Source organism: Nocardioides sp. NPDC058538 (assembly GCF_042719275.1).
Taxonomy (GTDB): Bacteria; Actinomycetota; Actinomycetes; order Propionibacteriales; family Nocardioidaceae; genus Nocardioides.
Genome location: NZ_JBHXNY010000013.1, coordinates 1 through 57,299, shown reverse-complemented (window position 1 = coordinate 57,299; position 57,299 = coordinate 1). Strand labels below are relative to the sequence as shown.

Here is a 57,299-nt window from a genome sequence, read left to right as displayed (position 1 = left end):
ATCTGGTCGCCGGCGTGGGCGGCGGGTTGTCGCAGGAGTCCGGCTTCTTCGTCACCATCTTCGGCCTCCTGGTCACCCTGGTCGGCTGGCTGGGGTTCATCGGCTTCGCCGTCTGGAACCACGTCCTCAAGCAGGGCCGCACCGGCTACACCATCGGCAAGGGCGTCGTCGGGATCAAGCTGGTCCGCAAAGAGTCACAGGCGACGACCGGCGTCCCGATGGCGCTGGGGCGGCAGCTTCTCCACGTCCTCGACGCGTTCTGCTTCATCGGCTACCTGTGGCCACTGTGGGACGACAAGCGGCAGACCTTCGCCGACAAGATCGTCGCGACGCTGGTCCTGGTGGAGCCTCGGGCTCAGACGTGACGGGCTCAGGCGTGTGCGCTGACATTTACGTTGAGATGTGGCCATACTCGGCGCATGTCTAACTACGGCCCGCCCCCTGGCGCCCCGCAGGACCCCTCCGGCCAGCCCCTGCCGCCGACTCCGCCGCCAGCACCGGCCTACGGTCAGCCCAGCGCGCCGCCGCCTCCGCCCTCGGCGGGCTACGGCGCTCCTGCCGCTCCCACCGGCTATGGCGCCGCCCCAGCCGGGTACGGCTATGGCGCCCCGACCCCGCCGTACGCCTCCTGGGGCGCACGCGCGGGTGCCTTCATCATCGACGGACTCGTCGGCGCAGTGGCCATGATCCCGTTCTGGATCGGCTATGGCCTGCTCATCGGCGGCGCCGCCGCGGGCGGCGTCTCGGAGTACGACCCGAACACCGGCATGTACACGTCCGCCGGCGAGCCCAACGGGGCGCTCATGGCCATCGGCGGGCTCCTCATGTTCATCGGCTTCCTCGTGTCCCTTGCCTTCCTGTTCTGGAACTACGGCCTGAAGCAGGGCAAGACGGGCTACTCGATCGGCAAGGGCGTCCTCGGCATCAAGGTCGTCAAGGAGGCCGACGGTCAGGTCCTCGGCACCTGGTTCTCGATCGGGCGTTTCTTCGTCCACTACCTCGACCAGCTCGCCTGCTACATCGGCTACCTGTGGCCGCTGTGGGACGACAAGCGTCAGACCTTCGCCGACAAGATCCTCAGCACGATCGTGATCATCGAGCCGAAGAAGTAGAGACAGACGTACGCAACAGGGCCGGTCGCTCACGCGACCGGCCCTGTACTCATTTCGCCGTGATCAGTAGGACTTCGGGAGCCCCAGGGTGTGCATGGCGATGTAGTTGAGGATCATCTCCCGGCTGACCGGGGCGATCCGGCCCAGGCGGGCGGCGACGAGCTGGTTGGCCAGGCCGTACTCGACCGTCAGGCCGTTGCCGCCGTGGGTGTGAACCGCGGCATCGGTGGCGTTGCAGGCGACCTCGCCGGCGGCGTACTTGGCCATGTTGGCGTACTCCCCGGCACCGGCGTCGTCGCCGGCGTCGTAGAGCGCGGCGGCCTTCTGCCACAGCAGGCGAGCCTGCTCCAGCTCGATCTTGACCTTCGCGAGCGGGTGCGCGATGCCCTGGTGGGAGCCGATCGGGGCGTCCTTCCAGACCGACCGGTTGGCGGCGTACTCCACCGCCTTCGCCAGGGCGTAACGGGCCATCCCGCAGGAGAGAGCGGCGCCCATGATGCGCTCGGGGTTGAGGCCCGCGAAGAGCTGCCAGATGCCGCCGTCCTCGTCGCCGACGAGCGCGTCGGCGGGGAGACGTACGTCGTCGATGAAGAGGGTGAACTGCTTCTCCGGCGCCTCCCAGGCCATCGGGATGACCTGCTTGGTGAAGCCCTCGGAGTCGGTCGGGACGACGAAGAGGGCCGGCTTCAGCTTGCCCGTCCTCGCGTCCTCGGTACGCGCGACGATGAGGACCGAGTCGGCCTCGTCGACACCCGAGATGAACGTCTTCTGGCCGTTGAGCACCCAGTTGTCGCCGTCACGCTTGGCGGTGGTGGTGATCTTGTGGGAGTTGGAGCCGGCGTCGGCCTCGGTGATTCCGAAGGCCATCAACAGGCTCCCGTCGGCGATGGCCGGCAGCCAGCGCTTCTTCTGCTCGTCGGTGCCGCAGCGGCCGATGATGCTGCCGCAGATCGCGGGGCTGACGACCATCATCAACAGCGGGGCGCCGGCGGTCGCGGCCTCCTCGAGCACGGCGGCGAGGTCGCTCATGCCGCCGCCACCGCCGCCGTACTCCTCGTCGATGTTGACGCCGAGGAACCCGTTGCGGCCCATCTCGAGCCACATCTCGGTCATCTTGCCGCCCTCACGGGCCTGCTTGGCGACGAAGTCGTGGCCGTACTTCCCGGCCAGCTTCGCCACCGCCTCACGCAGCGCGGTCCGCTCCTCGGGCTCAGTGAACGCGGTGGTCATTCTGCCTCCTCTACGACGGCCAGCACCTCGCCGGCGGCGACCTGGCTTCCTGGTTTGACGTTGATCTGAGCGAGTACGCCGTCGGTGGGCGCGGTCACGGTGTGCTGCATCTTCATCGCCTCGAGCACCAGCAGCGGCTGGCCCTCGGTGACGTTGCTGCCGGCCTCCGCGAGCACGTTGACGACCGATCCCGGCATCGGTGCCAGCAGGCTTCCGGGCTGGGTCTGGGTCGCGGGGTCGGTGAACCGCGGACGCTTCCTCAGCGCGGTATGACCGAACGCGGAGTCGACGTCGACCCGGTCGCCGTCGACAGCAATCCGGTATGTCGTTCGCAGGCCGTCCTTTTCGAGAGAAACCTGGTCTTGACCTGCGTCGACGACCTCGAAGCCGTCGATGCGATAACCGTCGCGGGTGCCGTACCACTCGACGGTCAGCCCATCCTCCGAGCCATCCTCGAAGGTGGTCCGCTGGGGCTGGTTGGTGACGTTGCGCCAGGCGACCGGGATGCCCGGGCGTCGGGTGGCCTCCGCCAGCGCGACCGCCGCGGCGACCGGAGCGCCAGGGTCCTCCGTGTGCGGAAGGAATTTTTCTTCCGCGAGAAGGGACGTGCTGACCTCACCGGACCGGAAGACCTCCGACCCGAGGATCCCGACCAGCTGCTCGCGGTTGGTCACCAGCCCGTGGATCTTGGCCGTACGCAGCACCGAGACCAGTCGGCGGATCGCCGCGTCGCGCGTGGGCGCGTGCACGATCACCTTCGCCAGCATCGCGTCGTAGAAGGTGCTGACCTGCGAGCCAGAGGTGTATCCGGCATCCACCCGGACGTCTGTCCCGCCGGTGGTCGAGCTTGTCGAGACCACCAGCTTCGTCAGGATGCCCGACTGCGGCTGATAGTCGGCGGCTGGATCCTCGGCGTAGAGCCGCACCTCCACCGCATGCCCGTTCACCCCGCTGGTTGGGGCCACTTCGTTCAGGCCCTCAGGAGGAGCGAGCGTGTCGAAACCAACACCTCCACCTTCCGCGACCGCGATCTGCAGCTCCACCAGATCCACCCCGTGCACCAGCTCCGTGACCGGGTGCTCGACCTGCAGCCGAGTGTTCATCTCCAGGAACCAGAACCGCTCCGAGGCGGCGTCGTAGAGGAACTCGACGGTCCCGGCACCGCGATAGTCGATCGCCGCGGCGGCGTTCCGGGCGGCCTCGTGCAGCGCCGACCGGACAGCGTCCGGCAGCAGCGGGGCCGGAGACTCCTCGATGACCTTCTGGTGGCGACGCTGCACCGAGCAGTCGCGCTCACCGAAGACCGCGACATTGCCGGCTCCGTCGCCGACGACCTGGACCTCGACGTGGCGGCCGGCCTCGACGTACGGCTCGACGAAGACGGTTCCGTCCCCGAAGGCGGACGCGGCCTCGGCCTCGGCCTTGGCGATCTCGGCGCCGAGAGCGTCGAGCGAGCGGACGATCCGCATCCCGCGCCCGCCCCCACCGGCGGAGGCCTTGACCAGCAGCGGCAGGTCGGACTCGACCGGCGATGCCGGCGCCTCCAGGACCGGGACCCCGGCAGCGGCCATGATCTTCTTGGCCTCGATCTTGGAGCCCATCTGCTCGATCGACTCGGGCGCGGGCCCGATCCAGACCAGACCGGCCGCCTCGACGGCGCGGGCGAAGTCGGCGTTCTCCGACAGGAACCCGTAGCCCGGGTGGATCGCGTCGGCACCGGCCACCTTCGCCGCCTCGATGATGAGGTCGGCGCGGAGGTAGGTCTCGGCCGGGGCGTTGCCGGGAAGGCGTACGGCATGGTCCGCCTCCGCCACGAACGGCAGGTCCGCGTCGGCGTCGGAGTGCACCGCGACGGTCTCGATCCCGAGCTTGCGGGCGGTGCAGAAGACGCGCGAGGCGATCTCGGCGCGGTTGGCGACGAGAATTCGGGAGATGCTGTTGTCGATAGGCACGGCGATCACATCCTGAAGACGCCGAAGTTCATGGCGCCCTCGATCGGTTGGGTGGCGATGGCGGAGAGGCAGAGGCCGAGGACGGTGCGGGTGTCGCGCGGGTCGATGACCCCGTCGTCATAGCCGAGTCCGCTCAGGAACATCGGCAGCGACTGCTCCTCGACCATCCCCTCGACCATCTCCTTGACGCCCTTGAACCCCTCGACGTCGAAGATCTCGCCCTTCTTCTCCGCAGACTCGCGGGCGACGATCTCCATCACGCCGGCGAGCTGGGCCGGCCCCATCACCGCGGACTTGGCCGAGGGCCAGCTGAACAGGAAGCGGGGGTCGTACGCACGCCCGTTCATGCCGTAGTTGCCGGCGCCGTAGCTCGCGCCCATGATCACGGTCAGGTGCGGGACGGTGGAGTTGGAGACCGCGTTGATCATCAGGGCGCCGTGCTTGATGATGCCGCCCTGCTCGTACTCCGTGCCGACCATGTAGCCGGTGGTGTTGTGCAGGAACAGCAGCGGGGTGTCCTTCTGGTTGGCGAGCTGGATGAACTGCGCCGCCTTCTGGGCCTCCTCCGACATGAGCACGCCGCGCGCGTTGGCGAGGATGCCGATCTCGTAGCCGTGCAGCCGTGCCCAGCCGACGCAGAGGCTCGATCCATACAGGGGCTTGAACTCGTCGAAGGCTTGATCGGTGGTCGAGCCTGTCGAGACCTCCGGCCCCGTCCCGTCCACGATCCGCAGGATCGCCTCGCGCGGGTCGAAGGGCTCCTTGAGGTCGGTCGGGATCAGGTCGAGCAGGCCGTCGGGGTCGAGCTCGGGCTCGTAGCTCGCCTTCGGCTCGGGGCCACGCTTGCGCCAGTTGAGCCGGGCCACGACACGACGCGCCTGCCGGATCGCGTCGTGCTCGTCGACGGCGAGGAAGTCGGAGGAGCCGGAGATGCGCGAGTGCATCTCGGCACCGCCCAGCGACTCGTCGTCGGTGTCCTCGCCGGTCGCCATCTTGACCAGCGGCGGACCGGCCAGGAAGACCTTCGCGCCCTCCTTGACCATGATCACGTAGTCACTCATGCCGGGGACGTACGCTCCGCCGGCGGTCGAGTTGCCGAAGACCACCGAGATGCTGGGCTGCTTGCGGGCGGAGGCTCTCGTCAGGTCGCGGAACCCCTTGCCGCCGGGGATGAAGATGTCCTTCTGGGTGGGCAGGTCGGCGCCGCCGGACTCGGTGAGGTTGATCGTCGGGAGGCCGTTCTTCTCCGCGATCTCGGCCGCCCGGAAGGAGCGCTTGAGGGAGTAGGGGTTGAGCGCCCCGCCCTTCACCGTCGGGTCGTTGGCGACGATCATGCACTCGACGCCCTCGACCACACCGATGCCGGTGATGATCGAGCCACCGACCGGGAAGTCGCTGCCCCAGCCGATCAGCGGCTGGGTCTCCAGGAACGGGCTGCCCTCGTCCAGCAGCAGTTCGATCCGCTCGCGGGCGAGCAGCTTGCCGCGGGCCTTGTGGCGGGCGACGTACTTCTCCCCGCCGCCGGCCGCGGCCTTCGCGTGCTCGGCGTCGAGTGCCTCGATCTTCTCGAGGAGAGCCTCTCGGTTGCTCATCGATCCAGTCCCAACAGCTTGGCGGCCAGGTCGGTCATCACTTCGGTGGCTCCTCCTCCGATCGGCAGGATCCGGGCGTCGCGGTAGTGCCGCTCGACCTCGGTCCCGTGCATGTATCCCGTCCCGCCGTGAAGCTGGACGGCCTGGTCGACGACCCATGTGCAGGCCTCGACCGCCGTCTGCTTGGCCAGCGCCGCCTCGGCGATCGTCTGTTGTGTCGAGCCTTCGCGGTCGTAGCGCGCGACCACGGCGTGCGTGTAGGCCTTCGCCACCTCGACCTGCCGGTGCATCTCGACCAGCTTGTGGCGTACCACCTGACGCTTGATCAGGGGCTCGCCGAAGGTCTCGCGCTGGCGGCAGAAGTCGGCGGTGAGCGCCAGGCAGCGCGCCGCGGTGCCGTAGCCCTGCACGGCCAGCGCGATCCGCTCGGTCACGAACGCCTCGGCGATGTAGATGAAACCGGCGTTCTCGTCGCCGACGAGGTTGGCGGCGGGGACACGTACGTCCTCGAAGGCGAGCTCCGCGGTGTCGGAGCAGTGCCAGCCCATCTTGGCGAGCTTGCGGGTGACCGTGAATCCACCGGTGGTCGAGCCTGTCGAGACCTCCTTGTCGATCACCAGCAGGCTGATGCCGCCGGCACCCGGGCCACCGGTGCGGACCGCGGTGGTGACGAAGTCGGCGCGTACACCGCTGGTGATGAACGTTTTGGCGCCGTTGACGACGAACTCGTCGCCGTCGCGGGTTGCGGTGGTGCGGAGGTGGGCGACGTCGGAGCCGCCGTCGGGCTCGGTGATGGCGAGGCTGCCGATCTTCTCACCGGCCAGCGTCGGCTTCACATAGGTGTCGATGAGGTGGGGCGAGCCGTGGTGGGCGATGTGCGGCAGCGCGATCCCGTGGGTGAACAGGCCCGCGAGCAGGCCCGAGGAGGCCCCCTCGGACATCATCCCCTCGGTCACCGCGACAGTGTCGGCCAGTCCGCCGCCCTCGCCGCCGGCCGCCTCCGGGAACCCGATCCCCAGCAGACCCTGCTTGGCGGCGGCCTTGTGGACCTCCCGCGGGATCTCCTGGTTGTCCTCCCACGCCTGCAGGTCGGGGAAGACCTCACGGCGGGTGAACTCGGCGCCCAGACGGAAGAGGTCGTCGTTCATCGGATCGCCTCCGACGTGCCGTCGGGACAGAGATTTAGGGGCATGTCGACAAATCGGCTCCGCGCCCACTCGCCCAGCCCCTTCGCCTGCGGGTCGAACCGGGTCGAGGCGGCCACACCCTCCCCTAGCAGGTCGTGGATGACGATGTTCACGCCCCGCAGGTGCGGCAGCGGCGTGATGTCGATGGCCAGGTCCTCGGCCTCGGGCAGCAGCTCCCGCACCCACTGCGGGGTGACGGTGTCCAGCAGCCACTCGACAGACGCCTCCGGCCGCCCCTGCGGCACCCAGAGCCCGAGGTTGGCATCGCCGCCCTTGTCCCCGGATCGCGCATAGACCAGCTCTCCCAGCTCTCGCCGAGACGTCGCCCCCGTCGGCCGAGGCGTCGCTCCCGTCGGCCGAGGCGTCGCCCCGGTCGTACGAGACGTCACTCCCGTCGATGCGCGTGACGTCTCGGCCGACGCGCGTGACGTTTCGGCCGACGTACGTGACGTTTCGGCCGACGTACGTGACGCCTCGGCGTAGGCGAGGGGCGACGGGACCTCGTAGGTCGAACCGTCGGGGAGGTGGACGGTCTCCGGGGCGCGGTCGCGCCGGACGTACGCAGCCTTGTAGATCCCGAACGGAGACGGCCGTCCCGGGGGCGCGGTGACGTGGAAGCCCGGGTAGGAGGCGAGCGCCAGCTCGATGGCCGGAGCGGTCAGCGCGCGTCCGACGGCGTCCGCGTCCGCAGCCCTGGCGGAGAGCCGCAGGATGCAGGCGGCTCCCTCCTCGGTCGGCGAGTCGGGCGCCGGGATGCGGTAGGTGGACCAGGTGTAGTCGGGTCCGATCGGGAGCTCGGCGTCGAGCTGGTCCCGCAGCCAGGCGGCCTTGGCATCGATGTCGGGTCCGGTGAGGACGAACTCGGCCGAGTTGCGGTAGCCCCCGAGCGAGTTGACCGCGACCTTGAGGGTCGCCGGAGGCGGGGTGCCCGTCACGCCGGTGATCGCCACCCGGTCGATGCCGACCTCCTGGAGCCGGATCGAGGTGAGGTCGGTGGTGACGTCGGGGCCGAGGTAGAGCGGACCCTGGATCTCGTAGAGCAGCTGCGCGGTGACCGTGTCGACCGTGACCGTGCCGCCGGTCTCGTCCTGCTTGGTGATGATCGAGGAGCCGTCGACGGCGATCTCGGCGACCGGGAAGCCCAGCGGACGCGCCCGAGCCTGCGGCGACATGGTCAGGAACCCGGAGAAGTTGCCGCCGGTGGCCTGGGTGCCGCACTCGATCACGTGCCCGGCGACCACGGCGCCCGCGAGCTCGTCGTAGGAGTCGCGCTTCCAGCCGTGGTGGGCGATCGCCGGCCCGACCACGACGCTCGCGTCGGTCACTCGGCCGGTGACGACGATGTCGGCGCCGGCGTCGAGCGCGTGCGCGATCCCGAAAGCGCCGAGATAGGCGTTGGCGGTCAGGGCGTCGGGATGCGAGTCGAGACGGCCACGAAGATCGTCGCCGTCGACGTACGCGACCTTCGCCCGGGTCCCGAGAGCCTCGATGGCGGCAGCGAGACCGGCGGGGTTGAGCCCGCCCGCGTTGGAGACGATCTTGACGTCTCGCTGCAGCGCGAGGTCGACGCTGTCGGCGACCTGGCGCAGGAAGGTCTTGGCATAGCCCGTCGTCGGGTCTTTGAGGGTGTCCTTGCCGAGGATGAGCATGGTGAGCTCGGCGAGGTAGTCGCCGGTGAGCACGTCGAGCCGACCGCCCTCGAGCATGTCGCGCATCGCCGAGAACCGGTCACCGTAGAAGCCGGAGCAGTTGCCGATCGTGATCATCGCGCGTCCCCCTCCGGCGCTCGTCCGGTGCCCGTGGGGCCGGCGAACGCCTGGGCGATGCTCAGCCACTTCTCGGCGTCGTCCCCGGTCGCCTCCAACGCGGTGTCGTCGCGATGGATGCGCTGGGTGACGAGGCGCGCGAAGTCGTACGCCGGGCCTCGGACGCTCTGCGCCGCGTCCTCCGGCCCCCACTCCCAGACCTCTCCGGACGGCGCAGTCAGCTCGATCCGGAACGGGGAGCTCGGCGGGGTCAGGCCGTGGACACCGTAGGAGAAATCGCAGGTGCGGGTGCCGAGGTGGCAGACGTGCTTGATGCGGTCGCTGGGCTCGTAGGTCAGGCCGAGCGCCTCGCGTACGTCCAGTCCGTGGGCCCAGGTCTCCATGAACCGCGCGGTCGCCATCGAGGCCGGCGACATCGGCGGCCCGAACCAGGGCAGCTTCTGCCCGTTCGGGACGTTCGCGAGCGCTCCGGCGAGCTCGCCGCGTACGCCGTCCCAGTGCTCCAACAGGTCGGTCGCCGGCATCGTGGCAAGCGCCAGCGCGGCCTCGTCGACGTAGCCCTCGGGGTCCTTGAGCGCCTCGGTGACCAGCTCGTCCCAGGCGGTCGCATCACCCGCCACCCACTCGGTCGCGGCGAGCGCGGCCTCGTCGGTCCAGGCCAGGTGGGCGATCTGGGCGGCAACGTCCCAGCCGGCGGCCGGCGTCGGCTCGCGCCAGCCCGCCTCGCTCAGGCCCGCCACCACCTGGCGTAGCTCGAACCCCTCCATGGAGAGGTCCTCAAGAAGTGAATCCAGGAGACTCATCGGGCCACCTCCGTAGCGCGAGCGCCAGAATACGGACGCGGCCCGATGAAAGGTTCAAGGTTCACTCGCTTGCGCTCGTTCATTGCAGCTCTCTTTCCAGAACCTCGGCCCAGTGATCGAGGATCCGCTCGCGTCGGGCGGCGTCGTCGGTAATCGTGTCAGCCAGAGCCAGGCCGCGGACGAGATCGAGCGTGGCCTGCACGAGCTCGCGCACCCCCGGCTTCGACTCGTCCACGTCCAGCAGCTCGACCGTGGCCCGGTGGAGCTCGCGGCCGATGCGCTGCTCGAGCGGACCCACCGCCGCGGCCAGCTGCTCGTCGGTGCGGGCCGCGACCCACAGCTCCAGGGCCGCGGCGAAGACCGGGGAGGTGACCTGCTCGGCGAGCATGGCGAGCACGTGCCGCGTACGCTGCCCGCCCTCCGGCAGTGCCCCGGCAGCCTCCTTCAGCGCCTCGCCGCGGGCCTCGGTGATGTGCTCGACGGCCGCCACGACCAGGTCGTTCTTGGCCGGGAAGTGGTGCAGCTGCGCCCCGCGGGAGACCCCGGCGCGCTGGGAGACGAGCGTGGTCGAGGTGCCGGCGAAGCCGCGCTCGGCCAGCAGCTCGACGGTGGCGTCGAGGAGTCGCGCCCGCATCGCGCGGGTGCGCTGCTCCTGAGGAATCCGGGTGGCCTGGCTCACAGGCACGCACTCTGCCGCGCCAGAAACAAACAGTCAACCCTGACTGTATATTTCTGAGACGACCCCACAACAGGCGGAAGCGGAACGTCCGGAACCGCTCGTAACGTCGGCCCCATGGCTATCGCACGCAATCCTCAGTGGGTCATCGACTGTCCCGACACGGCAGCCCTGGCCACCTTCTACGCACAGCTCCTCGGATGGGAGTCCAAGGTCGACGACGACGGCGGCTGGGCCAGCGCCTGGGGCGACGGCGGATCGCTGGACTTCCAGCGCGTCGACAACTACCAGGCTCCGAAGTGGCCCGGCCAGGACGTACCTCAGCAGACGCATCTCGACGTCACGGTCGACGACCTCGACAAGGCCGAGGCCGAGGTCCTCGAGATCGGTGCCACCAAGCACGAGGTCCAGCCCGGCGAGTCCTTCCGCGTCTTCCTCGATCCCGCCGGCCACACGTTCTGCCTCTGCCGAGCCTGAGCCGAGGCGTCACCCGCGTCGGCCGAGACGTCACGTACGCGGATCGAGTCGGCACCAACGTGCCAACTCGACCCGCGGCAGTGACGCCTCGGCCGACGTACCTGACGCCTCGGCGGGCTATTCGACCCGGGCCACCATAGGCAGGCGACCCCGGGTGGTGACCGCGACGATGAGCGCGATCAGCAGGGGAAGGCCGATCACCACGACCCCCACCAGCTCCCACGGGATCTCGAGGTAGTGCGCGGCGACGCTGTAACGCTCCGGCCAGCCTTCGGTGGTGATCGGATAGCTGATCGCGATCCCCGGGACGAACCCGATGAGTGCACCCGGGACCGCCCCGAGAAGCGTCACGACCAGGGCGTACGAGGCAGCGACCCCACGTCGCGTACGCGTCCTGGCTCCGACCGCCGAGAGGGTCGCCAGGTCGGGGCGGGCGTCGTTGAGCGCCAAGTGCGTCGCGGTCAGCGCACCACCGATCATCAGCACGGCGCCCAGGGTGACCAGGAGCAGCCAGACGATGACAGCGGTGTCCGTCTCCTGGTAGCCACGCTCGATCAGGATCGTCGTGGGGAACTGCCCCGCAGCCAGGGCCTCGTCGAGGTCCGTCTCCGCGGCGGCGCTGAGCCGGGCGTTCTCGACGTAGAGGCCCACGACCCGCGGTTCGAGGCCGAGCTTCTTCACCATCGCAGGCGTCACCACCGCATAGGCGGGCGCGGCCCGCTCGCCGACGTCGAGATAGGTCGCCGGCACGTCGACCGTGACCGCGTCGAGATCGGTCTGCTCCTCCTCGGAGAACTCCTTGATGACCAGCCGCGCGGACTGCTGTGAGGACCGAAGCTCGTCGTCGGTGGTGAACACCACCGCACCGGAGGACCGCAGGGTCTCCGCAGCAGCGGCGGCGTCGCGCTCGGAGAGCGAACGCGCCACCGCCGACGGGAGTGCGCCGTCGGCGCCGGTGACGATGAGCTCACCGAACTCGCCGATGGTGGTGTCCAACGGGACCGCCCCACCGTCACCGGTCTCGACGACGACGTACCGTCCGTCGGCCTCGGAGGTCGCGCCGGACGCGAGTGCTGCCGTCGCCCCCGGGATGGCCTTGTCGACCTGCGCGGCGATGTTCTCCCACCGCGCTCTCGTCTCGTCCGGGTCGACGTCGCTCTCGGCGGTGCTGTGTCGGGGATGCACCACGGCGTCGCCGATCGTGAAGGAGGGCAGGTAGCTCTCCTGGTTCTGCTCCTGGTCGCTGCTGAACGCGATCCCGAGCGTGACCACACCGACCACCGTCACCGCGATCGCACCGGCAGCCGGCACCGTCCGGGTGCGGTGCCGATCGGCGTCGCGGGTCGCGAACCGGATCACCAACGGCATCCGGGCGCTGAACCGCGCGGCCGCGGACACGAGGGCGGGGAGGATGAACAGCACCCCGGCGACACAGAGCAGTACGCCGAGAGCGATCGGGATCCCGCTGAGCGCGTTCCGGGTGCCGTACGCCGCCGATGCCACTCCGGCGATGACCAGCACGAGGCCGATGATCGGCGAGCGCCGCGAGGGCAGGGCCTCGGACCGCCGCCCGGACAGTACGCCGACGACGTTCTGTCGCGAGGCGATCCAGGCCGGCACGATCGCCGCACAGATCGCGGCCGCGAACCCGAAGACGGCGACCGCAAGGACCTGCAGCCACGGCACCTCGAACGGGCCGAACCAGGCCGAGACCTGATCCTGGGCCAGCGGCTGGAGCAACCGCGCCAGCCCGACCCCGAGGATCGCACCGACGACGGCCGCGACCGCACCGATCACGATCGCCATCCCGAGCAGGACGCGCCGGGACTGACGAGCGGTCCCTCCCGAGGCCGCGATCAGGGCCAGGTCGCGCGCCTGGCGCCGGGCCGCGACCGCGAACGCGGGCCCGGCCAGCAGGACCACCTCGAGGATCACCATGACCACGATGAGGACGAGGACCACGAGCTCGGAGGGGTCCGGGGCGCCCATGGGCGGACGGATCTCCTTGTCGGCCGCACGGGCCGCCGCAGGCGGGTCCATGACGACCGAGCGCGAGAGCACGAAGGCACCCGCCGCGTTCAGGTCCTCGATGTCGGACCAGGTCACCGGTCCGCCGCCGACCAGCCAGGTCGAACGATCGCTGGTGTAGTCCACCGGAAGGTCCACTCCGGCGATGAAGGGGTCGTTGCGTACGTTCGCCGACTCGACGATCCCCACGACCTTGCGCGTCTCATCGATGTCGCCGTTCGGGATCAGCAGCTCCTCGCCCACTCCCGGACCACGGAACGCGAGGTTGGAGTTGACCACGACCTCGTCCGGGCCCTGCGGGAGCCGGCCCTCGCTCAGCCGGACCAGACCGGCGGCGAGCGGGTCGTTCAGGTCGGTCTCCAGGCCGCTGGCCCAGGTGACTCCCTTGTCGGTGCGTACGTCGAAGGTCCGGTCCTCCGCCTGGAGCAGCGGGCGGTCCCCGATGACGGCCTTCACCCCGGCCGCGTCGAGCGGGTCGGCGTCGGACTCGTCGAGCCACTCGGAGGCGTTCTCGGGGTCGATGCCCTGCCGCACGACGGCGGAGCCCTGGACGTCGATGCTCGCCGCGGCCTCGGTGCCGAGCCGGCGGTCGAGGCCTTCCACGGTGTCGACGTCATAGGTCTGGTACGTCACCGCGACCGCGGTCACGCCCGCCACCGGCAGCGCGATCATCAAGATGACCAGCAGGCTGCGCCACTTCGCCCGCCGGGCTTCCCGTTGCCCGATGCGGAGGGCGAGACCCCAGCCGGCAAGGCGACTCATGCCTCGACCTCGTCCACGAGCGCCAGGTTCGGGGTCTCGCCGGCCTCGTCGACGACGAGCCCGTCGCGCACGTAGATCACCCGGTCGGCCCAGCTGGCGTACCGCGGCTCGTGGGTGACGAGCACACCGGCCGCGCCCGCGTCGCAGCGCGCCCGGATCAGCTTGAGGATGTCCTCGCCGGTCTCGGTGTCGAGGGCGCCGGTCGGCTCGTCGGCCAGGATCAGGCGACGCTCACCGACGATCGCCCGGGCGATCGCGATCCGCTGCCGCTGCCCACCGGACATCTCGTCGGGGAACCGGTCGGCGAAGCCGTCGAGCCCGACCTCCTCGAGCGCCGTCCTCGCCGCGGCCCGCGCCGAGCGGCGTCCGGCACCGTCGAGCTCGAGCGGCAGCGCGACGTTCTCGGCGGCGGTCAGCGCCGGGATCAGGTTGAAGTCCTGGAAGACGTAGCCGATCGACGTACGCCGCAGCTTGGCGCGCCCGCTGACCCCGGCCTCACCGAGATCCTGGCCGTCGACGGTCACCGACCCGGAGGTCGGCGAGTCGAGGCCGCCGGCGATGGTCAGCAGCGACGACTTCCCGGAGCCGCTCGGCCCCATGATCGCCACCAGCTCACCGGCGTACGCAGCGAGGCTGACGCCACGCAGGGCGTGCACCTCGGCGGCGCCGGTGCCGTGGACGCGGCTCACGTCGGTGAGCCGGAGGACGGGTTCACTCATCGGTGGACTCCTTGGTCGAGGTGTTGACGGGCGTGGCGTGGACGCGGCGGCTGAGCCGCTCGCGGGCGTCGGCGAGCCAGCGATCGCTGTCGTGGCTCAGGCGGCGCAGGTCGTGGGCGAGGGCGGCGTTCATCGCGCCCCTCCTTCGGCGGACCCGGCAGAGTCGGCGGGCTCGGGAGCGGTCCTCGTGGAGGCCGCCCGGCGGAGCCGGGACTCGCAGTGGTCGAGCCAGCGGATCTCGGCCTCGGCCGCGAAGATCAGTCGATCGAGGACCAGCCCGCCGGCGAGGTCGTCACCGGCTCCGGACCGCGACTGGCGGCGGTATCCCTGGAGCGCCTGCATCGTCGCGTTGCGCTGCTGCTGGACGACCTTGCCGACGTCCACGCTGGGCACCGCGACCGCCACCGCGAGCTTGATCGCGAGCTCGTCGCGCTGCGGTTGCGTACGCTCCACCGGGGTGTCGAACCACCCCTTGACCTCGACCTGGCCAGCCTCGGTGAGCTGGTAGAGGGACCGTCCCTCCGCGTCGGTCCCTCCAGCCTCGACGAGGCCGTCACGCTCGAGTCGCGACAGGGTCGTATAGACCTGCCCGACGTTCAGCGGCCAGCTCGCGCCGGTGCGCTGCTCGAACTCGGCGCGCAGCTCGTAGCCGTAGCGCGGCTTCTCCAGCAGCGCCAGCAGTGCGTGTTTCACGGACACTCGATCACCTCCCTTGGTTACTTACTGAGTATGTATATACCGAGTATGCATCCGGAGGCAAGCCGAAATTCCGCTGCCGACGCCTCCCCCTGCGTGAAACAATTCCGCGGCCGGTTCGGGTCGGCATCCACCAAGCCACCTGACCAAGGGACAAGAAGTGTCACGTCATGGACGTGTCGTCGCGCTGGCCGCGGCGTCACTCGCTCTCGGCGGGGTGAGCGTCATCCCGATGACCTCGTACGCCGCCGAACCGGACCCGATCGCGACCTACAAGGACCGCGCCGGCGTCCCCCTGACCATCCACCGCACCACTGACGACACCGCCGATTTCATCGGCGCGAAGCGCGACGCGGCGGAGCCGCTGGGCGCCTCGGTCACACCGGACGACGCCGCCCGGACCCAGCTCACCCGGGTCGGCAAGGCCCTCGGCACCGATGACCTCGACCTCCGCGAGCAGGACACGACCGCTGCCATCGGCGGCGGCTCGGTGACCCGGTTCGACCAGTACGTCGACGGCCGGCCCGTCCTCGGCGGCGAGGTCGTCCTCGGTCTCGACGAGGAGCGCGGACTCACCTCCGCGGCCACCAGCCTCTCCGACGCCACCTCGGCGCCGGAGGCGAACGTCAGTCGTGCCGCAGCGGCCGAAGCCGCCAAGAAGGTCGTCGCCAAGGCCCACCGAAACGAGACCGGAGCGCTCACCGTCGAGGACCAGGGCATCTGGCTCTACGACGACGAGCTCGTCCGCGGCCCGCAGGTCGGCACCGCCAGCGTCCGCCGGCTCTCGGTGACCGGTGGCTCGGCCGTCCGCGAGACCGTCCTGGTAGACGCGACCAGCGGCCGCGTACTCCTGCGGGTCGACGAGATCGCGCACGCCAACCGCCGCATCTGCGACTGGAAGAACACGCCCAGCGCGGCGACGGTCGACCAGGAGTGCGGCACCACCAGCACCCGGGTTGCCCGCCGAGAAGGCGACGCGGCCACCGGCGTGACCGAGGTCGACACCGCGTACGACATCGTCGGCGCCACCGCCGAGATGTACGACAGCCTCGGCGTCGACCTCACCGACCTGCTCGGCTGGCAGTCGGCGGGTACGGCGAAGGCGATCACCGCCAACGTCCGCTATTGCGAGCCGGAGGAGGCCTGCAGCGCGGCCTCGCCGTACAACAACGCCTACTGGAACGGACAGGAGTTCTTCGCCGGCGGTGGCATGGGCAGCGACGACGTGATCGCCCACGAGCTGACCCACGGTGTCGTCGAGCGCAGCTCGAACCTCTTCTACTGGTTCGAGTCCGGCGCGATCAACGAGTCGATGGCCGACGTCATGGGCGAGATCCTCGACCACCGCTACGCCACCACCGAGGACAGCCCGACCGACTGGCGCATCGGCGAGGACACCCGCCTCGGCGCGCTCCGCGACATGGCCGACCCGACGGTCCACAACCAGCCCGACCGGATGACCAGCGCCCGCTGGGAGGCCGACGAGAACAGCCTGTACGCCGACAACGGCGGCGTCCACACCAACAGCGGCGTCGGCAACAAGACGGCGTACCTGATCTCCCAGGGCGGCGACTTCAACGGCCGCACGATCACCGGCATCGACGGCGCCGACGCGACCCTCCAGAAGACCGCGACGCTCTACCTCTACACGATCCAGCACCTCGTCTCCGGAAGCCAGTACGCCGACCTCGGCCGCACCCTGACCAGCGGCTGTGACGCGCTGGTCGCCGCCGGCACCTCCGGCTTCACCGCCGAGGACTGCACCCAGGTCCGGCTCGCCACCGCGGCGACCGAGCTGTCCAAGTCACCGACCAAGGCCGGTGCGACCCGCCCGGCGGACGCCCCGAACACCTGTCCCGCGGGCAGCCTGAACAAGGCCGCGATCACCGCCCCGTCGCTCAGCCGCGGGGTCCTGTGGACCCAGGCTCCCGACCCCTCGGTCGGCGTCCCCGCCAACGACCGCGACGGCAACGGCTCCGAGTTCGGCTGGGACCCCGACCCGGCGGCCTACGGTGACCCGACGGCAAGCATCCTGTCGACCAGCGCGTTCAAGGTGCCGTCGGGCAAGCGGACCTACGTCCGCTTCTCCCAGTGGCACCTGTTCGAGTGGTATCCGGCTACGCCCGACTACCCGACGATGCACATCGATGGCGGCGAGGCCCGGCTCGTCATCGACGGCAAGGCGACCGCGATCCCGGCCTCGGCGTGGGTCAACGGGCCCAAGCAGAAACTGCTGCTCAGCAACCCGGACAAGCCATTGACCGGCTTCGGCGGCGACTCGAACGGCTGGACCGCCTCCCGGGTGGACCTCTCCTCGTTCGCCGGCAAGACCGTCCAGTTCCAGTGGGTCGTACGAGGCGACGAGTCGGATGCGTTCATCGGCTGGTTCATCGACGAGCTGGAGCTCTACAGCTGCACACCGCAGACGATCGCGAACACCGCCGTGCCGAAGGTCAGCGGCACCCAGCGGGTCGGCTACACGCTGACCGCGTCGAAGGGCTCCTGGAGCCCGAGCGCAACCAGCTGGCGCTACCAGTGGCTGCGAAACGGTGCCGCGATCAGCGGGGCCACCGGGGCGACGTACAAGCTGACCGGATCGGACCACACCCGGAAGATCCAGGTCAGGGTCACCGCCTCATCGTCCTCCTGGCCCGCGGCCAACCCCGGGGTCAGGACGAGCTCGGCGACCGGCGCGATCAGCGCCGGCTACCTAACCTCGGCGACACCGAAGATCACCGGTACCAAGTCCGTCGGCCGGCTGCTGACCGCGACCCGGGGTACGTGGAGCCCGTCCGGCATCACGTTCTCCTACCAGTGGCTGCGCAACGGCAAGGTCATCAAGGGAGCCACCGGCAAGGCGTACCGGCTCAAGACGATCGACCGCGGCGACCGGATCCGAGTCCGCGTCACCGGCCGCAAGACCGGCTACTACACGAAGGTGCGGATCTCCGCCGCAACCAGCGTGGTCCGCTGAGCTCCCCGACGGTGACGGCGAGCTCAGCCGTCACCGTCGGGCCGGCCGGGGTGCAGCAGCAGGTCGACCTCGTCGATGACCACATCGGTCACGACACCGGCGGCGAGACCGTCGATCCGGATGCCCTCGATGGCGGCCACGAGGCCGTCCCGCTCATCGGTCAGCCGCGCCGCGGGCCGGGCGCGGACCGCGTCGGCGACCCGACGCTCCAGCGCCGTGTGCAGGACGGCGCGCGGGTCGATGTACGCCGCACCGACCCGAGGCGGGTCTACGTCGACGGAGAAGGTGGCGAGGACGCGTACGTCCCGGCCGTCGCCGGTCCGGGTCCGGACGACGATCGCGATCTCCATCGGCCCGGTCGGCCACTCGAGCACCTCGTGGAAGCCGGGGACCGCCATCGTCATCGAGTCGGAGGCGATCCGGATGATCCGCCGGTTCCTGGTCACCACCAGGCACTCACCACGGCGGGCCCGACGCACCAACGAGGCCACCACGAGGACGACCGCGATCGCCGCGATCACCAGAACCGTCGCCATCTCCCCCATGGCTCCGAGTCTTCTCCGCCCCCGCCCGCTTCCGAATGGGCTCTGCCACCCATTCGTCCTCTCCTGGGTATGTCAGCCGGATGTGCCCTGGGCCCAGGGACTGATCCGCACCTCGGCCCCGTCGAGGATGTCGAGGTCGCTCGGCCCGTCGATCACCGCGACACCGAGCGTGGTCGGCGTGCTGCCGGGGATCGCGGCCACGAGCAGCTCGGTCGTGACGTCAGGGTCGTTCGCAGTGGACATCGCCTGCCAGTCGATCACCGCCATCACCGACTGCGCCGGAGGGACGACGACGCGCTCGGGCACCATCGAGGGTTCGTACGGCTTGACCATCACCTCGGTCTGCCGAGCACCGGCGGCGTTCAGGAACGCGACATCGGGTACGCCCTCGATCGCACAGGCTCGACGGCCGAGGTTGCGGGCCCGGAGCCACGCCTGCCGCGATCCCAGAGCCGCGTCCTGACCGCCGAACGAGACCTCGAGATCCGAGGGCCGACAGGACGGCGCGGCCGGGTCGGCGGGCCAAGGCGCACGGTCGCCGAACGGCGGCATCGTCGTCGGCGCCGGGGTCCTCCCGCCGACCCAGCCCTCGACCTTGCCGCCGCGCGTCCCCTCGACCGCGTACGCCAGTGGCTGCCCCGACCCCACGGGATAGCCGTGGTAGACGGTCAGCCACCTGCTGACGTCGCCGATCACCCGGTCGCCCTCGGCAGCCTCGACCAGGACGATCAGCGGTTCGTACGGAGCGGCCAGCTGGGCCGAGGTCACGGACGGCTGCTCGGAGGCAGCCACCACGAGTCTCACCGCCGTCGGATCGGGCACCTCGTTCGACCGGTACCACGCATCGCCGCCGCGGAGATCCACCGGGCGCTGCCGGGCGCGGGCGACCGCGGCCAGCGCGACCAGCCGGGCCTGCGGCGCCTCCACGTCGGCCTTGGCAGGGCGGCCCGTCTGCGGATCGGTGACGGTCGACGATACCGACGTCGCCCCGGCCTCGCACAGCGCGACGGCATCGGCGAGTGCGTCACCCATGGCATCACCGGGGTTCAGACCACGCTCGCCGACCGTGACCCGGGCCCGGCCGATCGTGAACGTCACGCTGGTCCGCTCGGGCTCCGCCTCTGGCGCGAGTCGGGTGATCTCGGGGCTCACCACCCGGAGCACCTCTCGGCTCGCCGCGGCCGCCTCAGCCCCGGACAGATCCTCCTCCAGGGAAACCTCGATGCTGACCGCGTGCTCCACGCGGTCGGCCTCCCCGAAGTCCTCCCCCGGGATGCGCCGGGACTCGTCGACGGCCAGCACCTCGCGTACGCCTGGGACGGACCGCCACTCGTCGGAGAGATCGAGGAACCTCGACACCCCCTCCGGCGTCGTCGTCCCGGCGGCAGACACAAAAGGCCGGGCCCAGAACATCACGACCGCGCACCCGGCAGCGATCAACAGAACGAGCCCGACGACCACGATCCCCACCCGGAGCTCGCGCTTGCGAGTGCTGCCCGGCATCGCCACGTACATCCTCCTCGACCTCTACGGAAGGCAAAGAGTCGCACAGGACGAACCGCGTCAGCCCTGCAAATAGCGAACCGGCACGGTTCCTTCACAGGATCCGTGCCGGTTCACCACATGTGCCGTGCGTCAGGCGGGGAAGCTTTCACCCTTCGCCGCGAGGTCGCGGAGGTACTGCGTCGGGCGGAACCGCTCGCCGTACGTCTCGGCCAGCTCGTCGGCACGAGCCAGGAAGGCCTCGATGCCGATCGAACCGTCAGCGGCCTCGTAGCCGGTGATGAACTGGGCCGCACCACCGGTCTGCGGCGGGAAGCCGATGCCGAAGATGGAGCCGATGTTGGCGTGCGCGGCGGAGGTGATGACACCCTCCTCGAAGCACTTCGCCGTCTCCAGGGCCTCGATGAAGAGCATCCGCTCCTCGGCGTCCCGGATCGGGATCTGCTTCTCGGCGACCGGGAACACACTGCCGAGGTCGGCCCAGATCGAGGTGCGCTTGCCGTCGGTGTAGTCGTAGAAGCCGGCGCCCTTGAGCTTGCCGGAGCGACCCGCCTCGATGAGCGGGGTGAGCACCTTCTCCGTGGTGGTCAGCTCCTCGACACCGGCGGCCTCGCGGGTCGTACGAGCGATCTTGACCATGAGCTCGTGGTTGAGCTCGTCGGCGATCTGCAGCGGCCCGACCGGGAACCCGGCCTGGGTCGCGGCGCGCTCGAGTGAGTAGGGCGCGAAGCCCTCGGCGAGCAGCTCCAGACCCTCCTGGATCTGGGTGCCGATGACGCGTGAGGTGTAGAAGCCACGGCTGTCGTTGACCACGATCGGGGTCTTCTTGATCTGCTGGACGATGTCGTAGGCCTTGGCCAGCGCGACGTCGTTGGTCTCTGCGCCGCGGATGATCTCCACGAGCGGCATCTTGTCGACGGGCGAGAAGAAGTGCAGGCCGATGAAGTCGGCCGGGCGGTCGATCCCCTTGGCGAGCTCGGTGATCGGCAGCGTCGAGGTGTTCGAGCAGAGCACCGCGTCCTCGTTGACGAACGGGGCGATCTCGCTGAAGACCTTCTGCTTCAGCGCCACGTCCTCGAAGACCGCCTCGACGACGACGTCCACGCCGGCGAAGTCCTCCGGTGCGACGGTCGCGGTGATCCGGTTGAGGATCTCGTCGGCCTTCGCACTTGTCAGCTTGCCGCGCGAGACTGCCTTCTCGTTGAGCTTGGCGGTGTAGGCCTTGCCCTTCTCCGCCGACTCGATGGCGACGTCCTTGAGAACGACCTCGGCACCGGCCCGGGCGAAGGAGTACGCGATGCCGGCACCCATCATCCCGGCCCCGAGCACACCGACCTTCGTCGCGGTGAACTTCTCGACGCCGTCAGGACGCAGCGTGCCGGCGCCGATGGCACCGAGGTCGAAGAAGAACGCCTGGATCATGTTCTTCGACTGCTGGCCGGTGACCAGCGAGGTGAAGTAGCGCGACTCGATCCGGGTGGCGGTGTCGAAGTCGACCATCGCGCCCTCGACCGCGGCCGACAGGATCGCCTTCGGAGCGCGCATGTCGGACTGCTTGAGCTGCTTGCGCAGGATCGGCGGGAACGCGGGCAGGAAGCCCGCGAGCGCCGGCGAGGTCGGCTTGCCACCGGGCATCTTGTAGCCGGGCTTGTCCCACGGCTGCGCGATCTCGTCGGGGTTGGCCTTGATCCACGCCTTCGCGGCGGGAACGAGCTCATCGGGGGAGGAGACGAGCTCGTCGACCAGTCCCTTCTCCTTCGCGGCGGCGGGCTTGAACTTGGTGCCCTGACCCAGGACGTCCATCAGCCCGGTCATGATGCCCAGAAGGCGTACGACGCGGGTGACGCCACCGCCGCCCGGGAGCAGACCGAGGGAGACCTCGGGCAGGCCGATGTCGTAGCGGGCGTCCAGCGCGATGCGGTGCTGGGTGGCCAGCGCGATCTCCAGACCGCCACCGAGGGCGGCGCCGTTGATCGCCGCGACGACCGGCTTGGGGAAGGTCTCCAGCTTGCGGAGGGTCGCCTTGATCGACTCGACCTCCTCGAAGACCTGGGCACCGTTCTCGGGCCGCACCTGGATCATGTTCTTGAGGTCACCACCGGCGAAGAAGGTCTTCTTCGCGGAGGCGATCACCACGCCGGTGACAGCGTCAGCCTCGGCGTACAGCTTCTCGACGGCCTCCGCCATCGAGGTCTTGTACAGCTCGTTCATGGTGTTGGCCGACTGGTTCGGGTCGTCCAGGGTGAGGACGACGATCCCGTCGCCGTCCTTGTCATAGCGGACTGCGGTCTCGCTCATGTGTCTTCCTTCAAGTCTGTGCCGGGGCGCGGCCCGGGATGTTCACCGAGGTACCTCGGTCAGTTGTCGCTTCCTTCGCGGAGTTCCACGAGGGATGTGGGCGCTCACCGAGTTACCTCGGTGAGCATTCGCGGACGCGTCAGACCAGCTCGACGATCGTCGCGATACCCATGCCGCCACCGACGCACAGCGTGGCGAGACCGCGCTGCTTGCCCTGACGCTCGAGCTCGTCGACCAGGGTGCCGAGGATGATGGCACCGGTCGCGCCCAGCGGGTGGCCCATGGCGATCGCGCCACCGTTGACGTTGGTGATCGACTCGTCGATGCCCATGTCCTTCATGAACCGCATCGCCACAGCGGCGAACGCCTCGTTGATCTCGAACAGGTCGATGTCGTCGACGGTGAGACCGGCCTTGGCCAGCGCCTTGCGCGAGGCCGGGGCGGGGCCGGTGAGCATGATCGTCGGGTCGGCGCCGGAGACGGCCGCCGAGATGATCCGGGCACGCGGGGTGAGCCCGTTGGCCTTGCCGGCCTCCTCGGAGCCGATCAGCATCAGCGCGGAGCCGTCGACGATGCCGGAGGAGTTTCCGGCGTGGTGGACGTGGTCGATCTTCTCGACCCAGTGGTACTTGGCCAGCGCGACGTCGTCGAAGCCGGCCTCCTGGCCCTGCTGGAGGAAGGACGGCTTGAGGCCGGCCAGCGTCTCAGCGGTGGTTCCGGGGCGGATCAGCTCGTCGTGGTCGAGCACGGTCAGACCGGTCTGGTCGACGACCGGGATGACGGCGTCCTTGAAGTAGCCGTTCTCCCAGGCGGCAGCCGCCCGGGCGTGCGACTGGGCGGCGTAGCGGTCGACGTCCGAGCGGCTGAAGCCCTCGATGGTCGCGATCAGGTCGGCGCCGATGCCCTGCGGGACGAAGCCGGTCTTGAGCGCGGTGTCGGGGTCCTGTGCCCAGGCGCCGCCGTCGCTGCCCATCGGCGCCTTGCTCATCGACTCGACACCACCGGCGAGGATGAGGTCCTCGAACCCGCCGCGTACACGGGAGGCGGCCTGGTTCACGGCCTCGAGCCCGGAGGCGCAGAAGCGGTTGAGCTGCACCCCGGCAGTCGTCTCGGGAAGACCGGCCTTGATGGCGGCGGTCTTGGCGATGTCACCGCCCTGCTCGCCGACGGGGGTGACGACACCGAGTACGACGTCGTCGATCCGCTCGGGGTCGAGGTTGGGGTTCCGCTTGCGCGCCTCGTCGATCAGGCCGACCACCAGGTCGATCGGCTTGACCTCGTGGAGCGCTCCGGTCTTCTTACCCTTCCCGCGCGGCGTGCGCAGGTGGTCATAGATGAATGCTTCAGCCATGCGCCGATTGTGACACTAAAACTGTCACAGTCAACAGGGTGTTGCCCAAAGCTTCACGACAGATTGCGAGAAATCGTGCGGTTCACCGCGTCCTGGAAGCTCACCACGATGGCCTCGGTGGTCAGCTGTCGCAGACGCGGGAGCACCTCCTCGAGGTGCTCGGCCTCCTCCGCGGTGTGGTGGGTCCGCTTGAACGGGTCGATGACCTGGTCGCGAAGGATCGTGTTGAGCTCTGCGGCGAGATCCGCCATGAGGCGTGAGGTCGCTGCGTACGCGGCGGCGAGCGCGTCCCGGGGCAGCCCCAGCGCGATCAGCTCACGGCCGATCCTGGCCTGGATGTCGTCGGTCGGCTCGGTGGCCCAGGACGTGATCATGGCGCGCTGCATCGCGAGATCCTCCCGGGTGGTCTCGGCCGGGAGCCGGGCCAGATAACGCTCGATGGCCTGCAGGGTGAACCCGTGCTCCTGGAGCGCGGTGACCATGTCCAGGCGGGCGCGGTGCTCCGGCCCGTAGTAGGCGACCCGGCCGCGCCTGATCGCCGGCGGGATCAGCCCGAGGCTCGCGTAGTAGCGCGTCGTGCGCACCGACACTCCGGTGGCGGTCGACAGCTCATCGATCGTCATCAGCTCATCGGTCACCTCGGTCATAGCCAGGGACCGTAGACCAAAGTGTTGCTACTTCGCCAGTGTTACTGTCACAGTTGCTCCGTCGGTGGCCTGCGTCACAAGCGCGGGCACGATGAGCTCGACTGTCTATGAAGGAGTGCCATGCCCGAGAAGCCCACCATCTACGAGGCCGAACACGAGGACTTCCGCGCCACCGCGAAGGCCTTCTTCGAGAAGGAGGTCGTGCCCTTCCACGACCAGTGGGAGAAGGACGGCATCGTTCCCCGCGAGCTGTGGAAGAAGGCCGGCGACACCGGGCTGCTCTGCTTCGACGTCGACGAGGAGTACGGCGGCCCCGGCATCAAGGACTTCCGGTTCAACTCGGTCCTTCACGAGGAGATGGCGAAGATCGGCGCCAGCGGGCCCGGATTCTTCGTCCACACCGACATCATCGTCCCCTACATCTCGCACCTCGGCACCCCGGAGCAGAAGGCACGGTGGCTGCCGGGCTGCGTCTCCGGCGACATCATCACCGCCGTGGCGATGACCGAGCCGGGCGCGGGCTCCGACCTGCAGGGCGTACGCACCACCGCGGTCGACAAGGGGGACCACTACCTCCTCAACGGCTCGAAGACGTTCATCTCCAACGGCATCAACGCCGACCTCGTCATCGTGGTCGCCAAGACCAACCCCGAGGCCGGTGCCCACGGCATCTCGCTGCTCGTGGTCGAGCGCGGCATGGAGGGCTTCGAGCGCGGCCGCAACCTCGACAAGGTCGGCATGAAGGCGCAGGACACCGCCGAGCTCTCCTTCACCGACGTGGTCGTACCGAAGGAGAACCTGCTCGGCGAGGAGGGCTCCGGCTTCGTCTCGCTGATGACCCTGCTACCGCAGGAGCGCATCTCGGTCGCCTCGATCGCGGTCGCCGCGGTCGAGCAGGTCCTCGAGCTCTCCCTCGACTACGCCCGCACCCGCGAGGCCTTCGGCCGCCCCATCGGCCGCTTCCAGAACACCGCGTTCACGCTCGCCGAGATGGCCACCGAGGCCTACCTCGCCCGCCTGTTCCTCAACGACGCCGTCACCCAGCTCAACGCCGGCACCGCCGACACCGTCCTGGCCAGCATGGCGAAGTGGTGGACCACCGAGCTGCAGAAGAAGTTCGTCGACCAGGGCGTCCAGATCCACGGCGGCTACGGCTACATGATGGAATACCCGATCGCCAAGGCGTTCGTCGACAGCCGCATCCAGACCATCTACGGCGGCACCACCGAGGTTCAGAAGCTGATCATCAGCCGCCACCTCGGGCTGTAGTCAGGACAGCTCTTTGGAGCGTACGTAGGCGGCGCGGGTGGCCTCGAGGAAGGCCGCCCGCAAGCCGTTCTGCTCCAGCGCACCGAGCGCGGCGGCGGTCGTGCCGCCCGGGGAGGTGACCTGCTCGCGGAGGATCGCGGGATGGGTGCCGCTCTCGAGCAGCTTGGCGGAGCCGGTCAGCGTCTGGATGACGAGCGTCGTCGCGTCGTCCCTGGTCAGGCCCAGGTGGACGCCCGCCTCGATCCAGGCCTCGGCGACCATGAAGACGTACGCCGGGCCGGAGCCACTGACCGCGGTGACGGCGTCGATCTGCGACTCGGGGACCGTGACGACCTTGCCGACGGCACCCATCAGGTCAGCCGCCGCCTCGATGGCTTCCGGCTTCGCCTTCGCGCCACCGGCGACCGCGGACATGCCTTCGCCGACCAGAGCAGGCGTGTTGGGCATGACACGCACGACCGAGACGCCGTCCGGCACAGCCGGCTCCATCGCCGAAGTCGGAACACCAGCGGCCAGGGACACCACCGTGGCCCCCTGCCGCAGCGAGGATGCGATCGACTCCAGCACCGGCACGACGCCGTACGGCTTCACGCCCAGCACCACCACGTCGGCCTCGGCGACAGCCTCGGTGGCCGGCAGCGTACGGATGCCGTGCTTCTCGCGGAGCGCGGCCGCCTGATCCTCGCGCGCCTCCACGACGATGACGCTCTCCGGAGCGTGACCGGCCTCGAGAAGTCCGGCGAGGACAGCCCCACCCATGTTGCCTGCACCGATGATCGCGATGGTCATGCTCGCCAGTCTGTCAGAGCGGACGACCTGCGGAGATAAGGCCCCGAGCGGCCCGAGCAACTGCTAGGTTGTGATACCCACAACCGTATATATGCCGCTGGTCATCGGGAGGCCACATGCGCATCAGACGTACGTCCCTGCTTGCTGTGATCGCCCTCGCGGTGACCGTCGCGACGGTGGGTCCACCTGCCTCCGCGGGGAACGAGGACCAACGCCGGCTTCCCTCCCCCGAGTCCGAGGTCAACGTGACCGGCGAGCCGTTCACCGGGACCGCTCCGGACGGCACCGTGCAGGGGCTGGTCGACGCCCACAGCCACATGTTCATGCAGGACGGGATCGGTGGCGCGGCGGTCTGCGGGAAGGCCTGGTCGGCGGCAGGGATCGCAGACGCGCTCCAGGACTGCCCCTCCCACGGGATCGCCGGGGAGACCGCGCTGCTGGAGAACCTGACCCGCTCGGGCAGCCCGTTCGGGTTCCACGACACCACCGGCTGGCCGTCGTTCGCGGACTGGCCGGCCTACGACTCGCTGACCCACCAGCAGATGTACTACCGCTGGGTCGAGCGCGCCTGGCGCGGCGGACAACGGATCCTGGTGGTGCAGCTGACCAGCAACAAGGCGCTGTGCGCGATCAACCCCGGCACCCACCAGTCCTGCGACGAGATGACCGCGGTGCGGAGGCAGGCCAGGGATGCGTACGACACCCAAGCGTTCATCGACGCGCAGTACGGCGGCGAGGGTCGCGGGTGGTACCGGATCGTCACCGACGCCGAGCAGGCGCGCGAGGTGATCCAGGACGGCAAGCTCGCCGTCGTGCTCGGCGTGGAGACCTCCGAGCCGTTCGGCTGCTCCCAGAAGCTGCGGCTGCCCTCCTGCACGCGCGCCAACATCGACGCGGGGCTCGACGAGCTGAAGTCGCTCGGGGTCTCGTCGATGTTCCTGTGCCACAAGTTCGACAACGCGCTGTGCGGGGTCCGCTACGACGAGGGCACCACCGGGCTGCTGATCAACGCCGGCCAGTTCCTCACCACCGGGACGTTCTGGACGCCAAAGGCCTGCGACCCCGGCCAGCCGCACGACAACAACCCGCGCCTGGTCGACCGGCCCGCCGAGCTCGCCTGGCTGCCGCAGCCACCGATCTACCCGTCGGGAACCGTGTGCAACCCCCACGGCCTCTCGGCCCTCGGCGAATACGCCCTGCGCGGGCTGATCAAGCGCGGCATGATGGTCGAGGTCGACCACATGAGCGCCAAGGCCGCCGGCCGCGCCCTCGACATCCTCGAGGAGACCGACTACCCCGGTGCCCTCGCCAGCCACTCCTGGATGGACGAGCGCTACCTCGACCGGCTCTACGCCCTCGGCGGCTTCTCGACGATCTACGGCCATAGCACCGACCAGTTCCTGGCGGAGTACGCCCGTACCGCACCCGTCCGCGACCGCTACGACGCGGGCATCGGGTTCGGCTTCGACATGAACGGCTTCGGCGGCACGCCTGGCCCGGCGAAGACTCGCGTCACCTACCCGTTCCAGACCTTCGACGGCGGCTCCGTCGTCGACCGGCAGGTCACCGGCCAGCGGATCTGGGACTACAACACCGACGGCGTCGCCCACTACGGGATGATCCCCGACTACCTCGAGGACCTCCGCCTCACCGGCGGCCAGGACGTCATCGACGACATCGTCCGCGGCTCGGAGTCCTACCTGCGTACGTGGGCGGGGGCTCAGGCCGCCGCCTATTAGCCGCAGCTGCCATGAGGTCGGTGGGTTCAGTCGTCGTTTCTCGTACGTCTCAGCCAGCCGCCGCCGAACAGGGCCCAGACGACGAGCACGGGCTGGAAGAACAGCCGGATCAGCCGCTTGCTGTCTGTGTCGAGACCGAACGCGTCGACGCCTTCTACGTACTGCGCGATGTTGCCGGGGAAGATCGCCACGAAGAACGCGGCAAGCAGCGCTCCGACGAGACGTCGCTTACTCGGCAGCAGGACGAAGGCCAGCCCGAGCCCGATCTCGACGACGCCCGAGCCGACCACCGTCAGGTCCTCATCGACCGGGAACCAGTCGGGCACCTGCGCTCGGAACTCCTGTCGCTGGGTGGTCAGGTGCGCCACCCCGGCGCCCACCATGATCACGCCCAGCAGAATGCGCGCTGTAGTCCGCGCGGTCGAGGTCATCGCACCACTGTAGGAGAACGTGCAGAAGCCCGGCAGGCTCGACACCGCTGGTCGAGCCGCCGGAGCCCCTGGGCGGAGGCGTGTCGAGCGTTGTATCGAGCTTGTCGAGATGACCAACACAGTCCTATCGGCGCTCGATCGGAACCGTGTTGGTCTCGACACCGCTCGCTGGCGCTCGCGGGCTCGACCAGCGGCTAGAAGAGGTTCTCCACCAGCGGGGTCGGCGAGCCGAAGCGGTGAGCGGTGATCGACACGGCCTGCTCGCGCAGGAAGGTGAGCAGCTCGACCCGGCCGGCCTCGACGACGGGCTGGGCGTAGAGCGCGACGTCGACGCGGCCCTGGCTCGCCTCCGCGAAGGCCTCGCGCGACCCACCCAGGAGACGTACGCGGCTGGGCGCGTACGGCCCGGAGACGAACGACGCCCACGCGGCCGTGTCCTCGACGACGTACGTCGCACCGGTCGCGCGCACCAGCGAGGCGGTCTCGTCGTCGAGCGCCGTGGCGACGGACACCGTCACCGGAGCGCCCGCAGCCACACCGGCAGCGAGAACCCGCAGCAGGTGGGCGATCGCACCACCCTCGTACCGGATCGTCACCGGCACCGGCGAGTAGCGCAGCACGTTGACCTCGGCGGTCAGTCGCGAGACGTCCCGAGCGGCACCGAACTCGCGCTCCCAGGCGAGAGCATCCGAGCCAGCCCCACGCTTGAGCATGTCGAGCTCGTCCAGCTGCAGCCGCGCGGCCCAGTCGACGAGCGACCGCACGGCAGGAGCCGGTGTCGCGAGCTCGGTGGCGGGAGCCGGGACCCAGTCGCTGAGGCCGACCAGATAGTTGGGCCCGCCGGCCTTCGTCCCGGCGCCCACTGCGGACTTCTTCCAGCCGCCGAACGGCTGACGGCGCACGATCGCGCCGGTGATGCCGCGGTTGACGTAGGCGTTGCCGGCCTCGACGGAGTCGAGCCAGTGCGAGATCTCGGCGCGGTCGAGGCTGTGGATGCCGGCGGTGAGGCCGTAGTCCACCTCGTTCTGGATCTCGAGAGCCTCGTCGAGCGAGGAGGCCGAGATCAGGCCGAGGACGGGACCGAAGTACTCGGTCAGGTGGAACTCGGAGCCACGCTTGACGCCGGTCTTGACACCCGGCGACCAGAGCCGGCCGGTGTCGTCGAGCTGGCGCGGCTTCACGAGCCACGTCTCGCCCGGGGCGAGCGTCGTCAGCGCCTTGAGCAGCTTGCCGGAGGCGGGCTCGATGACCGGTCCGACCTGCACCGTCGGGTCCGTCGGATAACCCACGCGAAGCGAGGTCACCGCGTCGATCAGCTGGTCGCGGAAGCGGCGCGAGGTCGCGACCGAGCCGACCAGGATGCCCAGCGACGCAGCCGAGCACTTCTGTCCGGCGTGACCGAAGGCGGAGTAGACGAGGTCCTTGACGGCCAGATCGAGGTCGGCGTCCGGGGTGACCACCAGCGAGTTCTTGCCGGAGGTCTCGGCCAGCAGCGGCAGGTCCGGGCGGAACGAGCGGAAGAGCTCGGCCGTGTCGAACGCGCCGGTCAGCACCAGCCGGTCGACCAGCGGCGAGGCGATCAGCGCGCGACCGACCTCGTTCTCCGGCACGTGGACCAGTCGGAGCACCTCCTTCGGCACGCCCGCGGCCCACAGCGTCTCGACCAGCACCGAGCCGCAGCGCTGGGCCTGCGGAGCCGGCTTGATCACCACGGCCGACCCGGCCGCGAGCGCCGCCGCGACACCACCGGTCGGGATGGCGAGCGGGAAGTTCCACGGCGGGGTGACCAGGGTGAGGCGTACGGGTATCTGGCGCGCGCCGTCGACCGTGTCGATCTCCTCGGCCAGGCCTGCGTAGTAGTTGAGGAAGTCGATCGCCTCGGAGACCTCGGGGTCCCCCTGGTCGAGGGTCTTGCCGCACTCGGAGGCAGCGACCTCGAGCCACTCGGCCCGGCGCCGCTCGACCTCGACGGCGGCGGCCCGCAGCACGGCGGCCCGCTCGGCGCCGGTCTTGCGGCCCCAGTCGGCCTGGGCGCCGACGGCACCCTCGAGCACCGACTCGACAGCCTCCACCGAGGTCAGCGTGTGATCGGCGACCAGCTGGTCGCCCAGCGTCGAGGAGCCCACCCGGGCGATGATCGCCTTGCCCCACTCCCGGTTGCCCGGCAGGTGCGGGTCGGTGTCAGGGGCGTTCTCGAACAGGGTCTGGACGTCGTCCGCGACCGGGGAGCGCCGGTCCTGGGTCCGGTTCGGCGCCGGCACGGAGTCGTCGACAGCCGCGAGGGAGCGTACGAACCGCTCCTTCTCCCGCTTGTAGAGGGCCTCGGAGGAGTTGAGGTCGAAGACGGCCGACATGAAGTTATCGGTGCTCGCGCCCTCCTCGAGGCGACGCACGAGGTAGGCGATTGCGACGTCGAAGTCCTTCGGGTGCACGACCGGCACGTAGAGCAGCAGGCCGCCCACGGTCTCGCGGACCGCCTCGGCCTGGCCCTCGGCCATGCCCAGCAGCATCTCGAACTCGACCGAGTCGCGAACCCCACGCTGACCGGCCAGGATCCAGGCGTACGCCACATCGAACAGGTTGTGACCGGCGACGCCGACGCGCACGTTGGCCATCCGCTCGGGCGTCAGCGCCCAGGAGAGCACTCGCTTGTAGTTGGTGTCGGAGTCCTGCTTGGTCGACCAGGTCGCGACCGGCCAGCCGTGCAGCGACGCCTCGACGTGCTCCATCGGCAGGTTGGCGCCCTTGACCAGCCGCACCTTGATCGCCGCGCCCCCACGCGCACGGCGAGCAGCCGACCACTCCTGGAGCCGCATCATCGCCGACATGGCGTCGGGCAGGTAGGCCTGCAGGACGATGCCCGCCTCAAGATCGGCCAGCTCGGGCCGGTCGAGGAGGCGCGTGAAGACGTCGATGGTCATGTCGAGGTCGCGGTACTCCTCCATGTCCAGGTTGATGAACTTCTTCGTCCCGGCGGCGGAAGATGTCGCCGCGTAGGTGTAGAGCGGGAGGAGCCGCTCGACCACGTGGGTGACCGCTTCGTCGTACGCCCAGACCGCGTGCGGCGCGACCGGCGAGGAGACCTTCACCGAGACGTAGTCGACGTCGTCGCGCGCGAGCAGCTTGCGGATCCCGGCCAGGCGGCGGTCGGCCTCCTTCTGGCCGAGGACCGCCTCGCCGAGGAGGTTGATGTTGAGATTCACGCCGCGCTCGCGAATCCGCTCGATCTGCTTGCCGAGCCGGGCGTCGGAGGCGTCGATCAGCAGGTGCCCCACCATCTGCCGCAGCGCACGGCGCGCCACCGGAATGACGAACCACGGCGCGACCAGCGACATCAGCGCGCCGAGCTTCACGCCCAGCTTCAGGTGCCAGGGCAGGAACGAAGGTACGTTGCCGGCCAGCTCACGCAGGCTGGCCGCGGCCACGCGTACGTCCTCGGGCCGGATCACCCGGTCGACGAAGCCGACGGTGAAGTCGAGTCCGGCAGGGTCCTTGAGGACGTCGGCGAGGCGCTGCGCGGCCGGGGCGGCGGGCTTGGTCGAAGCCTTCGCCAGCCAGCCGCGAACGAGGTGGTCGACCTCGGAGATGAGCGCGTCATTGGTGGTCATAGAGCCGAGTATGCGACCAGAGTCACGTAAGATAAAGCGATGTTTCCTGGAGATCATTCGTAAGAAGAGCTGAAGGTTTAGATGCTGGACGTCCGCCGTCTCCGACTGCTCGCCGAGCTCGCCGCGCGCGGGACCCTCGCCGAGGTCGCCGAGGCCCTCCACCAGAGCCCGTCATCGGTCTCCCAGCAGCTCGGCCAGCTCGAGCGCGAGGTCGGGGTGCCGCTGCTGCGCAAGGCCGGCCGACGGGTCCAGCTCACCGCCGCCGCCGAGGTCCTCGTCGAGCACACGACCGAGATCCTGGCCCGGCTCGAGGCGGCCGAGGCCGCGGTCACCTCGCTCGGCGACGAGACCGCCGGCACCGTCCGGGTCGCCGTCTTCCAGTCCGTGGCTCTCGCCTACATGCCGCAGGCTCTCGCCGACCTGACCCGGCGCCATCCACGGCTGCGGGTCATGCTGTCCCAACGCGCGCCGGAGCAGGCGCTCAACGACCTCGCCCTGCGCGAGCTCGATCTGGTGGTCGCCGAGCACTATCCCGACCACGGCGCACCGCACTTCGACGGTCTCGACCGGCAGCCGCTGACCACCGACCGGCTCCGGCTCGCTCTCCCGCCCCGCGGTTCCGGGGCGATCTGGGACAACATCACCTCCCTCGCCGACGCCGGTTGTGTCCCGTGGGCGATGGAGCCGCCGGGCACGGCGTCGCGCCACTGGATCGAGGAGCAGTGCCGCCGGGCAGGCTTCGAGCCCGAGGTCCGCTACGAGACCGACGACGTCGAGGCTCACGTCGCGCTCGTGGAGTCAGGCAACGCCGTCGCGCTGCTCTCCGACCTGATGCGCGTACGCCACCGGACCGCCGTGCGGCTCATCGATCTGCCGGGGTCACCACGGCGTACGGTCTTCACCGCCACCCGGACCGCGATCGCCGACTCCCCGGGGATCATCGCCTGCCGTGCCGCGCTGGGTCGCGTCGTACCGGCGGACCTGACCCTGCCCGGCTGAGCTCGTTCAGTTGAGCTCGATCAGCCGAGGAGCTCCTCGAGCGGCTGGTCGTGGTCGATCGAGAGCCCGTACACCGTCGTGCGCGTGTCGATCATCGCCAGGACGGCCTCGGTGACGACCGAGGTCAGATGCTCGGCGTCGGGGATGCCCTCGCCGAGGTGGACCCAGCGGCGTACGGCACCGAAGACCATCCCGATCAGGCCGTAGATCAGCGGGTCGACGGCCTTCTTGTCGATCTCGGAGACCTCCACACCGGTCAGCTCGAACGCGGCCAGGATCAGCTCCTTGATCCGCTCCGCGATCCGGTCGAGGCCCTGCTGCAGCGGACCGGTGCCGTTCGGCGCGGTGTCGACATCGGCCACCTGGTGCAGGAGCGGGTGCTCGAGCGCCCAGTTGACGTACGCCCCCACGGTGCGGGAGATGATCTGCCGGATCGATCCGGTCAGCTCCATCGCCGGGAAGAGCTTGGCCCACAGGCCGTCGAGGATGTCGGCCTGGATGGCGAGGTCGAGCTCACGCCGGTCGGCGAAATGGCGGTAGACCACCGAGCGGGAGAGTCCCGCGGCCTGGCCGATCGCCTGCAGGCTGACGTTGACGCCCTCGGTCTCGATCAGACCGATCGCGGCATCGACGATGCGCTTTCGTCGGTCGTCGTTGTGACGCTTCCAGCGAACTGCCCTGCCATCCATGGTGAGACCATCGTAGTCCCACGTACTTCACGCCGGGACCGGAACGCTTGTCACAGTAATCACAAGCCGGCGCCACAGCGCCGGCCTGCGGGAGGGCTCAGGCGAACCGGATCAGCTGAACTTGAGGGCGCCGTCGGCGACCGGCGCCCCGAGCGCCTTCATGTCCACGAGATAGTTCTGCTTCGCGGTCCACGGCGCCCGGTCGCCGGCCTTCGGCATGAGCTCCAGCGAGCGCTGGATGTAACCGGAGGCCAGGTCCATGAACGGCCGCTCCTCGACGCTCGGGTCGCGGGTGACCGCGGCGACGTCGTAGCCGTTCTCCCCCATGAAGTCGAGCAGCCGGATCACGTAGTCGGTGACCAGGTCGGCCTTGAGCGTCCAGGAGGCGTTGGTGTAGCCGATGGTGTAGGCGAAGTTCGGGATCCCGGTGATCATCAGGCCCTTGTACGCCATCTGCTCGGGCAGGCTGACCGGCTCACCGTCGACGGTGTAGTCGAGGCCGCCGAAGAGCCTGAGGTTGAGGCCGGTGGCGGAGATGACGATGTCGGCCTCGAGCGTCTCGCCCGACTCGAGCTCGATGCCCTTCGGGACGAACGTCTTGATCCGGTCGGTCACCACCGCGGCGTACCCCTCGCGGATCGACTTCATCATGTCGCCGTCGGGGACGAAGCAGATGCGCTGGTCCCACGGGTTGTAGGGCGGGTTGAAGTGCTTGTCGACGTACGCGATCGCCTCGTCCTTGGTCATGCCAGGACGGCCGCCGCGGGCGGTGAGGCCGTTGATCCACTGGTCGCGGATCACCTTCTTGACGACGCCGGGAGCCCGTCTGGCGATCTGGTAGGTGCCGACGGTGAGGGCGATGTTCTCCCAGCGAACGGCCTCGTGGCCGACCTTCTCGCGTACGCGCTTGAAGGGGAGCTTGCCGAGCAGCTTGAACGGCGCAGTCTTCAACAGCGAGGCGATCGCGTCCTGACCCGGGCGCGAGAGGATGTACGTCGGGGTGCGCTGCAGCATCGTCACCTTCTCGGCTCTACCCTCGCCCGCCAGGTTGGGCAGGAGGGTGACGGCGGTCGCGCCGGAGCCGATGATGACGACCTTCTTGCCCGCGTAGTCGAGGTCCTCGGGCCAGTGCTGCGGGTGGACGAAGGTGCCCTCATAGTCGTCGAGACCGGCGAACTCCGGCTGGTAGCCGTTGGCGTAGTCGTAGTAGCCCGAGCAGTTCCACAGGAAGCGGGCGGTGATCTCGGTCGGGCCGTCGGAGGTCTCCACGGAGACCGTCCACTGCTTGTCCTCGGTGCTCCACGCGGCACCGGTGACCTTGTGGCCGTAGTGGATCAGCTTGTCGACGCCGTAGTCCTTCGCCGTCTGGCGCAGGTAGTCACGGATCTGGTGACCGTCGGCGAGGGCCTGCGCGCTCTCCCACGGCCGCCACTTGAAGGCGAAGGTGAACATGTCGGAGTCGGACCGGATGCCCGGATAGCGGAAGAGGTCCCAGGTGCCGCCACTGGCATCACGCTGCTCGAGGATCGCGAGCGTCTTTCCAGGAAGGCGCTCACGGAGCTGTGCGGCCGCTCCGATGCCGGAGACGCCGGCACCGATGATCAGTACGTCGACATGCATGTGGGCCAGGTTACCCGGGAGTACGTGTTTGCGACACCCTGTCCCGCAAACTTTTGCAAGCAATCTGGATCTCCACCGCTGACCAACGGCACGCAAACAATCACCACCTCGGCACCACAACCGTGCTTGTAGTCACTACGCTGCGATCTGCAGCCGTGGGGGCGGCGAAGCATCCACGGCGATTTCGGGGTCACTCACCCATCGCTTTCGGTGGCTGAGGCTGCATGCGGACCGCATCGTGCGGTCAATCGGTCTTCGAAAGGTTTTCGAGTGTTGAGTTTCGTACGCGCCGGCGCGGTTGTCGCGGGCGTTGCCCTTGCCGGTCTCGCAGCGACCCCGGCGTTCGCCACGGGCGACCACGGTGACCCGGCCGGCAACAACGGCACCGTCAAGATCATCAAGCACGGCAACATCGACGAGGTCCCCAACAACGAGCCGCACGTCGGCTGCGCGCTCGACGTGGAGTGGTACGGCTTCGACGAGGGCATCGACATCGTCTCCACGATCAGCTTCGAGCTGCACTCGCCGACCGACGCCGGCGAGCTGACCGTCGACGGTCCGCGCTCGGTCTCCGTCGGCGCGGATGCCGCCAGCGGTGCCGGCACCGACGACGGGCTCGACGGTCGCGAGACCTACACCCTGTCCGCCACCGGCCTCGCCCACCCGAAGCAGGGCTTCCACGCGAAGGTCACCATCCACACCCCGGGCAGCCAGGGCAACGACACCAAGACCAAGGTCTTCTGGTTCAAGGACTGCGCCGTAGAGGAGCCGTCCACGTCGCCGTCCCCGTCCGAGTCCCCCTCGGAGTCCCCCTCTGAGACCCCGTCCGAGGAGCCCTCCGAGACGCCGACCGAGGCCACCCCGGTCTCCGACGAGACCGAGCCCGCTGACGAGGAGTCCTCCGAGGCGCCGGTCACCGACTCCGACGTCCCGACCAACATCGACGCCGGCCTCGCCGGTGAGAGCGACTCCGCCGTACCCGCGATGTGGCCGCTGCTGGCCATGCTCGCCGGCGCCGCCGCTGCCGGCACCGCGCTCGTCGTGGTCCTGCGTCGCCGCGCTGCCGCTCTGGTCCACCAGGACTGAGCCAACCCGCGTCACCTGGAACGGCGCGGCGTAGGACCTTCGGGTCGTACGCCGCGCCGTTTCTTGTTGGCGACTGTGTTGGTCTCGACACCGGCTCGCTGGCGCTCGCCGGGCTCGACCGACGAGACAACCGCTGGTCGAGCCGCCGGAGCCGCTAGGCGGAGGCGTGTCGAGACCAACACAGTCGCTTCGCGTCAGTCCTGGAACGCGGCGCCCTTCTCGATCAGGGCGTCGGTGTCCTCGATGCCCCAGGCGGCGAGGGCCTCGCGGGTGTGCTGACCCGCGCTGGCAGCCGGCCCCGCACCCAAGGTGGAGGTGGTCCGGCTGAACCGCGGAGCCGGGGCGGGCTGGGTGACCCCGTGGTGGGTGACGTACGTCTGGCGGGCCTGCAGGTGCGGATGCGTAGCGGCCTCGGACGGGGTGAGGACGGGGGCCACGCAGGCGTCGGTGCCCTCGAAGAGCTCGGCCCACTCGGCCATCGTCTTGGACCCGAAGGTCTTGGCGAAGAGGTCGCGCATCTCGTCGTAGCGCTCCATCTCGTACTGCCCCGGGCAGACCCCGTCGAGCCCGAGCCGGGTGACCATCTCGGCGAAGAACTTGCCCTCCAGGGCGCCGACCGCGACCTGGCGGTCGTCGGAGGTGTCGTAGAGCGCATAGAACGGCATCGCGCCGTCGAGCAGGTTGCTCTGCCGCTGCTCGTGCCAGGTGCCGGAGGCGAGCATCCCGGAGATCATCGTGGCGAGGTGGGCGGTGCCGTCCACGATCGCGGCGTCGACGACCTGCCCCTGGCCGGTGGTCTTGGCCTCGACGAGCGCGGCAAGGATGCCCATCACCAGGTAGGTCGAGCCGCCGCCGAAGTCGCCGAGCAGGTTGAGCGGGAAGTGCGGGCGGGCCCGGTCCTGGCCGAGCCCGTTGAGCACGCCGGTGGTGGCGATGTAGGTGAGGTCGTGTCCGGCGGACTGGGCGAGGGGACCGTCCTGGCCCCAGCCGGTCATCCGGCCGTAGACGAGGCGCGGGTTGCGCTCCAGGCAGGTGTCGGGTCCCAGACCGAGGCGATCGGTGACGCCGGGGCGCAGCCCCTCGATGAGCACGTCGGCGGTCTCCACCAGGCGCAGGACCGTCTCGACGGCGTCCGGGTTCTTGAGGTCGAGCGCGATGCTCGGGCGGCCGCGGGTGAGCAGGTCGCCGGCACCGCCGCCGAGCACGTTGCCGCCCGGCCGGTCGACCCGGATCACGTCCGCGCCCATGTCCGCGAGGAGCGTGCAGGCGTGCGGCCCCGGCCCGATCCCCGCCAGCTCGACGACCTTCACCCCGCGGAGGGGACCGGTGCCCTGGCCCAACGTCACTGATTCAGTCATGGCGGCCATCCTTCCAAAGTCCAGCCTCCCAGAGTCCGGAACGCTCCGCCCGGCGTGACCTGATCGCGGAGCCGAGTCCGATACGCTCCGAGACACACTCGCCGGTGCACAGGAGCAGAGAAGTTGTCTCGGGAAATCCCCACGTCCCCCCAGTCCGCCCCCCAGGCCAGCTCTGTGAGCCCGCTGATGGCGAACGATCCCCGCGAGATGGGCCCGTACGTGCTCACCGGCCGCCTCGGCCACGGCGGCATGGGCGTCGTCTATCTGGGCGAGGACGCGTACGGGATGCAGGCGGCGGTGAAGGCGATCCTTCCCGAGCTCACCTCCGACCCGGGGTTCCGCGCGCGGTTCGAGCGGGAGATCCAGGCAGCCAAGCGGGTCGAGAGCCGGTTCACCGCGAAGGTGCTCGACGCCGACCCCGATGCCGAGCAGCCCTGGATGGCGAGCGAGTACGTAGCCGACCCGCCGCTCAACAAGCTGATCGGCTCCGGCCAGCGCCTGCCCGAGATCGACGTACGCCAGCTGGTCGCCGGCGTCGCCGAGGCGCTCGCCGCGGTGCACGCTGCCGGGCTGGTGCACCGCGACATCAAGCCGGGCAACATCCTCTACGGCGCCACCGACCCCTGCGTGATCGACATGGGCATCGCCCGTTCCGTCGACGGCACCGCGCTGACCCAGACCGGCAAGGCGGTCGGCACCTACGGCTACCAGGCGCCCGAGCAGGTCCAGACCGGCACCTTCTCCAGCGCCGTCGACATCTGGGCCCTGGGCCTGGTCGCCTTCGTCGCCGCCACCGGCCGCTGGCCGTTCAGTGGCGAGATCGGCTCGATGGGGCATCTCCTCAAGGGCGAGTCGCCCAACCTGAGCCTCTGCCCGGTCTACCTGCGCCCACTGGTCGCCGCCTGCCTGGCCGAGGACCCGACCGGACGCCCCTCCGCCACGGACATCCTCGCCACCAACGGCGACTGGACCCTGCTGCCGGCTCCGGTCACCTCGGAGGAGGCGACCAGTGTCGGCACGCTGTCGCCGGCTTTCAACACCGGCGGGATCGCTCGTGCCCCGCACCCCGCCACGCCCGCCTCTGACACCGCTTCCAACACCGCCGACCTGCCGACGATGGCGCCCACGTTCGCTGAGGCTGCCCAACCTTCCGGCCGACGCTGGAAGGTCGCGGTCCTGGCCGCGGCGGCCGTGGTCCTGGTCTCGGCCGGCGTGGCTGTCGCCGCCAATCCCGGCCTCCTGCCCGGCCAGGACGAGACACCGAAGGTCGGCGAGGTGACCCCGTCTGCCGAGCCGAGCACCGGCGAGAGCAGCACCGCGCCGACGACGCCGGTCGGCGGCTCGGTCGACACCGGGACGGATCCTGGTCTCAACGAGGAACCCGACGACGAGGGCGTGGAGGGCGACGGCGAGATCGCCCCCAGCAGCGGTACGGCCACCGGCGACGCCGCGCCTTCGGAGTCACCGGACGCGAGCGCGCCGGCCCCCAGCGGCCCGGCCACCGACCCGGCCACCGAGACCCCGACGGCCGAGCCGACCGAGACCGCGACGGTCGAGCCGACCGGGGATCCCGTCGAGGATCCGACGGCGACCGCGACTCCCTGACGCTTCGGCCAGCTCGTTCTGAAGGGCGGCTCGTAGGGGTCGGAGAGACCCCGGTCACACCGTGTCCGAGGTTGGATCGATCAAGGTGGCCGGGGGTCTCGGCGCGCCGATAATCGAGCCTGGCGGGGTGTGCCGTCCCTTCTTCCCGAGCAACCGAAAGTTGAGCTGTGAGCGACACCGACGAGACCTTCAACGACTGGCAGCACCGCGAGGAGCTCGCGGAGACGATGATCCCGATCATCGGCAAGCTCTACCGCGAGAAGGATGTCACCATCCTGGTCCACAGCCGGTCGCTGGTGAGCAAGTCCGACATCTCGATCCTCAAGGCGCACCGCTTCGCGCGCCAGATCGAGGGCGAAGAGCTCTCGGTCACCGAGACGTTCCCGCTCCTCCAGGCGGTCGCAAAGCTCGACCTCGGCCCCTCGAAGATCGACCTGGGCCTGCTCGCGGTCCAGTACGCCGACGACGAGCGTGGCCTCTCCGTCGACGACTTCGTCGCCGAGAAGCTGTCCGGCGCCACGGGTGAGAACAAGCTCGAGCGCAACGGCGGCCAGGACGTCGTGCTCTACGGCTTCGGCCGGATCGGCCGGCTCGTTGCCCGGCTCCTCGTCGAGAAGGCCGGCTCGCGCCACGGTCTGCGGCTGAAGGCCGTCGTCGTCCGCAAGGGCGGCGAGGACGACCTCATCAAGCGCGCCTCGCTGCTGCGTCGCGACTCGATCCACGGCCAGTTCGCCGGCACCATCACGGTGGACGAGAAGAACGGCGTGATCATCGCCAACGGCAACCCGATCCAGTTCATCTACTCGAACGACCCGACGACGGTCGACTACACGGCGTACGGCATCAAGGACGCCATCCTCATCGACAACACCGGCAAGTGGCGTGACCGCGAGGGCCTCTCCCAGCACCTGCGCCCGGGCGTCAAGAAGGTCCTGCTGACCGCGCCGGGCAAGGGCGATGTCCCCAACATCGTCCACGGCGTCAACCACCAGACCCTCACCGGCGACGAGCAGGTCATCTCCTGCGCGTCCTGCACGACCAACGCGATCGTGCCGCCGCTGAAGCTGATGGAGGACCGCTTCGGCATCGTGCGCGGGCACGTCGAGACGGTGCACTCGTTCACCAACGACCAGAACCTGCTGGACAACTACCACAAGGCCGACCGCCGTGGCCGCTCCGCACCGCTCAACCTGGTGCTCACCGAGACCGGTGCCGCCTCCGCCGTCGCGAAGGCGCTCCCGGACCTGAAGGCGAAGATCACCGGCAACTCGATCCGCATCCCCACCCCTGATGTCTCGATCGCCATCCTGTCGCTCTCGCTCAAGAGCGAGACGTCGAAGGAAGAGGTCGTCGACTACCTCCGCGAGGCCTCGCTCACCGGCGAACTGCGTCGCCAGGTGGACTTCACCACCGCCCGCGACGCGGTCTCCTCCGACTTCATCGGCTCGCGTGCCGCCTCGATCGTCGACGGCAACGCGACCATCGTCGACGGGGACTCCGCCATCCTCTATGTCTGGTACGACAACGAGTTCGGCTACTCCTGCCAGGTCGTCCGGACCGTGCAGTCGATCTCCGGTGTCGAGTACCCGACCTTCCCGGCCCCGGCTGCCGTCTGAGCCGCCTGAAGCGGATCAGCGCCTACGCTGCCCCGTCTCGTCCGATCTCCGGACGAGACGGGGCATCTTGCTCCCAAGCCCGAAGGATGGCGAATCAAGACCCTGTGGATAACCCTGTGGAAACGACCTGGGTGGCGTCCAGCCAGGAGGCCGGATCCGTTCCTTTTACAAGGCGATGAACTCAGGAACGGACCCGGGCGAGGAAAGCGCGGGTCCGCTCCTCGACGGGGTCGCCGAAGAGCTGCTCCGGCGGACCCTGCTCCAACACACGCCCACCGTCGAGGAAGCAGACCTTGGTGGCGACCTCGCGGGCGAAGGACATCTCGTGGGTGGCGAGCACCAGGGTCGTACCCGCCTCTGCCTCGGCGCGGACGATCTCCAGCACCTCGCCGACGAGCTCGGGGTCGAGGGCGGCGGTAATCTCGTCCAGGAGGAGCAGGCGCGGCCGCGTGCACATCGCGCGCACAAGCGCGACCCGCTGCTGCTGACCTCCTGAGAGGGCGTCGGGATGGGCATCGGCCTTGTCGGCAAGGCCGAACCGGGCCAGCAGGGTGCGCGCACGATCAGCGGCCTCATAAGCTCGGACACCATGGACGCGCACCTGCGCCAGCGTGCAGTTGTCGAGCACGGACAGATGCGGGAAGAGGTTGTACGCCTGGAAGACCATCCCGATCTCGCGGCGAACCGAGCGCGGGTCAACGAGCGGGTCGGAGATCTCCGAGCCGTCGAAGGTGATGACCCCGTCGTCGATCGTCTCGAGCAGGTTCAGGCAGCGCAGCAGGGTCGACTTCCCCGAGCCCGACGCACCGATCAGGCAGACCACGTCGTGCTCGGCCACGGATAGGTCGAGGTCGTCCAGGACGACCCTCCCGCGGTAGGCCTTCCGCAGACCCTTGGCCTCCAGCAACCCATACTCAGTCATCGGCCCAGTCATTGGCCCAGTCATCGGCCCTGCTCCTTCTCGATCTGTCGCCGCATCAGCCAGTCGGTGAGCCGGGTGAGCGGGACCGCGACGATGAGGAAGTACGCGGCAGCGACCAGCAGCGGCGTGCCGTTGAAGTTGTAGCCCTGGTAGTCCTGGGCCGCCCGGAGCGCCTCGAAGACACCCACCGCCGAGATCAGCGCGGTGTCCTTCTGCAGCGAGACGAGGTCGTTCATGAGCGGCGGTACGACGCGGCGTACGGCCTGTGGAAGGACCACGAAGCGCATCGTCTGTGAGTGGGTCAGCGCCAGCGCTTCGGCCGAGGCGACCTGAGTCGGATGGATCGCCAGGATGCCGGCACGGAAGACCTCGGCGACGTAGGCGCCGTAGCAGAGCACCAGGGCGAACGTGGTCAGCCAGAACAGAGAGCTGGTCACCCCCGACAGCCCCAGCGCCGGGATGCCGATGCCGCAGATGACGACGACCAGGATCGACGGCACGCCGCGAAAGAGATCGGTGTAGCCGGTCGCCAGGAGCCGCAGCGGCGCCAGCCACGGTGAGGTCGTCTGGCGGGCGATCGCGACGAGGGCACCGAGGATGAGTACGCACGGTTCCGCGACCAGGAAGATCCGGATGTTGATCCAGAACCCCTCCGCGATCGCCGCGAACGACTCGCGCGCGTGCGACCAGCTCAGGAAGTAGTCCCGGACCCGGTCCCACCCGGGCGAGGACAGGACCAGCAGCACCAGCCCGACCGCGACCACGGCGGTCACCACCGTGGCGATGACGGTCTGCTGGAGCCGCTGCCGGCGACGTACGGCCTGTCTTTCGAGTTCCCGATCGCTGGGTTCCCAGGTCACCTGCGGACTGGTCACTTCAGACTGCGTCATTTCAAGATGGGCACGGAGACGACATCAGACAGCCACTCCTTCTCGAGCGCGGCGAGGGTGCCGTCCTCCTCGAGCGCGGTCAGCGCCTCGTCGAGGCAGGACGCCAGTCCGCTGTCCTTCTCGGTCAGAAGGCCGAACTCCTCCGGCTTCTCGCTGCTCTCGAACTGCCCGGTGATCGTGCTGCCCTCGATCTCGGCGGCGGTGATGTAGAACGCGGTCGGCAGGTCGAAGACGAGCGCGTCGACCTGACCGTTGAGCAGCGCCTGCTTCGCCTGGTCGCTGGTGTCGAAGACCAGCGGGTCCGTGCTCGGCTGCACGTCCTCGCGGATCGCGGTGAGCGACGTGGTCGCCGTCTGGGCGCCGAGCTTGAGGTCCTTCAGGTCGGCCAACGACCCCGCCGCAGCGGCACCATCCTCCATCGTCACGACCGCCTGCGATGCCGTGTAGTAGCCCTGCGAGAAGTCGACGACGTTCGCCCGCTCGGGCGTGATCGAGATCTGGTTGATGTCGAAGTCGAACTTCTTCTCGCCCGGCGTATAGGAGGTGTTGAACGCCTGCTTGATCCAGACCACGTCGTCCTTCGCGAAGCCGAGCTGCTCGGCGACGGCGTAGGCGACCGCCGACTCGAAGCCCTTGCCGTTGCTGGGGTCGTTCTCGGAGAACCACGGTTCGTACGCCGGGGAGTCGGTGCCGATGGTCAGCTTGCCGTCCTGCTTCAACGGCAGGTCGGCGGCCTCACAGGAGGCGGGTGCGCCGCCTCCGGCGTTGGTGTCGCCCTCGCTTCCGCAGGCAGTCAGCGCCGCGGCGAGAGCGAGCGGAGCGACGGCAAGGGCAGTGAGGCGAGCACGCATGTGCGGAATCGGCATGATCGGAATCGTAAGGGAACGGGCACTGGCCACTTCTTATTACTCATGAGTAGCATGCGTCCATGGCGTACGAATCCCTGCTCTCACCGATCACCATCGGGTCGCTCACGCTGCGCAACCGGGTGGTGATGGGGTCGATGCACACCGGCCTCGAGGACCACGCGTGGGACATCCCGAAGCTGGCGGCCTACTTCGCCGAGCGGGCGCGCGGCGGCACCGGGCTGATCATCACCGGCGGCTACGCACCGAACAAGCGCGGCTGGCTCAAGCCCTTCGCCAGCGAGATGAGCTCCCGGCTGCACGCCGCCCAGCACCGCCGGGTCACCGGCGCGGTGCACGAGGAGGGCGGCGCGATCGCGATGCAGGTGCTGCACGCGGGGCGCTATGGCTACACGCCGTTCTCGGTCAGTGCCTCGGCCGTCCAGGCGCCGATCAACCCGTTCAAGCCCACGGCCCTCTCCGACAAGGCTGTGGACGCGACCGTGAACGACTTCGCCAAGAGCATCTCGCTGGCGAAGAAGGCGGGCTACGACGCGGTCGAGATCATGGGGTCGGAGGGCTACCTGATCAACCAGTTCCTCGCCGAACGGACCAATCAGCGCGAGGACCGCTGGGGTGGCACGGCGACCAACCGGATGCGGTTCCCGGTGGAGATCGTGCGGCGCTCGCGGGAGCTGGTCGGTGACGATTTCCCGATCATCTTCCGGCTCTCGATCCTCGACCTGGTCGAGGACGGCCAGACCTGGGAGGAGACGATCGAGCTCGCGTACGCGCTCCAGGACGCCGGCGTCTCGGTCTTCAACACCGGCATAGGCTGGCACGAGGCGCGGGTGCCGACCATCATCACCCAGGTCCCGCGTGGTGCGTGGCTCGACATGACCGCCCGCCTCAAGGCCGAGGTGTCGATCCCGGTCTGCGCCTCCAACCGGATCAACACCCCCGAGCTCGCCGACGGGGCGATCGCCGAGGGCAAGGCCGACCTGGTCTCGATGGCCCGGCCGCTGCTGGCCGACCCCGAGTTCGCCAAGAAGACCGCCGAGGGCCGCACCGACGAGATCAACACCTGCATCGCCTGCAACCAGGCCTGCCTGGACCACGCTTTCGCCAACAAGGCCGCCTCCTGCCTGGTCAACCCGCGTGCGGCGCGCGAGACGACGCTGGTGCTCAGGCCGACCAAGCTCAAGCAGACGGTGGCCGTCGTCGGCGCCGGGCCGGCCGGCCTCGCCGCCGCCACCTCGGCCGCCGAGCGCGGCTTCGCGGTGACCCTGTTCGAGAAGTCCTCGCAGCTCGGAGGCCAGTTCCGCCTCGCGATGGCCGTGCCCGGCAAGGAGGACTTCAAGGACACGCTGCGCTACTTCACCCGGCGCCTGGATGTGCTGGGCGTCGAGGTACGTCTCGACACCGAGGCCACCACCGCCGACCTGGAGCCCTTCGACCACGTCATCGTCTCCACGGGTGTCACGCCGCGGCTCCCGCGGATCGCCGGCTCCGAGGACGACCGGGTCGTGACGTACGCCGACGTGCTCGCCGGCCGGGTCGTCCCGGGCGACCGCGTCGCGGTGATCGGCGCCGGTGGCATCGGCGTCGACGTCTCCGCCTGGCTGACACACCAGCCCGAGACCCTCGAGGAGTGGAAGGCCCGCTGGGGCGTCGGTGACCCGGCGACCTTCCGCGGCGGCCTGACCAGGCCGGTCCTGGAAGCACCGGCTCGCCAGGTGACGCTGCTGCAGCGCAAGTCCACCCCGATCGGCATCGGCCTCGGCAAGACCTCCGGCTGGGCCCACCGAGCCCACCTGAAGCAGGACGGCGTCAAGCAGGTCCGGGGTGCGACGTACGACAAGATCGAGGCCGGCGACGACTCCCTCACCCTCCACTACGCCGTCGACGGCGAGCCCCGCACGCTCGAGGTCGACCACGTGATCCTCTGCGCGGGCCAGGAGTCGGTGCGTGACCTGTGGACCGAGCGGGAGCACTGGCACCTCATCGGCGGGGCCGACGTCGCCGCCGAGCTCGACGCCAAGCGTGCGATCAAGCAGGGCACCGAGGTCGCCGCAGGCTTGTAGCCTGTCCCGCATGAGCGATCCCGACTGCCTGTTCTGCAACATCGTCGCGGGCGACATCCCCTCGACGAAGGTCTACGAGGACGACGAGACGTACGCCTTCATGGACATCGCCCCGGCGGCCGAAGGCCACGCGGTGGTGGTGCCGAAGACGCACACCAAGGACGTCCTGGAGTCCGACCCTGCGGTCTACGCCGCGACTGCGAAGGCCGCCCAGGCGGTCGCGAAGCGGGCGGTCGACGTGCTGCAGGCGGACGGGGTCAACGTACTCAACAACTGCGGGCCGGCCGCGTGGCAGACGGTGTTCCACCTGCACTTCCACGTGATCCCGCGCTACACCGACAAGACCAAGGACTCGCTCACGCTCCCCTGGGTGCCGCACCCGGGTGACATGGACGCGATCAGGGCCATCGGCGAGAAGCTCGCCTTCTAGGCTCAGCCCGTCGGGGCGCCCTCGGCATGGGCAGCGACCATGTCGGCGTACCAGCCGAAGGAGCGTTTGGGCGTACGCACCCCGGCAGCGTCGACGTGCACCAGCCCGTACTTCCCGCCCACGCCGTCCTCCCAGTCCTTGCCGGTGAACGGCGCTTCCCAACCGTCACGGTCGAGCAGGGTGTAGGCGTAGAAACCGCGTACGTCGACACCGCGCTCGATCGCGGCCGAGACCGCCTCCAGGTGTGCCTCGAGGTAGTCGATCCGGGCCTGGTCGTCGACCTCACCGTCGACCATCGGAGCGTCGTACGCAGCACCGCACTCGGTCACCACGATCGGCGGCATCGCGGCGCGATAGCGGGATCGGGTGATGATCAGCCACTCCCGCAGGGCGGTGGGCACCACGCCCCAGCCGGTGTCGGTGGCGGGATAGCCGACGAGCGGCACCATTCGGAACGGGATGTCGTCGCCCTCGGCGGAGGCGCCGATGCGCTGCGGCGCGAAGAAGTTGACCCCGTAGAAGTCCAGGGGTGAGCGGATCACGGCCATGTCGCCCGGCATCGTGACCTCGTCGGCGAGACCGGCGATGTCACGGGGATAGCGGCCCATCAGCATCGCCTCGAGAGGCACCGCGTTCCAGGCCAGGTCGATGAGCTTCGCCGCGCCGACGTCGGCGGGATCCTCCGAGAGCGGCCAGATCGGCTCGTGGTGGTTGGCGCACCCGACCGACTCGACCCCGGCGGCGCGCAGCACCTGCACGCCGCGGCCGTGGGCGAGGAGCAGGTGGTGCATCGCCGCGACGACTCCCCAGCCCGCGCGGCGACCGGGCGCGATCGTGCCGAGCCCGTAGCCGAGGTAGCCGGCCACGTTGGGGTCCTGGACCGGCACCCACTCCGGGATCCGGTCGCCGATCAGATCCGCGACCGTCTCGGCGTAATCGCCGAACGCGTCGACCGTGGCGCGGTTGAGCCAGCCACCGTCGGCGGCCAGCGGCTCCGGCAGCTCGCCGGCGTAGAGCGTGGCCGACGGGCGCAGACCAGCCTCGAGCAGCTCGTCGACCAGGCGGTCGTAGCGAGCGCGGGCATCGGGATCGAAGGCACCGCGCCCACCCGGCTGAAGCTCACGCCAGGAGACCGCGAACCGGTATCCCGGCGCACCGAGACGTTGAAGCAGCGCAACATCCTGCTCGCCCCCCGGCCGGGTGGCGTCTGCAGTGCCGAACACGAAGCCAGTCGGAAACTTGGGAAACGCCACGGCACAATCATGACTGTGACTGCCCAGATCCGCCGAGGAAACGCCCGATTCACGGAACGTCCTCCCGGCCTCCGGCCAGGAAAAATCACCTGGCACACCTACTCATTCGGTTCCCACTACGACCCCCAGCGCGTCGGTTTCGGCCCGATCGTGACCTACGACGAGCACCTGCTGGGCAACGGTGAGGGGTTCGAGACCCATCACCACGCCGGCGTCACGATCGTGACCTGGCCGCTGTCCGGCGAGGTGACCCACACCGACTCGACCGGCGCCACCGGCACCGTCGCGCCCGGCCAGGTCGGCGTCTTCACCACCGGCGACGGTGTCGACCACTCCGAGTTCGCCTCGGCCGCCGGCACCCGGTTCATCCAGGTCTGGATCACCGGCAGCACCGGCGCGCCGGCGTACGCCGTCCACGACGTCGCCGCCGTCGAGGGCGAGTGGACCGAGGCGGTCCGCCTGGACCAGGGGACGCTGCGGGTCGGCCACGTCGGCACCGCCGGCCCTGCCGAGATCACGCTCCCGGAGGCCGGGCTCCGTCATCTCCACGTCGCCTCCGGGGCGCTCCTACGCAGCGGAATGGCCGAGCCGCTCACCGCCGGCGACGCCTTCGAGGTGACCGCCGGCGACGACCTGCCGCCGGAGTTCACGGTCAGCGCGGGCGTACCGACCGAGCTTCTGCTCTGGACCTTCGACCAGGCCGAATAAAGCGCGGACAGGCAGCATCAGAGGCGGATAAGGTCCGCCTTAGACTGCTGCTCAGTGTGGAGACTCTGCCGAAAGGTTTGGTGTGACGACGTTCCTGATCATCGGCGCCGTCGGGCTGGGCCTCCTGCTGGTGTCGCTGGTGATCGGCGACCTCCTCGACGGCTTCCTCGACGGCGCGCTCGATGCCGACTGGTTCTCGACCGCCGCGATCGGTGGATTCGTGTCCGCCTTCGGGTTCGGCGGCGCGCTCGCCGTCGGCCCGCTCGGGACGATCCCGGCCATCGGGATCGGAGCCTTGGGCGGCGCACTCTTCGCTTGGTTCACGCTGTGGCTGACCCGCCTGCTGAAGGAGGATCACACCGATGCCGCGCCCTCGGGGGAGGCCACCGTCGGCCTGGACGCTGCCGTGATCACCACGATCCCGGCGGACGGGTTCGGCGTGGTGCGGGTCGCCCTCGGGGGCCACACGGTGACCTACAACGCCAAGGCACCCGACACCGATGAGGCGATCACGCCCGGCACCGCCGTGCACGTCACCGGAGTCCTCTCACCGACGGCAGTCACTGTCGCGCCGACGTGGCGCGAGATCACCTCCTGACTGAAGGAATCCTCATGGAACTGCTGGTGCCGATCGCCGGCCTTGTCGTACTTCTCATCCTGCTTCTGCTGCTGGTCACCAGCCGCTACAAGGTCGCCGGTCCCAACCAGGCCTTCATCGTCACCGGCCGCAAGGGCAAGGCGGTGCTCAACCCCGAGACCGGCCAGCTCACCACCGACCTGTCGGGCCAGAAGGTCGTGCTCGGCGGCGGCGTCTTCGTGGTGCCGTTCGTCCAGAAGCTGGCGACGATGGACCTCTCCTCGCGCCGGATCTCCGTCCAGATCCGCGGCGCGGTCTCCGGGCAGGGCATCAAGCTCAACCTCGAGGGTGTCGCCATCGTGAAGGTGGGCGGCAACGCCGACCAGATCCGGCTCTCCGCACAGCGCTTCCTCTCCCAGCAGGAGGAGATCGAGCCCTTCACGCAGGAGGTGCTCGCCGGCGCACTGCGCTCGATCGTCGGCGGTCTGACCGTCGAGCAGATCATCCGCGACCGGGCCGCGTTCGCCCAGCGGGTCGCCGACGAGTCCGAGTCGTCGCTCACCGGCCAGGGCCTGATCCTGGACACCTTCCAGATCCAGGACGTCACCGACGACGGCTCCTACCTCGCCAACCTGGGCCGCCCCGAGGCCGCCCGCATCACCCAGGCCGCCTCGATCGCCGAGGCCGAGGCCCGTCGTGCCGCCGAGCAGGCCCGGATCAAGGCCGAGGAGGAGATCGCCGTCGCCCAGCGCGCGCTCGCGCTCAAGCAGGCCGAGATCAAGGCCGAGACCGACGCTGCCACCGCCAACGCCGCCGCGTCCGGCCCGCTGGCCCAGGCTGATCGCGACCAGGCCATCCTCACCGAGCAGGAGAAGGTCGCCGTACGCCAGGCGGCGCTGACCGAGCGACAGCTCGAGACGCAGGTGCGCAAGCCCGCCGACGCGGAGCGCTACCGCGTCGAGCAGGAGGCCGAGGGTCGCCGCAGCGCCGAGATCGCCGCCGCGGAGGCCCGCAAGGCGTCGACGATCGCCGCTGCGGAGGCCGACGCCGAGCAGGCCCGACTCTCCGGCGAGGCCGAGAAGGCCCGCCGTGCCGCTCTGGCCGAGGCGGAGGCCATCGAAGGCGCCCGGCGCGGTGACGCGCAGAAGTCGCTGCGTCTGGCCGGTGCCGAGGCCACCCGGGCCGAGGGTGAGGCGAGCGCTGCCGCCACACTGGCCGTCGGTCACGCCGAGGCCGAGGCGATGGACAAGCGCGCCGCGGCGTTCGCGTCCTACAACGACGCCGCCGTGCTGCAGATGCTCATCGAGGTCCTGCCACAGGTCGCCAGGGAGGTCGCCGCGCCGATCAGCGCCATCGACAACCTCACCGTCCTCTCCACCGAGGGCGCCGGCGCCATCCCGAAGCAGGTCAACGACAACGTCATCCAGACCCTCAACATGCTCAAGACCACGACCGGCGTCGACCTCGGCGCGATGCTCCGCAAGGCCGCCGACTCGACCTCGGCGAACGGCACCGTGGAGATCCCGGCCGGGCAGTGACCGATCCACACGTTGCCAACACCCGGTCACAGATCCGGTAGAAAAGCGACATAGACGTGACAGCCAGGAACAAGTCTGGTTATGTATCCACGTCGACGTAGGGAGGGAGCACTCCAAACCTCGACCGGGCCTCGCGGCCGAAAGGCCGCCAGGCTCGCCCCTTGAGCTTCTCTACTGTTCCCCCCGTCGGTAGAGAAGCACCGAGGGAAATTGAATGTGGCCCGGCCTCACGGCCGGGCCACATCTTATTTTGCCGGTCTTCAGCGCTCGTTGACCATCCGGAGGAATGCCTCGACGAGCGGGCCCGAGGTGGCGGCGCCGTTCTCGCCCTCGTCGACGTACACGGCGACGGCCAGGTCGCCCTGCGCCGCGATCATCCAGGTGTGCGTGAGGCGCTTGCCGTTGCGGTCGAACTCGGCCGTGCCGGTCTTGGCGATCACCGGCTTGCCCGGTACGTCGGCCAGGCCGCTGCCGGTGCCGTCGGTGACCACACCCCGGAAGATCGTACGCAGCTGCTCGGCCTCGTCGGCGGCGAGCGGCTCGACGCCCGACGGCTTCGCGACCTGGCCCTCGACGAGGGTCGGGACCACGGTGTGACCGGCCTGGATGGAGCCGATGACGGCGGCCATCACGAGCGGCGAGGCGAGCACCTTGCCCTGTCCGATCAGGTCGGCGGCGTGCTCGGTCTCGCCCGCGGGCTCGGGGATCTGGCCGAAGTAGGAGGTGAAGCCGGCGTCGCGGTCGATGCCGAAGCCCAGCGAGGCGGCGGCCGAGGCGATCTCGGCGTGGCCGACCTCGCCGGCCGCGCCGACCATGGCGGTGTTGCAGGACTCGGCGACGGCGTGGGCGAGGGTGATCTCGCCGAGGGCCGACTTCGGGTACCAGGAGTCGTTCTTGAAGGTCTTGCCGTCGACGGTGGTCTTGGCCGGGCATGTGACCTGGCTCTTGGCGTTGAGCCCCTTGCGCAGCAGGGCCAGCGTGGTCGCGGCCTTGAAGGTCGAACCCGGCGCTGCCTGGCCGTAGGTGGCCAGGTTCATCTTGTTGTCCTCGCCGTTGGCGGCGACCAGCACGGCACCGTCGCTGGGCCGGATCGCGACCAGGGCGCTCTCGGGCTTGATGCGCTCGAGGATCTTCTCGGCGTTCTTCTGCAGCCGCTCGTCGAGGGTGACGGTCAGCGACTTCCCGTCGATCGGGTCGGTGCTGTAGAGCCGCTTGAGGACCTCGCCCTCGTCGCCGAGCACCGCGACCTGCAGCCCGGGTTTCCCGCGCAGCTGCTCGTCGTAGCGCGCCTGCAACCCGGAGAGACCTGCGAGATCACCGGGGAGGTAGGTGCCGGGCTTCTTCTTCATCATCTCCGCCGTGACCTCACCGACGATGCCGACGACCGGCGAGGCGAACTCCTTGGTCGGGCCGAGCGGGAGGGTCCGGTTGAGCATCGCCGCGCCCTTGATCTTGGCGATCTTCGTGGCCTTGGCCTTCGTCATCATCGGCTTGCGGATCGAGAGCGCCTCGACGAACGCCTTGTCACCGGCCGCCTTGACTCGCTTGGCGTAGCGCTTCGGGTTGATGCCGACGATCGTGGCGACGTCGCGAGCGGCCGCGGGAGCCGCGACCGGGTCGATCAGCGTCTTGTCGATGCCGACCGTGACGACCGGTCGGTCCGCGACCAGGGTCGCTCCGGACGTACTCAGGATCTCGCCGCGCTGCTGCTGGACGGTCTCGACGTGGAGGCTGCGTCCTTCGGCGAGCGTCGGGGCGACGACCGTCGGCTCCCAGACGAACTCCCACGTGTCGTCGGTCTTGCGGAGCTCGACCTCCGACTCGTAGGTCCACCGGCCGCCCGGCAGTCCCCACGCCCAGGTGAGCGTCGACTTCGCACTGTCGGTGCCGTGGCCGGAGAAGACCGGCTTGGTCGCGGACACGTCGGGGGCGCCCAGCTTGCCGAACAGGTTGCCCGTCAGAGCGCTGTAGTCGGTCGCGACGGCAGCGGGATCGGTCTGCGCCACGAAGTCGACCTTCGTGAAGGTGCCGGTCTTCAGCGCGGTGGTCAGGGTCGACATGCTCGGACCCGGTTCCTTGGCCCCACCACAACCAGCAAGCAGCGGTAGGGCAACAGCAAGGGCCGCTATGCCCCGGGAGACTCGCATGGAACGGTTCTATCAGCCTCGCCCCCAAGATTGGGTTACACCCGTTGAAGGGCCCACCCAATAATTGCCTGACGACGCATGCCATCCAGGCAATTCTCGGCCGGACCCTGACGCGGAGTTGTGAAGCCGAGCGCGCCCGGTGGACACGCCCGGCTTCACCACCACCTGGATCAGTGCGTCGCCAGCCAGGCGTCCAGGTCGACGCCGCGCTGGTCGGCGAGCTTCTCCAGACGCTCATGGGTCGGCGGCTGGAACACCTTCGGCTCGATGTGGCGGTCGAGAGCGGCGTACTTCCTCTGCTTGGCGGCCTGCGCGGGACCGGTCGCCTCGGCCGCGGCGACCACGGCCGGGGTCGCGGTGACGGCAGCACCGGTGAGCGGGGAGCTCACCAGAGGGGTGTAGCCGTCACGATGGCCGGCGGTGTTGGCGTGGTAGGACTCCTCGATCGGGTTGGAGAGCCCGTTGACCCACTCCGGGTTGTCACAGACCGCGTGTCCGGTGAACCGGCTGATCGGGTTGACGTAGCTGAACCCGGCGGCGCTCGCCCGCGAGGCCGTGGTGTTGTTGAGGAGCACCGCGGTGTCGTTGAGGATCGCCTCGTCAGACGGGCTGAACCAGGTGAACGCGTTGCAGTCCTCTCCCATGAACAGCTTCGGGTAGCCCACGACCACCACCTTCGCGCTCGGCGCAGCCGACCGGATCCGCGAGTAGAGCGTCCCGAGACTGGCCGGAAGCGTGTTGCGGATGAAGTTCTGCGCACCCGCGACGGCGCCCGCGCAGTCGCTCGCCCAGGCGGGGAGAGCGCACTCGGTGATCACGTCGGCGAAGCCGGCGTCGTTGCCGCCGACGGAGATGGTCACGTAACGGGTCGAGCTGGACAGAGCACTGAGCTGGCTGTTGGTGACGTCGGCGACGACCGCGCCCGAGCAGGCGCGGAAGTTGAGGCTGTAACTCTTCGCCGCGGCTACCAGACTCGGGTACGCCAGGGTCGACCGCATGCAGTTGCTGCCGTCGTTGATGTAGCTGCGGGTGCCGACTCCTGAGGAGTAGGAGTCGCCAAGGGCGACGTAAGGCTCCCCAGCCGCTGAAGCGAAGCCCGAAGCAATCGGATCCGCTGAGGCCGGGGAGCCTGGGGCGACGGCGAGGCCGGCACCGAGAAGGGCGATGGATGTGAGGGAGACCGCAAGGCGGACTTTGGACAGGCGGAAGATCAGACCGTTCATGGCAACTCCCGAAAGCCAGGGACCGCCACCATTGGCGGCCCTTCTCTACGGTTGTACGCGCTCTTGCTTCCGCCCGCAGGAAATTTGTTTCACGTCCAAGTAACTGTCCGGAACCCGCTTACCCGGGTTCACCCGACGTTCTGCAGTCGCGGCAGCAGCCGGTCGAGCCACCGCGGCAACCACCAGGCGCCGGGGCCGAGCAGCCTCATCACCGCGGGCACGACGAGGCACCGCACCACGACCGCATCGAGCAGCACCGCCACCGCCATCACGAAGCCCATCTCCTGCAGCATCCGGTCCGGGCTGAACCAGAAGGCACCGAAGACCACGAGCATGATCGCGGCGGCCGCGGTGATGACGCCGCCGGTGTGCGCCAGCCCCTCCCGGACCGCCTCCTGGGCATCGCCGCTGCGCAGCCACTCCTCGCGCATCCGCGAGATCAGGAAGACCTCGTAGTCCATCGAGAGCCCGAAGACGATCGCGAAGGTCATCACCGGCAGGAACGCCTCGATCGGACCCGGCTCGACCCCCAGGAGCCCCTCCTGGAAGACGTACGTCATCGCCCCCATCGAGGCGCCGATGGAGATGAGGTTGAGGATCGCCGCCTTGATCGCCACCGCGACGGACCGGAAGACGCACATCAGCAGCAGCGCGGAGAGCCCCACGACGAGCCCGATGAAGAGCGGCAGCTTCTCCCCGACCGCGTCGGAGTAGTCGATCAGCGCCGCGGTCGAGCCGCCGACGAGAACGTCGTCGCCGAGGTCCTCCCGGAGGTCCTTGACCAGCTCGGTGGTCTCGGCGTCCTGCGGTCCGGTCTCCGGGAAGGCGATGGAGGTGTACACCGCACCGTCGGCCGACGGCTGCGGCGGCGTCGCGGACGCCACTCCCTCGTACCTCGTGACCTTCTCGTACGCAGCGACCGCCTGCTCCTGGGAGCCCTCGGTCATGATGATGAGCGGTCCGTTGGCTCCGGGGCCGAACTTGTCGCTGACCAGGTCGTACGCCTTCCGCGTCGTCGAGGACGGGTCGTCGTTGCCGGCGTCGGCGAAGCCGAGCTGAAGGCTGAGCACAGGAGCGGCCAGCGCGCCGAGGGCGACCAGGGAGACGACCAGCGCGGCCCACGGGTGCCGCTGGACACCGGAGGCCCAGGCGCGCCAGCGCTGGCCGGGCTCGCGGCGCGACCGGGCGGCATGCTTGCGTACGGACTTCTCCAGACGCTTGCCGAACAGGGTCAGCAGCGAGGGCAGCAGGGTGACCGCGGCGATCATGGTCATCAGGACGGTGAGGGCGACGCCGAGCACGACTCCCTGGATCGAGGTCAGCTGCAGCACGTAGAGGCCACAGAGCGCGAGGATCACACTGACCCCGGCGAAGAGGACCGAGCGACCGGCGGTGTCGAGCGCGGTGGCCGTGGCGTTCTCGCGGGTGGCGCCGCCGAGCAGCTCGCTGCGGTAGCGCGAGAAGACCAGCAGTGCGTAGTCGATGCCCACGCCGAGCCCGACGATCATCAGCATCGGCGCGGTGTAGTCCGGGATCGTGGTCAGGTGCGAGAGCAGCGTGACCACGCCGAAGGTCGTGCCGACCGCGAAGATCGCGGTGATCAGCGGCAGGCTCGCCGCCAGGAACGAGCCGAACATGAACAGCATGATCACCAGCGCGGCGAGCATGCCCATCCCCTCGGAGCCGCCGCCCTCGCCCTCGTTCACCTCGCGCATCGAGTCGCCGGCCATCTCGACCTGGAGGTCGTCGGTCGACGTCTCCTCCGCCAGCTCGAGGAACGGCTCATAGGCGCTCACGGGGAGCTCGCCGGCCTCGGCGTCCATCACGATGGTGACCAGCGCGGTCGTACCGTCCTCGCTCACCGACCCCCGCAGCGGATCCGCCGCCTCGACCGTCTCGACGTGAGGGACCTCGGCGAGGTCGGCGAGCATCTGGTCCACGGCCTGCTGGTCGGTGTTCCAGCCGCGCTCGTCGTGGATGACCGCCCGCACCTGGTCACCGGTCGATCCGCCGTGCTTCGCCTGCAGGTCGGCCATCTCCTGCGACTGGGTGCCCGGGATGTCGAAGGAGTTTCGGTAGTCGTCGCCGATGCTCTGCGCCGCCGCCGTCACGCCCACCAGGACGACCACCCACAGCAGCAGCGCGGTCCAGTGATGGCGTTGTGAGAAGGACGCCAGCCGCCGCAGCGGACTGGGTCTCGTGATCGTCTGGGTGGTCATCATGTCTCCTGTCGTGTCTCGCCTGGCTATAGGTAGCCTGGCAACATGTATGGAGACAATGTACGACGAACTGTGTAGGCTGTCTACATGAAAGCCGATGCGCTCCGTGGCCACCTCGACTCGCTGATCCTGGCCGTCGTCGAGAAGCAGCCCCTCCACGGCTACGCGATCATCGAGGCCCTGAGCGCCCGCAGCGGTGGCGAGCTCGACCTCCCCACCGGCACCATCTACCCCGCGCTGCGCCGCCTGGAGAAGGCCGGCTACCTCAACAGCTCCTGGTCCGAGGTCGGCGGCCGCAAACGCCGCACCTACGAGCTCTCCTCCGCCGGCCGCAACGCCCTCGCCGCCCATCGCCAGGAGTGGCGGACCTTCGCCAAGGTCGTCTCCGGCGTACTCGGCGAAGCCTGACCCCAGCCGAGGCGTCACCCCCGCCGGCCGAGACGTCACGTACGTCGGCCGAGACGGCACTTGCGCCGGCCGAGACGGCACTTCTGGAGAGTCATTCAGGGAGTTCCCCGATGTGCCCGACACAGCCGAAGATAGAAGATGAGCGCATGAGCGCCGTCGACGTCTATCTTGCGGACCTGCGCGCCGCGATCCCCGGCCCGAGCTGGACCCGGCGCGACCTCCTCCGCGAGGCCGGCGACCACCTCGAGGACGCGACCGACGCCTACACCGCCGCGGGCTACACACCCACCGAGGCAGAGGCACTCGCCCTACGCGACTTCGGCTCCGTCGACGACATCGCCCCCGGCTTCCGCGACACCGTCGCGATCGGCGCCGCCCGACGTACGGCCATCCTGCTCGTCCTCGTCATGCTCCCCCAGGCCTTCCTGTGGGACGGCGGGATCGAGCTCGGCGCGAGCGCCCACTCAGCCGCTCCGGACAGCGGCCTCTTCCACGTCCTCGACATCGTCATCGGGTACGTCGGCACAGCAGGCGCCCTCGGCGCCCTGGTCGCGCTGGCGGTGACCGCGATCGGTCAGCGTTGGCTCCGGATCGGGCGCCGCACGGCCCGGCTCACCGCCGCCTGGTCCCTGGCCACGGCCGTGATCGTGCCGATCATCGGCTTCACCATGCTGACCCTGACCGGCGGCCTCACCGTGTTCCTGGCCCTCAGCGCGCTCGCCTTCATGGCCGCGCCATTCGCCCTGGTCGCACTCTCCGCCCAGCGCACCCTCGCCGCCTGCTGACCCCCTCGCCGAGACGTCGGCAACGTCGGCCGAGAAGTCACGTACGCCCGTGGAAGACGATCCGTGGTTTAGAGATGAGCGGGGGGCGGGTCGTGAAGGAGGGGTCCGGCCCGGTTGTTTATGTGATTGGTAAATTGGGGTAA

Annotated in this window: 46 protein-coding genes (1 of these 46 running past the window's edge); 17 read left to right on the top strand and 29 right to left on the bottom strand. The window is 69.4% G+C overall.

Translation table 11 applies throughout. The features are described from left to right. On the top strand, nt 1–365 hold the 3' portion of the coding sequence (locus tag ACFWQC_RS14035) for an RDD family protein (protein ID WP_378678649.1). It extends 202 nt beyond the left edge of the window; only the last 365 of its 567 coding nucleotides appear in the window; its start codon lies off the left edge, out of view; the stop codon is at nt 363–365. Between the two features lie 54 nt (nt 366–419). Continuing rightward, nucleotides 420–1,112, top strand: coding sequence for an RDD family protein (locus tag ACFWQC_RS14030; protein ID WP_378678646.1), 693 nt, complete (start codon nt 420–422; stop codon nt 1,110–1,112). A 63-nt stretch (nt 1,113–1,175) separates the two neighbouring features. On the opposite strand, the gene ACFWQC_RS14025 is transcribed toward ACFWQC_RS14030, so the two are convergent. The 7 genes from ACFWQC_RS14025 to ACFWQC_RS13995 all read right to left on the bottom strand — a co-directional run bounded on the left by ACFWQC_RS14025 (nt 1,176) and on the right by ACFWQC_RS13995 (nt 10,321). Continuing rightward, nucleotides 1,176–2,342 (bottom strand): acyl-CoA dehydrogenase family protein, encoded by a 1,167-nt coding sequence (locus ACFWQC_RS14025; protein ID WP_378678643.1) that lies wholly within the window; start codon nt 2,340–2,342, stop codon nt 1,176–1,178. Continuing rightward, on the bottom strand, nt 2,339–4,294 hold the full coding sequence (locus ACFWQC_RS14020) for an acetyl/propionyl/methylcrotonyl-CoA carboxylase subunit alpha (protein WP_378678641.1): 1,956 nt from the start codon (nt 4,292–4,294) through the stop codon (nt 2,339–2,341). Before ACFWQC_RS14020 ends, ACFWQC_RS14025 begins: the two co-directional genes overlap by 4 nt. A gap of 5 nt (nt 4,295–4,299) precedes the next feature. Next, nucleotides 4,300–5,886 carry an acyl-CoA carboxylase subunit beta gene (locus tag ACFWQC_RS14015; RefSeq protein WP_378678639.1) on the bottom strand — a complete coding sequence of 529 codons (1,587 nt, stop codon included), beginning with the start codon at nt 5,884–5,886 and terminating at the stop codon, nt 4,300–4,302. Continuing rightward, entirely contained in the window at nt 5,883–7,034 is a 1,152-nt protein-coding gene (locus ACFWQC_RS14010; protein ID WP_378678636.1) for an acyl-CoA dehydrogenase family protein, read from the bottom strand. The genes ACFWQC_RS14015 and ACFWQC_RS14010 overlap by 4 nt, the downstream gene beginning before the upstream one ends. Next, entirely contained in the window at nt 7,031–8,839 is a 1,809-nt protein-coding gene (locus tag ACFWQC_RS14005) for an acyclic terpene utilization AtuA family protein (RefSeq protein ID WP_378678634.1), read from the bottom strand. The genes ACFWQC_RS14010 and ACFWQC_RS14005 overlap by 4 nt, the downstream gene beginning before the upstream one ends. Next, a complete protein-coding gene (locus tag ACFWQC_RS14000; RefSeq protein WP_378678631.1) occupies nt 8,836–9,642 on the bottom strand; it encodes a TIGR03084 family metal-binding protein in 807 nt (268 codons plus the stop codon). The genes ACFWQC_RS14005 and ACFWQC_RS14000 overlap by 4 nt, the downstream gene beginning before the upstream one ends. 79 nt (nt 9,643–9,721) lie before the next feature. Next, the gene (locus ACFWQC_RS13995; RefSeq protein WP_357337061.1) at nt 9,722–10,321 is read right to left on the bottom strand and encodes a TetR family transcriptional regulator; all 600 of its coding nucleotides are present in this window, start codon (nt 10,319–10,321) and stop codon (nt 9,722–9,724) included. 114 nt (nt 10,322–10,435) lie between these two features. Here ACFWQC_RS13995 and ACFWQC_RS13990 point away from each other — a divergent pair, with 114 nt between their 5' ends. Next, nucleotides 10,436–10,795, top strand: a complete 360-nt coding sequence (locus ACFWQC_RS13990; protein WP_378678628.1) for a VOC family protein — start codon at nt 10,436–10,438, stop codon at nt 10,793–10,795. A 117-nt stretch (nt 10,796–10,912) separates the two neighbouring features. Here the strand turns inward: ACFWQC_RS13990 and ACFWQC_RS13985 are convergent, their stop codons facing one another. Genes ACFWQC_RS13985 through ACFWQC_RS13970 form a run of 4 tightly spaced genes read right to left on the bottom strand, consistent with a single transcriptional unit; the run spans nt 10,913 to nt 15,003 of the window. Next, nucleotides 10,913–13,585 (bottom strand): FtsX-like permease family protein, encoded by a 2,673-nt coding sequence (locus tag ACFWQC_RS13985; protein ID WP_378678625.1) that lies wholly within the window; start codon nt 13,583–13,585, stop codon nt 10,913–10,915. Next, entirely contained in the window at nt 13,582–14,304 is a 723-nt protein-coding gene (locus tag ACFWQC_RS13980; protein WP_378678622.1) for an ABC transporter ATP-binding protein, read from the bottom strand. Before ACFWQC_RS13980 ends, ACFWQC_RS13985 begins: the two co-directional genes overlap by 4 nt. After that, complete coding sequence (locus ACFWQC_RS13975) at nt 14,297–14,437, bottom strand: hypothetical protein (protein WP_350663053.1); 141 nt, start codon at nt 14,435–14,437, stop codon at nt 14,297–14,299. Before ACFWQC_RS13975 ends, ACFWQC_RS13980 begins: the two co-directional genes overlap by 8 nt. Next, nucleotides 14,434–15,003: a PadR family transcriptional regulator gene (locus tag ACFWQC_RS13970; RefSeq protein WP_378678619.1), complete on the bottom strand. Its 570-nt coding sequence runs from the start codon at nt 15,001–15,003 to the stop codon at nt 14,434–14,436. Before ACFWQC_RS13970 ends, ACFWQC_RS13975 begins: the two co-directional genes overlap by 4 nt. A 157-nt stretch (nt 15,004–15,160) precedes the next feature. On the opposite strand from ACFWQC_RS13970, the gene ACFWQC_RS13965 reads away from it, so the two are divergent. Next, a complete protein-coding gene (locus ACFWQC_RS13965) occupies nt 15,161–17,974 on the top strand; it encodes a M4 family metallopeptidase (RefSeq protein WP_378678616.1) in 2,814 nt (937 codons plus the stop codon). 23 nt (nt 17,975–17,997) lie between these two features. On the opposite strand, the gene ACFWQC_RS13960 is transcribed toward ACFWQC_RS13965, so the two are convergent. The 5 genes from ACFWQC_RS13960 to ACFWQC_RS13940 all read right to left on the bottom strand — a co-directional run bounded on the left by ACFWQC_RS13960 (nt 17,998) and on the right by ACFWQC_RS13940 (nt 24,318). Further along, nucleotides 17,998–18,519, bottom strand: coding sequence for a hypothetical protein (locus ACFWQC_RS13960; RefSeq protein WP_378678613.1), 522 nt, complete (start codon nt 18,517–18,519; stop codon nt 17,998–18,000). 72 nt (nt 18,520–18,591) lie between these two features. Next, entirely contained in the window at nt 18,592–20,022 is a 1,431-nt protein-coding gene (locus ACFWQC_RS13955) for a DUF4232 domain-containing protein (RefSeq protein WP_378678840.1), read from the bottom strand. Between the two features lie 132 nt (nt 20,023–20,154). Beyond that, nucleotides 20,155–22,320 (bottom strand): 3-hydroxyacyl-CoA dehydrogenase NAD-binding domain-containing protein, encoded by a 2,166-nt coding sequence (locus ACFWQC_RS13950; RefSeq protein ID WP_378678610.1) that lies wholly within the window; start codon nt 22,318–22,320, stop codon nt 20,155–20,157. Nucleotides 22,321–22,459: 139 nt separating this feature from the next. Then, a complete protein-coding gene (locus tag ACFWQC_RS13945; RefSeq protein WP_378678607.1) occupies nt 22,460–23,671 on the bottom strand; it encodes an acetyl-CoA C-acetyltransferase in 1,212 nt (403 codons plus the stop codon). A gap of 53 nt (nt 23,672–23,724) precedes the next feature. Further along, a complete protein-coding gene (locus ACFWQC_RS13940; protein WP_378678604.1) occupies nt 23,725–24,318 on the bottom strand; it encodes a MerR family transcriptional regulator in 594 nt (197 codons plus the stop codon). A 120-nt stretch (nt 24,319–24,438) separates the two neighbouring features. On the opposite strand from ACFWQC_RS13940, the gene ACFWQC_RS13935 reads away from it, so the two are divergent. Then, nucleotides 24,439–25,587 carry an acyl-CoA dehydrogenase family protein gene (locus ACFWQC_RS13935; RefSeq protein ID WP_378678602.1) on the top strand — a complete coding sequence of 383 codons (1,149 nt, stop codon included), beginning with the start codon at nt 24,439–24,441 and terminating at the stop codon, nt 25,585–25,587. Here ACFWQC_RS13935 and proC read toward each other — a convergent pair whose 3' ends face one another. Continuing rightward, nucleotides 25,588–26,376 carry a pyrroline-5-carboxylate reductase gene (gene proC / locus ACFWQC_RS13930; RefSeq protein WP_378678599.1) on the bottom strand — a complete coding sequence of 263 codons (789 nt, stop codon included), beginning with the start codon at nt 26,374–26,376 and terminating at the stop codon, nt 25,588–25,590. It lies immediately after the preceding gene. Between the two features lie 116 nt (nt 26,377–26,492). Here proC and ACFWQC_RS13925 point away from each other — a divergent pair, with 116 nt between their 5' ends. Then, entirely contained in the window at nt 26,493–28,115 is a 1,623-nt protein-coding gene (locus ACFWQC_RS13925; RefSeq protein ID WP_378678596.1) for a Coagulation factor 5/8 type domain-containing protein, read from the top strand. Nucleotides 28,116–28,141: 26 nt separating this feature from the next. Here the strand turns inward: ACFWQC_RS13925 and ACFWQC_RS13920 are convergent, their stop codons facing one another. Both ACFWQC_RS13920 and ACFWQC_RS13915 read right to left on the bottom strand, forming a co-directional pair. Then, nucleotides 28,142–28,546 carry a hypothetical protein gene (locus tag ACFWQC_RS13920; RefSeq protein ID WP_378678593.1) on the bottom strand — a complete coding sequence of 135 codons (405 nt, stop codon included), beginning with the start codon at nt 28,544–28,546 and terminating at the stop codon, nt 28,142–28,144. Between the two features lie 194 nt (nt 28,547–28,740). Next, nucleotides 28,741–32,154, bottom strand: a complete 3,414-nt coding sequence (locus ACFWQC_RS13915; RefSeq protein WP_378678591.1) for a bifunctional proline dehydrogenase/L-glutamate gamma-semialdehyde dehydrogenase — start codon at nt 32,152–32,154, stop codon at nt 28,741–28,743. An 81-nt stretch (nt 32,155–32,235) separates the two neighbouring features. On the opposite strand from ACFWQC_RS13915, the gene ACFWQC_RS13910 reads away from it, so the two are divergent. After that, entirely contained in the window at nt 32,236–33,153 is a 918-nt protein-coding gene (locus tag ACFWQC_RS13910; protein WP_378678588.1) for a LysR family transcriptional regulator, read from the top strand. Nucleotides 33,154–33,173: 20 nt separating this feature from the next. Here the strand turns inward: ACFWQC_RS13910 and ACFWQC_RS13905 are convergent, their stop codons facing one another. Both ACFWQC_RS13905 and ACFWQC_RS13900 read right to left on the bottom strand, forming a co-directional pair. Next, nucleotides 33,174–33,842, bottom strand: coding sequence for a TetR/AcrR family transcriptional regulator (locus ACFWQC_RS13905; RefSeq protein WP_378678585.1), 669 nt, complete (start codon nt 33,840–33,842; stop codon nt 33,174–33,176). Between the two features lie 111 nt (nt 33,843–33,953). Further along, entirely contained in the window at nt 33,954–35,462 is a 1,509-nt protein-coding gene (locus ACFWQC_RS13900; RefSeq protein ID WP_378678582.1) for a flavin-containing monooxygenase, read from the bottom strand. Nucleotides 35,463–35,735: 273 nt separating this feature from the next. On the opposite strand from ACFWQC_RS13900, the gene ACFWQC_RS13895 reads away from it, so the two are divergent. Next, a complete protein-coding gene (locus ACFWQC_RS13895; protein ID WP_378678579.1) occupies nt 35,736–36,548 on the top strand; it encodes a hypothetical protein in 813 nt (270 codons plus the stop codon). A gap of 194 nt (nt 36,549–36,742) precedes the next feature. On the opposite strand, the gene ACFWQC_RS13890 is transcribed toward ACFWQC_RS13895, so the two are convergent. Continuing rightward, nucleotides 36,743–37,906 (bottom strand): CaiB/BaiF CoA transferase family protein, encoded by a 1,164-nt coding sequence (locus tag ACFWQC_RS13890; RefSeq protein WP_378678576.1) that lies wholly within the window; start codon nt 37,904–37,906, stop codon nt 36,743–36,745. 186 nt (nt 37,907–38,092) lie between these two features. Between ACFWQC_RS13890 and ACFWQC_RS13885 the strand changes: the two genes are divergently transcribed. Together ACFWQC_RS13885 and ACFWQC_RS13880 are read left to right on the top strand one after the other, a co-directional pair. Then, on the top strand, nt 38,093–39,511 hold the full coding sequence (locus tag ACFWQC_RS13885) for a protein kinase (RefSeq protein WP_378678573.1): 1,419 nt from the start codon (nt 38,093–38,095) through the stop codon (nt 39,509–39,511). 167 nt (nt 39,512–39,678) lie between these two features. Next, nucleotides 39,679–41,127: a glyceraldehyde-3-phosphate dehydrogenase gene (locus tag ACFWQC_RS13880; RefSeq protein WP_378678570.1), complete on the top strand. Its 1,449-nt coding sequence runs from the start codon at nt 39,679–39,681 to the stop codon at nt 41,125–41,127. A 181-nt stretch (nt 41,128–41,308) separates the two neighbouring features. Here ACFWQC_RS13880 and ACFWQC_RS13875 read toward each other — a convergent pair whose 3' ends face one another. Genes ACFWQC_RS13875 through ACFWQC_RS13865 form a run of 3 tightly spaced genes read right to left on the bottom strand, consistent with a single transcriptional unit; the run spans nt 41,309 to nt 43,805 of the window. Then, the gene (locus ACFWQC_RS13875) at nt 41,309–42,049 is read right to left on the bottom strand and encodes an amino acid ABC transporter ATP-binding protein (protein ID WP_378678567.1); all 741 of its coding nucleotides are present in this window, start codon (nt 42,047–42,049) and stop codon (nt 41,309–41,311) included. Between the two features lie 20 nt (nt 42,050–42,069). Then, nucleotides 42,070–42,939 (bottom strand): amino acid ABC transporter permease, encoded by an 870-nt coding sequence (locus ACFWQC_RS13870; RefSeq protein WP_378678564.1) that lies wholly within the window; start codon nt 42,937–42,939, stop codon nt 42,070–42,072. Continuing rightward, nucleotides 42,936–43,805, bottom strand: coding sequence for an ABC transporter substrate-binding protein (locus ACFWQC_RS13865; protein WP_378678561.1), 870 nt, complete (start codon nt 43,803–43,805; stop codon nt 42,936–42,938). The genes ACFWQC_RS13870 and ACFWQC_RS13865 overlap by 4 nt, the downstream gene beginning before the upstream one ends. Before the next feature lie 62 nt (nt 43,806–43,867). Here ACFWQC_RS13865 and ACFWQC_RS13860 point away from each other — a divergent pair, with 62 nt between their 5' ends. Beyond that, nucleotides 43,868–45,868 carry an NADPH-dependent 2,4-dienoyl-CoA reductase gene (locus ACFWQC_RS13860; RefSeq protein WP_378678558.1) on the top strand — a complete coding sequence of 667 codons (2,001 nt, stop codon included), beginning with the start codon at nt 43,868–43,870 and terminating at the stop codon, nt 45,866–45,868. Nucleotides 45,869–45,878: 10 nt separating this feature from the next. Then, entirely contained in the window at nt 45,879–46,298 is a 420-nt protein-coding gene (locus ACFWQC_RS13855) for an HIT family protein (RefSeq protein ID WP_378678555.1), read from the top strand. Nucleotides 46,299–46,300: 2 nt separating this feature from the next. On the opposite strand, the gene ACFWQC_RS13850 is transcribed toward ACFWQC_RS13855, so the two are convergent. Beyond that, nucleotides 46,301–47,521, bottom strand: a complete 1,221-nt coding sequence (locus ACFWQC_RS13850; protein WP_378678552.1) for a glycoside hydrolase family 1 protein — start codon at nt 47,519–47,521, stop codon at nt 46,301–46,303. A gap of 45 nt (nt 47,522–47,566) precedes the next feature. Between ACFWQC_RS13850 and ACFWQC_RS13845 the strand changes: the two genes are divergently transcribed. The 3 genes from ACFWQC_RS13845 (at nt 47,567) to ACFWQC_RS13835 (ending at nt 50,374) form a co-directional block, all read left to right on the top strand. Beyond that, nucleotides 47,567–48,259 (top strand): pirin family protein, encoded by a 693-nt coding sequence (locus ACFWQC_RS13845; protein WP_378678549.1) that lies wholly within the window; start codon nt 47,567–47,569, stop codon nt 48,257–48,259. Nucleotides 48,260–48,341: 82 nt separating this feature from the next. Beyond that, nucleotides 48,342–48,857 carry a hypothetical protein gene (locus ACFWQC_RS13840; protein ID WP_378678546.1) on the top strand — a complete coding sequence of 172 codons (516 nt, stop codon included), beginning with the start codon at nt 48,342–48,344 and terminating at the stop codon, nt 48,855–48,857. A gap of 14 nt (nt 48,858–48,871) precedes the next feature. Then, nucleotides 48,872–50,374, top strand: a complete 1,503-nt coding sequence (locus ACFWQC_RS13835) for an SPFH domain-containing protein (RefSeq protein ID WP_355229081.1) — start codon at nt 48,872–48,874, stop codon at nt 50,372–50,374. A 260-nt stretch (nt 50,375–50,634) separates the two neighbouring features. Here ACFWQC_RS13835 and ACFWQC_RS13830 read toward each other — a convergent pair whose 3' ends face one another. The 3 genes from ACFWQC_RS13830 to ACFWQC_RS13820 form a co-directional block, all read right to left on the bottom strand. Next, the gene (locus ACFWQC_RS13830; RefSeq protein ID WP_378678543.1) at nt 50,635–52,434 is read right to left on the bottom strand and encodes a penicillin-binding transpeptidase domain-containing protein; all 1,800 of its coding nucleotides are present in this window, start codon (nt 52,432–52,434) and stop codon (nt 50,635–50,637) included. Nucleotides 52,435–52,691: 257 nt separating this feature from the next. Further along, on the bottom strand, nt 52,692–53,744 hold the full coding sequence (locus tag ACFWQC_RS13825; protein WP_378678540.1) for an SGNH/GDSL hydrolase family protein: 1,053 nt from the start codon (nt 53,742–53,744) through the stop codon (nt 52,692–52,694). Nucleotides 53,745–53,872: 128 nt separating this feature from the next. Next, nucleotides 53,873–55,963, bottom strand: a complete 2,091-nt coding sequence (locus ACFWQC_RS13820) for an MMPL family transporter (RefSeq protein ID WP_378678537.1) — start codon at nt 55,961–55,963, stop codon at nt 53,873–53,875. Nucleotides 55,964–56,050: 87 nt separating this feature from the next. On the opposite strand from ACFWQC_RS13820, the gene ACFWQC_RS13815 reads away from it, so the two are divergent. Both ACFWQC_RS13815 and ACFWQC_RS13810 read left to right on the top strand, forming a co-directional pair. Beyond that, nucleotides 56,051–56,371 (top strand): PadR family transcriptional regulator, encoded by a 321-nt coding sequence (locus ACFWQC_RS13815; protein WP_378678533.1) that lies wholly within the window; start codon nt 56,051–56,053, stop codon nt 56,369–56,371. A 146-nt stretch (nt 56,372–56,517) separates the two neighbouring features. Further along, nucleotides 56,518–57,156, top strand: coding sequence for a permease prefix domain 1-containing protein (locus ACFWQC_RS13810; RefSeq protein ID WP_378678530.1), 639 nt, complete (start codon nt 56,518–56,520; stop codon nt 57,154–57,156). Nucleotides 57,157–57,299 lie beyond the last annotated feature (143 nt).

Coding starts and splice junctions, on each gene's coding strand:
- ACFWQC_RS13910 (WP_378678588.1), top strand. CDS start 32,236: ATGCTGGACGTCCGCCGTCTCCGACTGCTCGCCGAGCTCGCCGCGCGC.
- ACFWQC_RS14015 (WP_378678639.1), bottom strand. CDS start 5,886: ATGAGCAACCGAGAGGCTCTCCTCGAGAAGATCGAGGCACTCGACGCC.
- ACFWQC_RS13925 (WP_378678596.1), top strand. CDS start 26,493: ATGCGCATCAGACGTACGTCCCTGCTTGCTGTGATCGCCCTCGCGGTG.
- ACFWQC_RS13915 (WP_378678591.1), bottom strand. CDS start 32,154: ATGACCACCAATGACGCGCTCATCTCCGAGGTCGACCACCTCGTTCGC.
- proC (WP_378678599.1), bottom strand. CDS start 26,376: ATGACCATCGCGATCATCGGTGCAGGCAACATGGGTGGGGCTGTCCTC.
- ACFWQC_RS13990 (WP_378678628.1), top strand. CDS start 10,436: ATGGCTATCGCACGCAATCCTCAGTGGGTCATCGACTGTCCCGACACG.
- ACFWQC_RS13980 (WP_378678622.1), bottom strand. CDS start 14,304: ATGAGTGAACCCGTCCTCCGGCTCACCGACGTGAGCCGCGTCCACGGC.
- ACFWQC_RS13860 (WP_378678558.1), top strand. CDS start 43,868: ATGGCGTACGAATCCCTGCTCTCACCGATCACCATCGGGTCGCTCACG.
- ACFWQC_RS14000 (WP_378678631.1), bottom strand. CDS start 9,642: ATGAGTCTCCTGGATTCACTTCTTGAGGACCTCTCCATGGAGGGGTTC.
- ACFWQC_RS13920 (WP_378678593.1), bottom strand. CDS start 28,546: ATGACCTCGACCGCGCGGACTACAGCGCGCATTCTGCTGGGCGTGATC.
- ACFWQC_RS13955 (WP_378678840.1), bottom strand. CDS start 20,022: ATGCCGGGCAGCACTCGCAAGCGCGAGCTCCGGGTGGGGATCGTGGTC.
- ACFWQC_RS13945 (WP_378678607.1), bottom strand. CDS start 23,671: ATGGCTGAAGCATTCATCTATGACCACCTGCGCACGCCGCGCGGGAAG.
- ACFWQC_RS13830 (WP_378678543.1), bottom strand. CDS start 52,434: ATGTCGACCCTGACCACCGCGCTGAAGACCGGCACCTTCACGAAGGTC.
- ACFWQC_RS13855 (WP_378678555.1), top strand. CDS start 45,879: ATGAGCGATCCCGACTGCCTGTTCTGCAACATCGTCGCGGGCGACATC.
- ACFWQC_RS13815 (WP_378678533.1), top strand. CDS start 56,051: ATGAAAGCCGATGCGCTCCGTGGCCACCTCGACTCGCTGATCCTGGCC.
- ACFWQC_RS13870 (WP_378678564.1), bottom strand. CDS start 42,939: ATGACGCAGTCTGAAGTGACCAGTCCGCAGGTGACCTGGGAACCCAGC.
- ACFWQC_RS14010 (WP_378678636.1), bottom strand. CDS start 7,034: ATGAACGACGACCTCTTCCGTCTGGGCGCCGAGTTCACCCGCCGTGAG.
- ACFWQC_RS13900 (WP_378678582.1), bottom strand. CDS start 35,462: ATGCATGTCGACGTACTGATCATCGGTGCCGGCGTCTCCGGCATCGGA.
- ACFWQC_RS13810 (WP_378678530.1), top strand. CDS start 56,518: ATGAGCGCCGTCGACGTCTATCTTGCGGACCTGCGCGCCGCGATCCCC.
- ACFWQC_RS14025 (WP_378678643.1), bottom strand. CDS start 2,342: ATGACCACCGCGTTCACTGAGCCCGAGGAGCGGACCGCGCTGCGTGAG.
- ACFWQC_RS13825 (WP_378678540.1), bottom strand. CDS start 53,744: ATGAACGGTCTGATCTTCCGCCTGTCCAAAGTCCGCCTTGCGGTCTCC.
- ACFWQC_RS14005 (WP_378678634.1), bottom strand. CDS start 8,839: ATGATCACGATCGGCAACTGCTCCGGCTTCTACGGTGACCGGTTCTCG.
- ACFWQC_RS13960 (WP_378678613.1), bottom strand. CDS start 18,519: ATGGGGGAGATGGCGACGGTTCTGGTGATCGCGGCGATCGCGGTCGTC.
- ACFWQC_RS13940 (WP_378678604.1), bottom strand. CDS start 24,318: ATGACCGAGGTGACCGATGAGCTGATGACGATCGATGAGCTGTCGACC.
- ACFWQC_RS13975 (WP_350663053.1), bottom strand. CDS start 14,437: ATGAACGCCGCCCTCGCCCACGACCTGCGCCGCCTGAGCCACGACAGC.
- ACFWQC_RS13885 (WP_378678573.1), top strand. CDS start 38,093: ATGGCGAACGATCCCCGCGAGATGGGCCCGTACGTGCTCACCGGCCGC.
- ACFWQC_RS13865 (WP_378678561.1), bottom strand. CDS start 43,805: ATGCCGATTCCGCACATGCGTGCTCGCCTCACTGCCCTTGCCGTCGCT.
- ACFWQC_RS13935 (WP_378678602.1), top strand. CDS start 24,439: ATGCCCGAGAAGCCCACCATCTACGAGGCCGAACACGAGGACTTCCGC.
- ACFWQC_RS13890 (WP_378678576.1), bottom strand. CDS start 37,906: ATGACTGAATCAGTGACGTTGGGCCAGGGCACCGGTCCCCTCCGCGGG.
- ACFWQC_RS13820 (WP_378678537.1), bottom strand. CDS start 55,963: ATGACCACCCAGACGATCACGAGACCCAGTCCGCTGCGGCGGCTGGCG.
- ACFWQC_RS14030 (WP_378678646.1), top strand. CDS start 420: ATGTCTAACTACGGCCCGCCCCCTGGCGCCCCGCAGGACCCCTCCGGC.
- ACFWQC_RS13985 (WP_378678625.1), bottom strand. CDS start 13,585: ATGAGTCGCCTTGCCGGCTGGGGTCTCGCCCTCCGCATCGGGCAACGG.
- ACFWQC_RS13950 (WP_378678610.1), bottom strand. CDS start 22,320: ATGAGCGAGACCGCAGTCCGCTATGACAAGGACGGCGACGGGATCGTC.
- ACFWQC_RS13875 (WP_378678567.1), bottom strand. CDS start 42,049: ATGACTGAGTATGGGTTGCTGGAGGCCAAGGGTCTGCGGAAGGCCTAC.
- ACFWQC_RS13905 (WP_378678585.1), bottom strand. CDS start 33,842: ATGGATGGCAGGGCAGTTCGCTGGAAGCGTCACAACGACGACCGACGA.
- ACFWQC_RS13835 (WP_355229081.1), top strand. CDS start 48,872: ATGGAACTGCTGGTGCCGATCGCCGGCCTTGTCGTACTTCTCATCCTG.